Origin of the sequence: Novipirellula aureliae, from assembly GCF_007860185.1 — a bacterium.
In the GTDB taxonomy this organism is placed as follows: domain Bacteria; phylum Planctomycetota; class Planctomycetia; order Pirellulales; family Pirellulaceae; genus Novipirellula_A; species Novipirellula_A aureliae.
Window position 1 is genome coordinate 845 of sequence record NZ_SJPY01000006.1, and the last position, 56,226, is coordinate 57,070.

The window sequence follows — 56,226 nt, forward strand, 5'->3', positions numbered from 1 at the left end:
ATCGCGACGTTCGGCAAATCGGTTTGAAACGATTCCCTTACGTTGTCAGTTTTATTGTTCGCGACGATTCGCTCTTCGTGATCGCAATCCTTCACGGACGACGGGATGAGACGACATGGCAAGACCGTATTGATTAGGCGATGGCCTTTCGTGAACACGGCATGATTCAACATCCACATATGATGACCTCACCGTTGTGTCGCTTCACGCCGCGTTGCGATTGCAGCCATGCTTCGCAGTTCCCCGCGTAGCGAGCGTTCAATTTGTGACATTTCCGACAGATACGATTGCCTGGTCCTTGGCTGTCGAATTTCTTGTCACACTTCAGACACACCCTATTTGCGGGGCGATAGTTGTGGGCAAAGGCGACCATCGGTTTCCTCAATTCGGACGATTGCTTTGCCGCCCTTAATCGGACAGCGTTTGTGGATGGAGAGATCGACGATTTGGTTATCGTCTTCGTACGCACCGCCGTGCTGGAGTGCATCGAGCAGTGCTTTGAGCACGTTGTCGATGTCACGTCGGCGACGATCGGGCGGGTGAATCAACACATCGACCGACAGCGGGCCGGTGATGGGGCGGACCTCCATGTCACGAAGCAAACGGCAAACGTCACGACGAAATTCGCGACCACCTTTGCTGATCAACGTCCGCGGCCCCACCCGCCGCCAGTAATGATTGATACTGGGAGGGTGGGGCACTTCGACGAGCAACACGCTCAGCGTTTCCACGGCGCGGTCGACGCTGGCGCCGAATCAGCGACTGGAGCGGTTGCCGTTGCAGAATAGCCACGGATTTCGTTCTGCATATCGCCGGTGTCGATGCGACGTTTTAGCCGAACGCTGATCACCATCGGCAACGAATGCAGTTCTTGACTGTCCTTGGCAATCATTACACCGGCGGCACGGCAGATCGCTGACAATTCCGCTTGAGCGATTTGCACGGCGGTTTCGTTCGGGTTGTCGAGGTTCAAACGAACCCACAACAAACGGCCCTTGAACTCACCATCGATGATCTCGAACGTGAGTTGCAAGTATTGTCCGGTGCCCGCCTTCGTCGGCTTCATCTCGCTGTCCGTGATCACGGCAACGTACTTGCCGGCGGGAATCGGTTCGAGCGAGTTGGTGGGTTCGACTTGGTTGGCATCAAAGTTGAGTGTAGCCATTGCATTTTCCTTGGGTTTGAAACGGGATAGAAAGGAGTTGGATAGTTCAGTTGGTTGACATGGCGTTGATGAACGCCGACCACGAAAGCGGCAGTTCTTCGGCGATTCCGTAGCGGTTCTTCGCCACGCAGGTCGGTGAGCCGTAGGCACGAATGACACGTTCGCCGCCGTCTTTGCCGATGGCATGAGCGATGGTTCGTTTGCGGTTAAAGCCTCCATCTTCGCTCTGCGTTCGCATCTTGCGAGTGGCGAACAAAACAGCGTCGCACCACTCTTTCACGAGGGCCGCAGCGTGTTTGTGGAGTCGCGGCGAATAGCGGTCGTAGGGCGAGCTTTCCGGATCCTCAAATCGCTCGACTTTGGAGTGAGCGATCAACACGATCACCATGCCACGCGAACGCAACACGCCGAGCAGGTCGAGTACTTCACGCCATAGCGACAACGCGTGCATGTAGCCGCGGGCGTAGCCTCCGTCGACCTTTTCGATTGACTCGACCCCGTATTGATGGCACAACTTGTCCCAGACAAGACGTTCGAGCCAATCGAGCGAGTCGATCACAACCGATTCGTAATCATGCTTCTCATTGACGAGCGTTTTCAGTACTGCGATGACTTCATCGAACTTTGTCGCCAATGGGAATCGATCGCAGTCGATCTCGTCGAGGCCATCTTCGGTTTGAATGAAGATTGGCTTAGGGGCTTCGCTGCCGAAGGTCGATTTCCCGATGCCTTCGACCCCGTAAAGTAGGACACGCGGTGGTTTAGATTGTTTGCCGGACTGGATGGTTTCAAGCATGGTAGTTTTCTCCGTGGTAGGTGTTATTGATTCGGTGTCTTTCAGCGGTGTCGCAGTGAATACTGGCCCCATTGCGACGTGTCCCGTTGCAATGGTTGGGGTAAAGCGACTTGGTGACGCATTCATCGCAAGTCGGAAAATCCTTTCGGATCGAGATCATGGGGCTCCCGCATCGCCAGCAACGAGTTTGCCTGGGATCGGTCACAGCGACGGGATCGGTTCGACATCGAAGTTGCCGTCGCGGTCACTCGTAACGAGGTAGTGTTTGAAGTCCACTTGGACAACAAAACGCTGGTCGCCACCGAGTTGCTTACGAAGCGATTTGCAACACGATGTGAATTCTTTCGACGCGTCGTTGAATCGCTCAGCAGATCGCAGATAGCATCCGACGGCCAAAGAAAGTGCCACGCGGCGTTCGATATCAAGGGCAATGGTGGACATAGTGTTCCTTTGGTTGGTGGATTAAGTTGGTTGGTGAGACATGCTCGTCTACCCCTTGAACTACTCCACCAGCGATGGGACTGACGGAGCAAATAGCAAACTTTTCAGGCAAGGTAGTCGCGAAGGCCCGCTTCCTCGAACTTTTCCGCTACCTGCCGAAGCCATCCGTTGAGCGTCGATCGCGGTACGCCCATCAATTCGGAAACTCGAACCATCGGATTCGATTTTCGAAGTTCCAGCATCCGTTGCCATGGCTCGGGCAACGTCGCGATCATTGCCGCCATGTCCTCGGCCAGTTCACGCAGTTCGTCGTCCGACCGACGCTCGATTTGCAGACGAGCGTTTTTGACGGATTCATCGAGTGTGTATTGCAACTCCGTCGGCAACTCGCCGGGCACAAAGACCTCGACATTGAGTGATTGGACGTACCCGGAGCCGGCTTTCTGGGTCAATCGCTTCTTGAGGTAGCTCGTCACGAAACGCTCGACAACGGTCGTGACGAACACATTGCGGTGAGCGATCTCGGGATTAAACGATTGCATCGCCTCGATCAAATGGGCGAGAATCGTCTGTTCGATCGTGGGTGCATCCTGTTTGCTCAATCCGGGACGCATGATGATCTGCTGCGTCTTGCGGTGGATGATGCCGCGAGCGAACTTGTCAGCGATGATGTCGTGTGAGGTGTTTGGATGTTCGTCCGAAGAATGGGGCATGGTTGCCAGTCCTTGGCCGGAAAACCGATGCCACGTCCAAAGCAACAGACCGTCCCGGTGGGGGCTGGAAGCGGCATGGCTTGCTTCGGCAAAAGATTTGTCAGAAGCGTTCATGGCCTGTCAAACGCCACTGGCGAAAAGTCCCACCCGGCCGGAATTTTCAGAGATGTTTCCCATGGAAAAAGCCGCAAACCCAACGATTTGCGGCTTCAAGTGAATTCAATCTTTTTCGAGTTTGCAGATTTGGCATCCGCGAAAAGTGCCAAGCGTTAGCTTTCTGGCTCGATGCGAAACACACATCGCCAACCCTTTTTGTCCTCCGTCAGTTCGATTGGATCACCGGCGATGCGAAAGAAAGCACGCAAGGTGGCAGACAATACCTCGCGACGCTTCTTGTTCTTGCGACAGGCCGCCGGTGAGTTCCAAGTCATCAGCCCATATCCCTTGGCAAAGTTTGCCAACAGTTCCCACTGCTTCGTTGGCTGTCGATTCCGAGCGTCGACCAACCCCATTTGAGAATAGAGATAGATGCCCGTCTGGTCGTGAACCGAGATGCGGACCGAGTGTTGGTCGACAAACCGAATCGATACATCAGACCAGATGCAACCAGCTGGAGTGGCAAACCCGATGTTGGGATTCGCTGCATCGGTGTTGGGCAGGTGTTTTTCGCGAAACGCGTTCAGTTGGCTTGTCGCGGAATCCGCAAAAACAAGTTCACCACGTTTATCGAGCGACGCAAACTGATCGAGCGTCAACAGCAACCCGTTATGACGCTCAAGCCGCCGTTGAGTCCGATCGTCGATTGGTTCATCGCCCCACTGAATGAGAATGAACGGTCCATCACTGCGATCGGTCGCAAACAACACCGCATCACTGATACGGTAGCATTGCAAGAACACCGGAAACGAAACGCCGGCGAGCGGTGAGTCGACCCCAATCTGGCAGGCCGGATCGTTGTGCATCCGTTCAAAACGAACGTCAAAACCGAAGTGCGCAGCCAGACATTCGGTTAGCCGGCCGAAGTCAAACCGATAAATCGCCATCTCACACGTCTGCACTTCAACGCGACGACCCTGGTCCTCGTCGATGGCGATGTAAACGTGCGGCGAATCCTCGACGACTCTGTGCCAAACATAGTCGGACCCGAGTTTCGGGATATGAGTCGCGTATTGATCCGTTGGCCGCAACCATGGCAGGACGCTCGCGAACCGATCACGCAGTAGGTTCCGCCAATGTGCCCGAGACGTTTCCGATTGACGAACTGAGCGAACCGCTTTCCAAACCGGCTCCCGGTAACGCGAACGGTTTGATTTGGTGACCATTGCTGAACCCTCGTTTTCGCAAGAAATCTTCGATCACATCGGCATCTCCGTCTCGACCGAAGGCCGCAAAGTTGGGCGGCTTGATCGTACATGAACGAATTCGACGCGAGTCCGCGAACCGCAACGAAATCCTGGCTTCCACTATACGCACCTCTTCGTCGTACATGCTGAACGCCGCGATGCGTTCTTCAAGCACATCAATCAGTGCCTCGCGATCCGTTCGGATGTACTCGGGAATGCCACCTGACAATGCGATCTTCACGCTGACCAGCGATGCGTCGAGCAACTCATCAATGTCCGCGACAGATAACGCATCCCGGCCGTCGATTACAAGTGGATCTGCGGTCCAGATGTCGCCGTCGGGGAACATCTCCTCGTCGTCAAAAAAGCACTCGCCGAACGCCGCACGGTACATTTGCCGACGAGTCAGAGTCGCTGCGTTGATCTTCAATTCGCCAGCCAGTTTGTTCAATTCCAACATCGCTTCGCCACGTGGCCGGCTATGTCGATCGACTGGCTGTCCATTCTCAACCAGCTTGATCGCTTTGAGCGGCGATCCATGGCTGACCAAAAGTCGCAACATCGTATCGGTTTCTTCCATCGTTACGTCAACAAATGGGCCGCATCGCTTTTCAATGTGGTACTGCGACACGAGTCTTTGAAACGCCAGTCGCCGTGGTTCAAGCGGCAGCAACAGCTCCGGGGGTTCGCTCGTCTTGGCCTGAAAGTACTGAAACGACTTTCGCGTTTGCACACGCTCCCATCGGAGGATCTCTTCTGCATCGTCATGGTGACGCAAGTAAGCCTCGACGGCAACATCCGCAATCGTCGAATTTTCCTCGTCATGGAACTCTGCCGCCAAACCCTCGATGCGATCGAGCAACTTCTCCATGCAATATTCGGTACAAAGATCGTTGACGAAATGAGCCGACTGCAACAACGCACGCGGTGTGTCATCGTCGGGTTGTCGGAGAATCAATCGTACCGAGTCGCGACATTTTTCGTCGATTGCACCTTGTGGAAGTTTTACGTCACGGATTTCCAGGTAGTCGGCGAAGGGGGCGAGGAATTCATGGAGTCGTTCGTGAGACACACTGTTGAAGATGTTGTGATGGGTCAATCGCAGATAGAGGTCAGACATGAGAGATTTTGCAATTCAAAGATTGTCGGTTTCATTTGCATCCGTGTGAAAGTTGTTCGATTCAGCGGTCCAAACACTGAAAAAGTGCGGGATCGGGCCGGCGATGGTTCCACCATCGCTGCGTCCATCGCGGGCGTCCTGCCGCTCATCCGTGGCCTAATTCCTGAGCGTCTCCTGACGACCGGCCCGATTCCCGCCTGCGTTTGCTATCATTGCGGGCCGGAGTGACAAGACTGGTCACTCGGGTCGCAAAAAAGCTCTCAGGTTTGTGAAGGTGCGGGTAGATGCCCCGAGCCGGCCGAATCTGGCGGCGTGCTCGCAGCGGGTTGGTGCGTAAGTGGCCTGTTCTTTGGAATCAACGGTTGTTCGTAGATGTCTGAATCAATGACTTTCACGACGTTTCCCTTCTTGGAAGCGAGTTCGAAAAATGAATGTTCAAGCATTATCCAAGTCGACGTGACAAGTCTGGTCACGCGGGTCAGAAAAAATGCTTGCAAACAAAATTCATTGCCAGCTGGACACATTTGGACCACGTCAAAACAGCCGAATCAAAAATTTCGGTTCGCCAGTTCGCACGATGCCAGAGTAGCTCAAGGGGTAGAGGCGGTGCGTTAACCGCCTAGCTCCTTTTCTCGTTTCGGAATCCGTACGTGCGAACCCAACCCAGCGAAACCCCAGAACACGAACTGCGAAATCGTCGTCGTGAAATCGTCTGCATCCTTGCCCGAGCCATCGTCCGATCGCGGCAAACTCACCCGATCCGCGGCAAATCCGAAGAACTCTCGCAAGACTCGGATAATTTTCGCTTGAACTCTCCCGAAACTCAGGGCTCTCTGTGACACGGCCGCGGTGAACGCACCCGGCCACTACCTTTCCAACCTGTCTCGGAGAAACCATGAGTAGCACGATCACCAGAGAGCTTGCCGATTTGAAACGCATGAGCGTCGGCGAACTGCAAATCAAGTACGTCGAAGTGTTCGGCGAAGCGACCACCGGAAGAAACAAAGCCTGGTTGCAAAAACGAATCGCTTGGCGAATCCAAGCCAACCAATTCGGCGGCCTCACCAACCGAGCCATCGAGAGGGCATCGCAGCTTGCCAATGAAGCCGACTTGCGAGTGTCCGCGCCCAAAGAATCGGCGAGGAAGCCCAAACCAAAAGCGACCTTAATATCAGGCCCACACGACGCCCGCCTTCCGCCGGTCGGTGACTATATCGTTCGCGCCTACAAGGGCCAGGAGTACGTCGTTACTGTTCTTCAACTGGGCTTTGAATACGAAGGCCAAACCTACAAAACGCTTTCAGCCATCGCGACGGAAATCACCGGCCAGCATTGGAACGGCTTTCGTTTCTTCAACCTCACCAAACCAAAGGCCGCCCGATGAAACGCGAACGACTCAAGATTGTCCGCTGCGCCATTTACACCCGGAAGTCAACCGATATAGGACTCGAACAAGAATTCAACAGCCTGGATGCCCAGCGTGAAGCCGGTGAAGCATTCATTGCCAGCCAAAGGCACGAAGGCTGGGAATGTATCGAAACGCGATACGACGACGGCGGCTTTTCCGGCGGGAACCTCGAGCGGCCGGCGATGAAACGACTGATGGAAGATATCGAAGCCGGCAAGATCGACTGTGTTGTCGTCTATAAGGTAGATCGCCTCAGCCGTTCATTGATGGACTTCTCACGCTTGATGGAGACGTTTGACAAATACGAAGTTGCCTTCGTATCGGTTACACAGCAGTTCAACACGGCCAGTTCGATGGGCCGACTGATCTTGAATGTGCTGTTGTCCTTCGCCCAATTTGAACGAGAAATGATCTCCGAGCGAACCCGCGACAAGATCGCCGCGACTCGGCGCAAAGGCAAATGGTGCGGAGGCATCCCAATCCTCGGCTACACCGTCGAAGACACCAAACTGATCGTCATGCCGCACGAGGCCGAACGGATTCGCCAGTTATTTGACATCTACTTGCAAACACGTTCCTTGATCGACACCGCCAAAGAAGCGAACGAAAGAGGTTGGCGAACCAAACAATGGACAACGAAGAAAGGCAACATCCGGGGCGGCGTTGAGTTCAACAAGAACCGCATCCACCAACTTCTGACCAACGTCACCTATCTCGGTAAGCTGACCTACAAAGATGAAGTTCACGAGGGCCAACACCAGGCGATCGTTGACACCGAAACTTTCGACCGAGTCGCTCGTTCGCTCAAACGCAATGGCACCACCAGCATGATGCAAGCAAGCACCAAATTTGACGGCATGCTCCGAGGTATCCTTCGCTGCGTAGGATGCAACCGTATCATGTTGCACACATCCACCGGCCGCGGCCCCAAACGCTATCGCTATTACGTCTGCAGCAAAGCCGACAAACAAGGATACGAAGCCTGCGATTCACCGTCAATTCCTGCCGGACAAATCGAGGACTTCGTTGTCAGGGAACTGCGGACGATCGCCGCTGACGATGAACTCATTCGTGATATTTACGACCGTGCACACGAGCAATCAAGGGAAAAAGTCACAGACCAACATAATGAAATGAATTTGTTGCAAGAACGCATCCGCAACGACTACAAAGAACTGAACCACTTCGCCACCAACAAAGCATCGGTCGACCACATTGCCGCCGTACAGGAGCGAATCACCGACAACGAACAGCGATACAACTCGCTGAAACTTTTGGTTGACCAGCATCGCGACGAAACGATCAGTTATGTCGAAATCCGCGATGCGTTACATCAGTTCGACGAAATGTGGGATGCAATGTCAAGGAAAGAACGGTGCCGACTGATCGAGCTTATCATCCAAACGGTGAACTTCGACGCAGCGGCGGGTACGATCGACATCCTCTTTCAAACGACTGGAATCAAGACACTCTGTCCAGACTTCAACCTTTTGGAGACCGCCCAATGAAAACTATCCCGTCTGTTCAACGAACTTTCCACGTTTCCCGAGCCGAGCACGGAGAACGACGCATCCGACCCGGCGTCGCCCCACCACGCCCCACACTTGGCCGACTGCCGCGACTAACTCGCATTATGGCGTTAGCGATCCACTTCGACCGAGTGCTATTGTCCGGCCGATTCGCGTCCCAAGCCGACCTCGCCCGCGCCGGCCAAGTCACTCGCGCCCGCCTCACCCAGATCCTCAACCTCACCACCCTCGCTCCCGACATCCAAGAGCAGATCCTTCACCTGGCAGCGTATTCAAAAGGCCGAGCCCCGCTCACCGAACGCCACGTCCGCCACATCGCCGCCGAACCGAACTGGGACAAGCAAAGAAAGCTATTCGACAAAGTGATGGACCGCATTGGTCGTAACGATCCGGCGTAGATTGAGCGTCCCGCTGTCAACTCTATGTGGCGCCAATTTGGCGATCAACCCGTCTCTGAGATTGAAGGTTGTATCGGACGCTTTCGTGTGAACATGGTTCACTAAATACTGAACTTTCCCGCTGATTGTGCTGTATCTGCGAACTCCCAAAAAAGGAGCGAGGGTAGTCTCGCGTAGAGAGGGCGAGTGTGACAAAGTCTCGGAAATCTTGGCGACAGGTGTGACTTAGCCGCTTGAGGTATGCGGGGTGCTTCTCGTAACTGTCTTGTCGGTACCACGAACGTTGGGTTCGCGGTCACGACGATGACTTTATACGAGAGAGGTTTCCACGTGAATCATTGGTGGGAAATTGAAATCCCGGATGCGGACGCTCCGCCTCTGGTACGGGCGGTGGCGTATTACCGGCACTCGGCTCAGGACCGGCAAGAGAACTCGATACCGATTCAACAGGATCAGGTTCGAGCGTGGGCGTCGGAACACGGCGTCGAAATCATCCGTGAGTTCTGTGATGCAGGACGATCGGGACTCAACTCCGAGGGCCGGCCGGCGTTCACGGAGATGATGGAGGAATGGATCTCAAAGCGGAATGATTTTGAGTACGTGTTGTGCTTGGACGTCAGCCGATGGGGACGCTTCCAAGACATTGATTTGTCGGCACAGTTCTCGGCGATCTGTAAGAAGAACGGCAAACAGGTCATCTATACGACGATCGGCAAACCGAAAGAAAACGATCCTCTCTATCCGGTCTACGTTCAGTTCGAGCGGTTCCGGGCGGCTCAATACAGTCGCGAATTGAGCGACAAGGTTTGGCGAGGCTGCGTGAAGATTGCCGAACAAGGTTACTTGGCCGGTGGCAAACCGCCATACGGATTGTCGCGGTTGTTGCTTGACGAGAAACGTGAACCGCTACATGTTCTGGAAGCTGGCCAGCACAAGGGCATCCAAAACCAGAGGGTGACACTGACCGAAGGGCCGCCGGAGCAAGTCGCAGTCATTCGCCGGATCTATGACGAGTTTGTAGAGCGTGGCTACTCGGAATACAAGATCGCCGAGGGCCTTAACGACGATGGGATTCCGTCGCCGAGCAACGGGCGTTGGGGCGCGGGTGGCGTGATCGCTCGGCTCCGCAACGAAAAGTATGCCGGAACGATGGTCTATAACCGAACGTCCGGCAAGTTGAAGACGCCCACCGTGCCGAACCCCGTTGAAGAATGGGTTCGGACAACGGACGCGTTTTCCGGCATCATTGAGTTTGATCTGTTTGTGCGGGCACAAGAGATCCTTCGGAAGCGCAAACAGCGATACGACCCCGATTACATGCTGAGGATGCTTGACGAGCTCTATCGTTCACGCGGCATGGTGCGGCCGGGGTTGATGCGGCTCGATGAAGAGTTTCCGTCGGCTTGTTCGTACGCTCGGCAATTCGGGTCGATCGACCAAGCCTTTCAGAACCTGTTCGACGGAGAACGCGGCAAGGCTCGCGATAACGTTCACGAACAGATCCGCGGCCACATTCCCGAGACGACGACCTATTCCGACTTCTTGGTGCTCGACAAGAAGTTGACGGTCTCGATTCAACCGGCCGTGCCGATGCCGCACGGTTACGAATCGTACTGGCCCATCCGACGCGATCCACGATCGGTCATCGACATGACGCTTGGTGTACTTCTTTCCGAGCCGGCCGACTTCAAGATCCTCGGATTCATTGCTCTGCCGCGGTTCGGATCGGATTCAAAACCGATTCGCTATACCAGTTCATCGGTCCGCACCGAATTGTTCGGCCGGACGGATCTTCAGTTCCTTCAAAACCTACTTTAACGGAGACCCATTATGGAACCACTCAACAACATCTGCCCCATCGCCGAGCGGCGGTACGAAGACGTGCCGATCGACAAGGTGAAAGTCATCAACTCCCGCAACCGCGATCAAGAACAATTCGACATGAACGTCGAGAGTATCGAAGGTGTCGGATTGATGAAACCGATTCGCGTCAACGACAAATTTCTTGAACCGAATGGAAAGTATGAGTTGATCTGCGGCGAAGGCCGACTTCTGGCTCACAAACAACTCGGCAAAACACATGTTCTGGCCGAGGTCGTGACTTGCACGCGGAAGGACGCCTTGCTCCAATCACTGATCGAGAACATCGCTCGAACAAAACCGGGCAGCATGGACTTCGCACGGGAACTCAAACGGCTTCACGATGAAGGTTGGGACTTCAAACGCATCGCGAAAGTTGCCTGCAAGACCGAGGACTACATTCGCAACTACATCCGTTTGGTTGAACAGGGTGAAGAACGACTGATCCACGGTGTCGAGACGGGCGTGTTTCCGATCAAGTTCGCGATCCAGGTTTCTGCGACGGAAGATTCGCAGATGCAGAACATCCTGATGGACGCATTCGATCACGGCATCGTGACGACCAACAACTTTGGTCAGGCAAGGCGGATCATCTCGGCACGAGCCAAACACACCAAACGGGCGACGGTCGATAAGACTTACACCGTCAACCAACTGGTCAGCGATATCGCCGAAACGACGAAGGTCAAAACATCATATGTCCGCGAAGCGAAATCAAAAGAAAATCGTTTCATGACGCTGTTGTCTGGCATCAACACGCTGTTCAAGGACGAGGCATTCGTAGCGATCGTGCGAGCTGCGAAGCTTGACAAGCAACCGGTGTTGTCGGGCGATTTTCAGTTTGAACCGATCGTCAACGAAGGAGGCCAATCATGACTTCCGGCAACGGTGCCCCTCGGGCCCAGGACATTTCGATTGTCAAACTCGTGCCGCGGAACGAACGCAAGGTGGCCAAGAAATACTCGCAGCGCATCGAGGCTAGCTTGCGAGCCGTTGGACTGATCGAACCGCTGATCGTGTTCCCGCTCGGCGACACGTACGAAATCCTCGATGGTTGCTTGCGGTATCGGATCTTGCTCGAACACGGTGTCGAAACGGTTCCGTGCTTGATCCATGACCAGCGAGATGGCTTTACAAGCAACCGTATGGTGAATCAGCTGAGTGCGTCGCAGGAAATGCGAATGCTTCGGAAATCGCTGGAGGAACTCGACGAGAAGACGATCGCGACGGCGCTCGGAATGCAAGGCATCGGGCACCGTTTGAACAAAGGCCTGCTGACAAAACTGCATCCCGACTTGGTCAAAGCGTTCAACGCGAACAAGATCAATCTGCTAACGGCGAAGGAACTGACGAACGTCAAACAGGATCGCCAACTCGAAATTCTGAAGCTGATGCAATCGTGCAACGACTACTCGACGACGTTCGCCCGCGGGTTGGTGCTCAAGACGCCGGTGGCGAAACGCACCAAGGCGAATGGCAAGAAGTCACCTTGGACGGAAGCGGACGAGAAGAAGAGTCAGTTGCTCAAGAAGCTGCAAGAAGCCGAACAACAACAGGATTTCTATTCGGGGTTGTACCGGCAGTACACGACGAACCTGCTGAAGACGGTGATCTACGTTCGGCAGTTGCTGGGCAACGCTGAAGTGAAAGCGTACTTGACCGAACACCACGCGGAGCTGACGACGATCTTTGAACAAATCCTTGAAAACACGGAGGGTTGAACGATGAAGCAGCGCAAATGGACAAAAGAAATTGTCGTTGAACGATTGAAGCAGTGGCGTGCCGACGGCGTCCAGGTAAAGATGCTTTGGCGGCAAGACCCAGCGATGACTTCGCGTGCGACATCCCTGTTCGGTTCGTGGAGAAAAGCACTGGCAGCGGCCGGCATCGTGTCAGCCCGCACGCAGTGGTCGCGAAAACTCGTCATCGATCGATTAAGGCTGACTCGCGGACAGGGGCTGGATGTGGATCCACTTCTGGTCAGCGCAGCGACGCGATATTTTGGGACGATGCGAGCGGCCTGCAAAGCCGCTGGCGTGCCGTGTTTGACCAGTACCCCGCCGCACCGGGAGTGGGATCGAGACAAAGCAATCGAAGAAATTGGGCGGCGTCACAACCAAGGCCATTCGTTGCGGGCGACCGCTCGCGAAGATCCAGCGTTATACGCAGCCGGCAAACGCCTATTCGGTACCTGGACGAAAGCCCGTGCCGCGGCTGGGCATCCGATCCCCGGCAAGATCGTGTTGTCCGCCGAAGAAGTGATTGATGCGATGCAGAAGCATGTTGCCGACGGCGGTTCGCTGCCAAAGCTTGCCGTTGACAACACATTGCTCCAACGGTCGGCTCGTCACCATTTCGGACGATGGTCCGATGCCGTAGATGCGGCAGGGTTCAAGGCGAAGCGTCGTCAACGGTGGGACAAGCGTTCGGTGATCGCGGCGATGCGACAGCGTCATGCCGATGGGTTTGAGCTTCGCAAAGCGTGGCGTGAAGACAAGTCGCTGTTTCGCGGAGCATGCCGGCATTTCGGAGGTTGGCGAAACGCGATGCGAGTTGCCGGCTTTGAACCAATCAAAGCCGAACGCTGGAGTAAGCAACGCATCATTGAACGACTACGCGCATGGGCTGAGCGCCCCGACGACACGGATCTCGGTACCTCCGACCAAGCATTGTCATCCGCTGCCTGCCGATTCTTCGGCAGCCATGAAGCTGCGTTTGAAGCCACCGGGATCGAGTCGCCAGCCAAACGCTGGACCAAGGAGCGCGTCGTCGCGGCCATCCAAGATCGTTTTATAGCCGGCGATGCTTCGGACAAAATCGGCTTCGGTGACGAAAAACTAGCGAGTGCCGCTTACAGACACTTCGGATCTTGGCCTGCCGCAGTGGAAGCTGCCGGATTGATTGACAAAGTCATGTTCAAACCACAGCTTCGCCGGTGGAACCAGCAACGAGTGATCGCGGAGATTCAAGCTTGGCATGATTCGGGGCATCGACTGGCCGAGGTCAGTCGTAAGTACGGCGCGCTCTTTCACGCTGCCCGAACACACTTCGGTACGTGGAACAAAGCCGTCATCGCAGCCGACCTCGAGCCGGAACGACGTTTCTACACCAAGGCTGAAATCCTTGACATGATCCGGCGACGCCGCGAGGCCGGCGAATCACTCAGCAGTGGGCACCCGGATGTTCGCAACCTTGCGATGTTGACCATCCGGCATTTCGGAACTTGGCGAAAGGGACTGGCTGCTGCTGGTGTCGTTCAGTTCGGGCGAAAGAAGGTGGCGTCATGATTCGTGAAGCCATCATCCGTAAGATCGTCGAGCGTGACTTGGCTGGAGACAGTTTGCTCGAAGACGAAGTCCGCCGCGACGAAGAACTCTTGCACGCCGCCGCGATCGAAGATTTCGGTTCGTGGGAGACAGCGCTGGAATACTCTGGAGTCCGTGCCCGCGACGTTGGCCGCAGTCGCGATCTAGGGGCCGAGCGGACCGCACAACAACTCCGCCGTTTGTGTACGACAGGCTACGACCTCGGGGCCTTGGTAAACCGGAGCCGCGACCGCCCGCTCTACGAAGCCGCGCTCCGCCACCACGGAAGTTGGCGAGCCGCCCTGACGGCCGCCGGCATCAGTCTCGCCAACGTCTCCCGCCGCCGCCCCGAGAATTTTGACCGCGAGACCATGATCCTCTGGCTCCAACAACGCCAAGCCGCCGGCGAGTCATTGATTTACACCGAAGTCTGCCTCGAAAACCGAGACAAAGCGATGGCGATCCGGCGGACGTTCGGCAGTTGGAAAGCAGCCCTCGCGATGGCCAAAATCGAGTAACCAGCAGAGTCGGAATGCAACGATCGTGCCGACTGCAACGATCACATGATCCTTCAACGTCCGGTAATCTGTACTATGTGGCGAGCATTTTTCGATTATCCAGACTCTACCGTCGAGGACAGTGCTCAGATGTTTCCATGTGAACATGGACCGTTCACTACTGTACTCTGCAGATGCCCACGGTAGTCCAAACGATGCCTTTCGATGAGACTCGAACGGGGGAGTTTGCTGATTCTATCTTGTGCATTTTGTTGACATTGTCGATTCACTGTCTAACGTTTGAAAACTTGGCTGGATGATGAAGTGACTTCGCTTGTCGCCTGATTGATCACATGCGAGATCTTCTGGCCGCCCTGATGCGATGGTTCAATTGGAGAGACTGCGGAATAGTCCTTGGATTCATCACAAAGCACTCGAAGATCGATTAGGTTGACGGAGTTTTCGAAGGCGATGCGAGTAATGATGTCGTTGATGATGGCAAGACCACAGAGAGCTGCGTCATCGAGACCGGGTATACTGTCATAGACGGTGCAAACGGCCAGCGGAAGCTTGAGATTGAGTAGTGTTTCGATAAGTTTAGCGTACTCGCATTGGAACGTCTCAAGCGACGCTTTCATCTTGGCTAACGCGTCACGAATATCATCACTCTGTTGCTCGAACACACTGGATTCCAGATGCAGTGCGTCGTTACCACCAACGCTCAGCACGAGGTGTGTCGTCGCCTCGGGGATCCGTTCAACTTGACGAAACACTGAACTGATTACAGCTCCATCGACAGCAACCAAGGACGCTTTATCCGCGTCGGTCAACATGTTGGTTAAGTGTTCATAGACAGACAAGCCGTCAGGTACGTAGATCTTGTTATCGAAAATTGAGTCGCCTAGCAGGGTTATATGTCGTTTCATGAAAATTCCGTTGAATCTGTTCTTGTTAGCCGTGTATGGATCTGTGGAGGAGTTCGATCATTAAGTGAAGCGCGTCGGTGTGGACTTGCCCGATATCGTGTATCGTGTTCATACATCGATCTCTTTCTGTGAAGCTCTCCCGAGAATACCTGCGATATTAGGTGCCTCGAACGAATCTGACTTTGTTCCTTTTCCTGAATCAGCGCTCGTTGCACGCTTGGTCATATTGGACCGATGCACTTCGTCAAATAACTCGCTGGCAGGAAGTCCCGTGGCGACTGCATCTCCCAACAAGACATAGATCCGATCGCCCAACGCATCGGCTGCAGCCACCAGGTCTCCTTCTGTATGAGCCTCGATCCACTCGGCCAGTTCCTCGATCGCCATCAACGCTCGACGATTCAAGTGAGAACCACGTTGCCCATCTGACATCGACTTGGCAATCAATTCTCGCAAGCCGTTAGCAAGCTTTCGATCGGCTTCGATATTTTGCTCGAGCAATTCGGCATCGTCGGCGACTTTCTCGCCAATGGATCGATGGAACTCGGTCACTTTTGCTATCTTCTTTTCCATCAGCACACCTGCTTTCCCGTTTCACCGCTGAACATCCAGCGGCGGTCATCAAAATCGTAGTTGCCCTCGTTGCGGAACAGCATCACCTGGACGCCCGCCGGAATATGCTTAAGCATTTCTGGTTGATCATCGACATACATTGTGACGCCATATTCAGCGATCACTTCTGCCTTCGCATCAAAGCGATCGACTAAAACCACTTCGTCGTAGCGGATGTTGCGTTCAGCCAAATCATCAATTGCCTTTTGCCGATCCCTCCGGTAGGTGATTACGATCACTCGCCCCGGCCAGGAATGCGTCCAAGCCGAAAAAAACTCGGGTGATTCAGTAATACACCCATCAAGGTCTAGGCCAAGCGTCAGTAGTGTTCTATTCATGTGTTTGGTTGTTGGTATCGTATTTGTGCGACGGCGTATGAATGCGGATTGGAATTGCGTGTGTTTCAGAAACAAGAAATACTGTAGGCAGACGATTAACAGCCGCGCCGCCTTCGAGGTGGAATTCCCTAGGTGGTTTGCGTTCCAATTGCGGACCAACTCGGGACTTTGCCTCGCAATATATCATGCAAAACGTCAGTCATGGGGTTGTGGTCTCGATCAAGCGTCAGCATTTGCAACTTATGATTTGGGTGCTGGCTAGCTTTGTGGTTCGCTGTTCCGCGACAGATACGCGTAATCCGGTTTCTCATCGTGGCATTCGTGAGGATCACCCAACTTCCCCCAGCTTCGAGGACACGATCAAACGTCGGAGGGAGTTGGCGGGCATCGAAGATAATACTGAGGCAAATAGGTATTTTGGCGGTGGTAAAACTCGGCAGACACTTTTCGCAACCGGCGTGAGGGCAAAATGCGACCTCGCAAATCGTCAGAATCTCGGATAGCAAATTTCGCTGTCCAACGAATCCGTCGCAGGGTTCGAAGTGACTTACGTCTCGGTCCATGGAGATTCCAAGGGCCATTCCAAATTCCAAATCGTTATGGCCAGACATGCATTGGCATTCATCAACCCGGTGCGTCAATACGACAGCGACGTTTGACATCTGTACAATCAATTCGATGACGCTGAGTAACGTATCATGATCTGTGTGACTGATCCGGTGACTCCCTTGTTTTGGATCGTTCAAAATCTCGAGGCTGTCGATCGCCATTTGCATCGTCACGGCAGTCGAAGGTTCCACTTTCGGCCAAGGGAAGCACCTCTGGATTGGAACATCAAGCCACTGACCAAGTGTTTCTGCAATAGCAACCTGTTGGCCGCTTGGGGTTTCACTTTGGAATATCAAATGCTTTGCATCGTCGATATGCTCGCTAATGAATTCGGCGATCTTTACTGCTTGGCGCGGCGTAAGTTTCGTTGGAGGTAATGGATACGGTGGCGATTCAACATCCCATTCGTGCAACATGATATCGCATCGAGCAGCACATAGAGTGCGATTAAACACTTCCGGGAGGTGGCTTCCGGGGCGGCGGATGCTCAGAAGCACGTAGGGTTCTCGCATAAAGAACTCGTACTGTAGTTCGTAACGGTCTAGAAGTTGGATACTGCGAAGTTGCAAAACGGTTCCTTGGTTAGAGGTCGATGACTTGGTCAATGGTTTTTCGGGTTAAACGGTACGCTCTGAATCGACTTCGGCTTGGCATCCCAAGCCAAACGAGAAGACTTCCTAGCCCAATCTGCGGAATCATTCCAATAGTCAGGACCATCAGTCGCAAGTCAACTCCATGCCGCTGTTCCGTTTGCCCGAACGCCTCGGGCGAGAGGAAGCAATACAGTCCCATCCCGATGCCGCTGAGCAGCATTTGCGAACCGAAGAATAGGGAGATGAGTTTGGCGAAACTTTTCAAGGGAGAGTCGTCCTTTCATGGCTGTGTTTAGGTTGTTGGATCGAATCGCATTCGTGGTCCACGCGAGACCAACTTCTTCGTCCGGCGATCGCGTGATCGCGATCAAGTGAACCATCAGAGTCCGATCTGCGACTTCGCTTTCACTTGTTGCATGGGGATTTCCGCAAAATGGATGGATTTGATGTTAGTTGGGATCAATACTTTGACTTGCCCCGAAATTGGCTATTTGTGAACGTCATACAATTGGCCAGCTCGGAACTGAACTCCGAAGTTCTTATTACAGTGGCGGCAGGTTTCTCTTTGGGTTCCATTTTCGATGCGGTTGCGAACTGTCATGGGGCGGCCACAGTGAGGGCAAAGAACGGTAACGGTCATGGGGTGATCTCCAAGGACGATGAAATACGGGAAAGTGATCGAGGTAGATTCGATTATTACGGCGAGTGACCGTTAAGTCACGACTTGACAACTTCTTTGACAAGTTCGTGAACTTGAATGGGCTGTTGACGCGACACGTGCAGCATCTTTTTGGGCGTCCTCTCTCTGTCTCCTTCGTTGACTTGCCTTGACATGAAACAAATTCGGACTCCGAAATGACACGACGGCCTGATTCTAGTCCTCCCAAAGGTTCAATAGCAGCGGCAAGTGGATTCGCCGCTGATTGCCTTCGGTGCGACGAACCAGTCTGCTCCCAAATTCTTTCACAAACACCCCGACGCGGCGTCGAATCGTCGATTCGGAAACCTTCAAGGCGTCGGCGGCAACGCCCGGTCGCACCCACTCCTTCGTCAAATCGTACCGATACTCTTCGATGCTCCAGCCCTTCGGATCAAACGCAGCGATTCGGTAAAACGGATTGCGTCCACCGACAACCTCTGGTGGTCCGAACTCCAATTCGATCCATGCCCCCACGACCTCCAAGGCGATCCAACTTCTCGTGTCAGTAATTCCATGGGCGATACCCAACGCGTCAGCATAGGCATTGAGTCCTGAGTCTTTGTGGATTGGAATGAGTTTTCCGACAACAAGGTCACGGCAAGCGATCTCGCCTTGGGATTCGAGTTTTCGTCCTTCAGCCATCCAATAAATCGCAAACTCGAGTCGAATGAGTTGCAGAGGAACATTGGGATCGTTCTCGATCGGACGAGTTGCAACACGGATCAGTTTGGCGGCGTATGGTTTGTTGATTTGAAAATGGTGTCTTGTCATAGAGTAGTTGTTAGTTCCTGTTGTTTCAGTTAATAGATGACGAATCGAAAATACGACGTGGCCGTGATCGATTTGAATCACGGCCACGTTGCTTCATTTGCATGGCTCAACGCCAGGCGACCTTGTAGGTGCGCGGAGGAAGGACTCTTGGCGAGTGGTTACTTTGCTGGCGAGGAATCGGTGTGGATCGCAGAAACTTTTTGGTGTACTGGCACCACAGTTCGGGTTCAGTTCTAATTGCTGCTTCACCATCGAGGAATCGCTGTGAAATTCCCTTCGCGTAAGCGAACGAGCTTTCAGGGTCATCCGCAATCAACGCTTCGACCTCAGGCAGCCTTCGACAAATTCTCCCACAAATTACCGGTCCGAGTTCGTCGTTGACTACCTGCGTTTTTTCGTCAGTTGCCTCCGTGAAATAGGATTGGATCTTGGATCGATATTCGGATGCGATTTCGGATGTCGCTAGCGAAGCAACCAGTTTCGCAAAACGCTTGATGGATGCTTCTGAGTAGTTCAGCAGCAAACGGTTCTCAAAGTCTACGTTTCGTTCACGCGACTCAGCTTGCCATTGAATGCTATCGTGGCTCCAAGGCCGTCTAGCTTTGGCGGTATAGGCTCGCCAATGGGCCAGGTTCTCTTGGAAAATCTCCTCGTCGGTTTTGGGAATTGCACCTGGAAAGGCTCTGCGATACTGCGCGAGCGGAACGACCGATCGCTTGATTTTGTTCTCGAATCTTGGCCAAGGCTCGCGAAGGCAATAGATCGCATAGTCGGCTGCGTGGCCTGCGGGCAGGGTTGCCACGCGGACGAATTCTTCAAACTCCTGCCATCTGCCTTGAATGACCTTCTCTGCGTACCATATCGCAAGATCTGGGTGCTGCATCAGCTGATTTTCGATCTCGGCAGTGTGCCGTTGCTTCGTCTTAATTGCTTCCTCTACCTGGGCGACTGCTCGGTCGTAACCGTCGCTACCCAAATTCACGACACGGAAAATTTCATAGTAAAGGTTTGCCGTTGGACTGTTATCCCACCGATCACGAATTTCGCCTTTATGGGCGAGGAATCGTTCTCCATCACTGCTGAGCACGAAGTCGAAAGGGAAACTGTAGCCGTGCCCGCCACGTCCACAAACGCACCATCCGCAGCCTTGCCCGAGTCGATTAAGGGCCGACTGAGTTCGTACCCGCAAGACGGTCCAGCGTTCGTCCTTGTAGGCTATCTCCGCTCCGCCGGTAATAACCAAGTTTCCTTTGCGAATCTGCTTGTCTTCTTCGTCAATCCTAATAATCTCAGCGATCCGTCCGCCGAGCTTTGCCAGAGTCTGTGGCGTGTATCGAAAGATGTCGGCATGGTAGCCTGCATCTTCCAGTCGCAACCCCGTCCAACTTAGCGGGGAAAAGTACTTGGCTCCTTTGTGATGGGTTTCGAGGTGTCGTGCGACTCGCTTTAAGTCGGCGTCGCTTGGGTTCCACGGGCCTGTCCAGTGTTTGACCAGCCAGGCGAGATACTTTTTCTTGGGTGTCGGGTCGTGTTCGGCGAGTTTGAGAATCAGAGGGCGGAAATCAGGGTCGTCGTCGAAGTGTTGTCTGAGAAGGAAATCGATGCGTTTGTCGGCTTGGGATTGTTTTAGCGTTTCTTTTGGCTTGGGCTTCCTGCGGTGATGTCCTTGGTCGGTTGGTGGCGAGGAGTTTTTGGCTGACTTGGTTGGTTTGGACGAGGCTGGTGTGATTGTGGCTGTTTTCAAATCGGACTCCGGGGTGAATGGGCTCGTAAACAAAAAAGACGCGCGCATGTGCGCGCAACTGAATATGTACATGTGGCGCCGGTGAGCGTTTCGTTAACCTCGCGCGGTGCCACAAGTGGAAAAAATCCGCATCAGAGGGGGCTAGGCCGTCAAGACGACCACATGAACCGGCCTGCCAGCGGCCTTCATGTGGTCGATCATGTCCTGGGTGCCGGTGCTTTCACCGTCATGAAGTGCGATCAAAGCTTCGCCGACAGCGGCGAGTTCGCGGTTGCGGATCAAACCGGCTCCGCGACCGAGCTTCCAATCGGGTTTGATCACCGTGATGGGAACGCCGTTGCGAGCGGCCCATTGCTCCCCGGCACGGTCTGGGCCGCCTGCGCCGCCCGAGATGACTTCCGTGGTTTTGAAACCGGATTCCGCGATGGCGGTATTAAGAATGGTCGCAAGTTGGTCGTAGTCCCAGCGACGAGAACTGATGCGGGCAATGCTGCGAGATCCAGCGATGATTGTTTTCATTTACGCTCCCTTCGTTTTTGTGCGCAGATCCCAACAAGTCGCGCGACGAGCCGTCGAATCCACATGAAACCGGACAAATCAAGGCCGTTTACGGGACAGCCCCTCCTACCCTAAGAAACCGCCGGTTTTGGAGGTGAAATGCGGGGTTTTTGCGGGAGATGAAATCTAGCTTTTAGCGACCAACACGAAATTCAAACAGGCTGGGAAGCCGCTTGTACCAGTAGGGTCACATTCCGAGTCGATTCAATTAGCATCAGTAACTGACCGAAGCGTCCCCAGAACGCCAGACCCTATTTCGGCGAAATCGGTGGTCCAACCCAGCTGCGCCAGAGCGTTTCGTCATCGCCACATAGAAAGCACAGCCAGTGGCAAAACGCAGCCAACCATTTGGGATTCCAGAGTTCCTGGCGTCGCCGAAATTCATCTGCCATGTAGAAAAGTTCAGCTTCAAGACCCTCGCGGCTCGTCTCGGCAATCTTGAGGAAGGGATCTTGCAGACGGTCGTAGCGATTTGCTTCGCCGGCTTCGATCAAAGCGTCCGATTTACCCACGGTCTGAAATCGCTCATTCACTTCCTTGGGAGAATATTTGAGATTGCTGCTCTTGCTCTTGCGTTTGAGTATGGTTTTGCCTTCCCGTTCAACGAGCAATCCGTCGACGATTCCAGAGGCCACTTTGCTTCGTCCCAAACCTCCCAAGTAAAGCAGAACGAGCGTCCGCAGAAATCTGTCTTGTCGCAGGCGAGTATCCGCCGCAATCTCGCACATCTGGCGGAACTTGATTGCGTCATGCTTATCGGGTTTGGGTGTTTTCCACAGTAATTGACCTCCTAACACACTAAGATCGGCCCTAGAGCCTTTTGGTAGTGACTTTACATGTGCCCGAGCTGCCTCAACTGCGCATTTCTGCCATGTGTTTTCAAACCAATTGCGTTGGCGACCGACCGTAGCGAGTTTGTCTATTTCCGCTTCGATTTTGCAAGTGGCATCGTCGATGATTTGACGCTTTAACGATTGGTCAATCGGCAAACCAACAACCAACTGAAAGATCTCGTCGCGAGCCAACTGGGCGACTCCTGGCAAAAAACGGCGGTCGTTCGTACGACTGAAATTTGCCACGGGACCAGGTAGAAGCTTCCTTTTACGCAATGGCTTGAAACGAGCCGCGTCATCCCAGATTGAGGGGGCCTTACGCTCAACGATTGGTGACGCATCTTCGAGGAAACCAGACAGAAAGCGAGCAAGCTTCCGACTCGCCTCAGGGCAATCTTGGTTGTGCTGAAGCGAAACGAAATTCAGAACTTCCACACCGAAACGAAGGCAGTCGCGAACGATCGAGGTCTGCTCGCCGTCAATGAAAACGCAAACGACATTCCGGCACTGGCGGCGTTTCCAAATTCGCTCCTTGCGATTCCATCCATCAGGGCGCAGATCATCAGTAGTGATAAGCACTGTCAAATCCGCGACCCGAAGATTATCGAGATCACACTTCGATTGGCCTGTGTAGTCCCGAGTATGAACTCCTAAACTCTGGTGGCGGATCTTTTTTACCCACCCACCGGTCGTGACATTACGTTTTCTGGCTTCCCGTAAGATCGCGAGTTCCCCGGTGTTCGACCCTGGCGTAATGATGTTCTTGATCACCGTGACGGACTCCTGCGTTGATTCTCATTCGCAAATTTTATCCGTGGCATTTGTCCGCCTCCCACAGATGCCAACACAAGTACCAATTGATGCGTCGCTGCCGGCCGCTCGTGACTCGTACCAATTCCTCGCCAAACTGTGATTTCCGTTTGTCAACAAACCGTTTGACGGTGTCTTCACTAGGGATCTTGTTCTTCTCGTCTCTGAGCAATTGCCGGACCTCAGAAACTCGCCAAAACTTCTCTCGTTCTTTCGTTGAACCAGATGGTTTGATTTGTTCGGATTTGGGTTTGTCGAGTTCAGAAATGTGCTCGAACGGCTGTCGGTGATCTTCATCGGGTTTCCCGAATCGGATTCGAATCCATGACCCTTGCCCCTGTTTTGCTTTACGTTCTGACACGTACCAATTTGAGACCTGATGGGGCCGCTTAATGCCAAGGTATTTAGCATATTCCGCTAATCGTTCGTCGGAACCAGCCTGTTTGGTGATCACGATGTCCCGACTGGCTATCGCGCCTGTAGGGAGGTACGCGGCAGGCGTATCGTCGAGGTCGATGACGAAGATCTCAAACTCGAGCCGCAGGAGCACGATATCGTCAGCTTGGTTCTCGATGCTCCTCTTAGTCACGTTGAACAATCTGCCGGCATACTCTCGTTCAGTCGAAAAAAGGAATCGACCAGCTTTCATGGATTCGGGAAATTGCATCGGAATGAAGTCGATCTTGGTCTAGGTGTAGATGGAGCGTGTTGGCTCAATCGCGGCATTTGAGTTGAGTCTAGCCAAGAGTCATGTTGAAGTCCAGTTCGTCGAATTGCTGGTCGTGGACCGCTGATGTCAGCACCGTCTTGCAGCGAAAGATCAACCGAGGTCTCCGCCCTCTCGGTCAGACGAATAACCCCGACGCCTTTGATTCTAAGACGCTGGCTGCGACTGCGTTCCATTCTCCCGCAAAAACCCCGCAAACCGGTCGGTTAATTGCCGTTCCGGTTTATTGAAAGCTTGTTTCGTGTTTCGTAGCCGTCTTGGAGTTGCTTATGCCATGTGTTGCCCCGTCCCCAGTTTGTGCCCAGTTGTTTCCCGCCGCCGAAGATCAGATTCTGATCCGAAGGGTCGCCGAGCCTGGAGGTTGGCTCAGCAATATGAGCCCGCATCCGATTGTCTATGAAGGGCTGAAATGGTGGCATGCCGAGGCGCTGTTCCAGGCCTTGCGTTTGGCCCCGGATGATGAGGCCCGCGAGGCGGTGCGAGAGCCGCGTTCTCCGATGATGGCAAAGATGATTGCCAAGCGATTTCGGACGCGGCATGTGGTTGCGCCGCTGAGTGAGGCGGATGTCGAGAATATGCGGCTGTGCCTTGCGTTGAAGTTGGATGCCCATGCCGATTTGCGAGGCAAGTTGATTGCCAGTGGCGAAAGGCTGTTGGTGGAAGATTGCAGTGCCCGCGGCCGCCGAGTGAATAATTTGTTTTGGGGCGCCGTGCGTGTGCAAGATGAAGATTGCCCGCTTGGTTATGCCTGGGAAGGCCGCAATATGCTTGGTCGCCTTTGGAAGGAAGAAAGGGCCATGCTGCAGACCTTGATTAGTTAGTGATGCGTTCTCCGTGGTGGGAGATTGATATGTGCGGGGCGGTTGCCGTTTGGTCGCCGCCCCGCGTCTCTCACGGCTTTAAACCTATCAAAAAACTTGCCAACTCTGGGAAGTTTTGCTGTTCACCGTTAGTCTTGAAATACTCACTTCCAACCTTCGTTTCACAGGAGTCACCCCATTTGGTCATCACCGTCTTTTGTCCGCACTGCGGCCGTCCCAACACCGTCCGAGATCGAATCCGAAACGGCACTCAACGAGAAACATGCCGACACTGCAACAAGAACTTCGGCGTCCGATTTCGGGACGGCGAACTTTACGACATCACCCGTTAGTCACCCGCTCTCCACGTTCTCACCCATTCACAACCCAAGGATTTACCACATGTCCCAAATAAAGAACCTTCTGCTGCTGTGTTGCCTCCTTCTCTTTACAGGTTGCGGCAACCCAATTACCAAAGACAACTATTCCGAAATCAAAACGGGAATGACGATCGATGAAGTCGAATCGATCCTCGGCACCGGAACCGAACAGGCCAGCAGTGACGCGAGCTTCGGCGGTATATCAATCGACATGAAAAGCATGGTTTGGCAAGACGAAGAGAAGATCATTTCGATCACGTTTTCGCATGACAAGGTGCAGTCGAAATCGCAGATCGGCCTTTGAATCGTCCGGTAGGCCAACGGCCTGCCTTTCTCACGCAAGTTGACTGACCGACTGAAATTTCCTCCCATGGAGAATCACGTTTGCGAAAGATCGCCAAACTCATCTCACTGTTCTACGGATGCCAAATGCTGCTTGGCAGTCTTGGCATGGCGTTGTACTGCTACCTCGATCCAAACGCATTCGGAAATCTCGGCAAGGAATCCGGCATCAATTTGCGGCTATTCCTATTGACGGCCGGCTTGGTCCCCCAAGCCGGCCTCGGATTGCTTATGATATGGTTCGGCATGCCCAATCGTAGCCGCATGCGAACCTGGCGTGTCGCCAGAACAACGATCAAACAGATCGTTGAGAACTAGAATTATTACAATTAAGGCATACAAATATGCAAGGATTTTCAGAGCTGCTCTGTATTGATGGCAGCGGCTCAAAAAATACACGTACGGCAGCAAGGAAAACACCAATCTATAGCTTTTCGTGGAAATCTCGCGTAGTATCTCGTGTCTGCACGCGTGACAGAACTCCCCTCAATGTGTTCCGAGAAGCATGTGCCATAGCAAGTCCTGACGACAAGCTCCTGATTGGCGCTGACCTTCCAATCGGACTTCCTGTCGAACCTTGTGATGTATACGGCGACGAGTCACCGCCAATATTTCTTAAGTGGTTGGAACAAACTTCAGATCGCGTTGACGGCAATTCGTGGCGTTCAACACTTATTGCCAGTGGTGTAAAAGAACGGTCCAAGAGTCGTCCGTTTGTAGAGGTCAAATCAGAAGAATCAATTGGAGAATGGGCTGGCAAAAGAAGGTGCGATCAGGTCTCGAACGGATCCAGCATTTATGTCTTGGGCAACAGTGCGAAGCAAGTAGGTAAGTCATCGCTTCAATTCTGGCTTGAAGTCATGCAACCGCTTCGCGAAGAGTTTAAATCCAAAGTGGCGGTATGGCCATTCGAGAGCATCGAATCAGCCTCAATCGTAATTGGCGAGTGCTATCCGCGACTCTGCCAGCAAGCAATGTACGGTAGTGTGGTTTCAAAGACTGATGCTCAGTCTGTCGTTTCAAGCCTTTATGCGGTTAAGGAAAAGGTATCTAGTGAGCTTGAAGTAGAATTTCGCACCTGGCTTCACGCGGCTTCGTCTGAAGACGAATTCGATATGTTCACAACAGTGGTGTCCTTGGCGCTGTCGCAATTGTCGGGACAGGATGTTTTTGCTTGCCCTGATGCTTCAAATGTGTTGACGCTTGAAGGGTGGATGCTTGGTTTAGCGGCGGATGAAAAACCAGTTTCAAGGAAAAAGAAAAGGCGGAAATCCGTCCGCCAGTCTGATGCGAAAAAGATACCGTGCCCAATTCCTGGATGCGAACATATTTTTTACGGGGGGCGTGGAGGATGGGATCCGCATGTTGCGTCGCTAAAAAATCACAACAGTTGGCGTCAGGATCTGAGGACCGGTAAGGAGCGTATGAATGCCTTCAAGGAAGAGTTTCCTGATTTTTTTGAATGAGTGAATACACGACCCTTGGGCTCGACCTAGACGGTTGCATCACTGAAGCACCGGATTTCTTTTCGGATTGGACGCATTCATGGCCGGGGAAGGTGATTGTGATCACTTATCGACGCGATCGCGCCAAGGCGATTGCGGACTTGGACGAACGCAACATTCGCTACGACGAAGTGGTGCTGGTTGATCGGATGGATGCGAAGGCAGCGGTGATCGCCGAGCATGGCGTCACGCTGTACGTGGACGATCAACCTGAGATGCTCAAGAACGTGCCTGCTGGCGTGAACGTGATGCTGTTCCGCAACGAAGGCAATTTTGATTTCGCTGACCAACGCTGGATGCTCAGCCATGATACCGGCAAGCTTGTTTGTTGATGTCGCCGGTAGCAGAGCTTGTCAAAGAATCTGTCAAAGCGGTGGTTTCTTGCAAGAGCCGTTACGATAGAGAGATTGTGAAACGATCCTTCAAACCGGAGATACACTTGAAAACTGAAGTTTGGAATTTTCTTGACCTGATGTACGATGATGACACATGGCCAAACACCGACTTAGCGACAACTGTCGATTCGGTTTGGAACGATGCGGCATCCGCGTTGGACGATCTTGTCTCGGCTCATATCGATTTAACCTATGCCGAAGACGACATCGACCTCGCGCGGGAAATCGCTGACGAAGCAGAGATGCATCCGACGGTCGGGTCGATGTTAGCGGCTCCCGAAATCATGGTTGAGCTCGTCGAAGACGGATTGCTGCTGATGGCAAAACGAGACTTCGAATCGCTGCTTGATTATTTCGATTCGGCATGTCTAAGTGAGCGTGAGTCGCTCGCAAAGATCATCCTGATGCACGGCTTCGAAGGTCATGACTCTCACGCGGGGCGAAGTTTGCTTGCCGCAGTCCAGCCCCCACCAAAAGGTTGGATAAGTCCAACGCTGAAAAGCTATGCGGTTCAAGCTTTCGGCAAACTGGATCCACCCAATGCTGGCATGATTGAGTTCGCCCGTCGGACGGCTTCAAACAGATCAAATAACCAATCGCTTCGCTCGCTCGCAATCGAGGCACTGATGGATATGGGACCGATTGCAAAATCGGCAATTCCAACCTTGCAGCGTATTCACAACGACGATCCCGAAGTCGGTCTCAAACCTTTCGCCTGGGCGGCGCTCAAATCTGTTCGGGCTGATTCACGCGAGCATCCCTGTGGCGGCACGGTCGCCGAACACATGAGAAGCTTGTATCGAGCGGAGAACGATAAAAGGTGAGAAAACAGCTCGAACAAGTCACTCAATTTCATCAGCAGATCGGTGAGGTCGTTGCGGATTCGCCTCGATTGTTGCAGCACAGTGAGGATCTTGATCGCAATCTTGCGAACAGTTTGCGTGAAGTCCTGTCGGCTTACGACCGTGAGGATGAACCAAGGACGCAACTCATGCGTCGGGCGATGATGGCGATCGAGGAATTGGCCGAGTGGGTTGAAGCTCACAATGAACGCGACCTCGTTGCCGCCGCGGATGCTTGGGCGGATCGGATTACCGTGTTGCTTGGTGACGCAGTCGCCACTGGAATGCCGGCCGAACGTTTGCTCGACGAAGTGCATCGCTCCAACATGACCAAACTCGCGGTGAATGAGCAAACCGGTAAGGGAACGAAAAGCGAATGCTATCAACGGCCTGAGATTGAGCAAGTTTTGAATCATGTCGACCGAGGAGAAAATTGATGGCGACTGCATTTATGGTGAAGAATGATGGGAGATTTTGTCGCGACTGCGGCGGTCCGATGACAAGGCTGGGTGACGGATCATTTTGTGAAAACACAACGACCAAAGGGAGCCAGAAAGATGTAAAAGATGTCTGTGAGGCTCTCGGTCGGGAACGTCGACTTTTCTGTGAACACTGCGGTGAGGCAGTTCGGTTAGGCGAAACCGTTTGTCCAGATGCATGCTGCGGAAAGACGGCGTACCGACCATGAGTTTCAGCAGGCAACCACAGATCGGTATTTGGTGGGACAACGGTACGCAGATCGTCGCGTTTCCGCATTCGCCTGGCAACGCAGATTCGGCCACTGGTTTGTGCGACAGTGATGACGCCCACAATGATCTTTGGCCGGATGCCGCGATGCAGTTCGGGCTAACCGATTTTGAAGAATACTTCAGCGTTCCACGCGGCCGTGTTCTCTGGTCGCCGATAAAACAAACCAGCATCATCTACCACGGCAACGAAACTACAACCGACCGGTTGGATGAGATTGCCAAGGTATTTCGTCTCGGCGAATGGGATTCGCGTACCGACATGCACTACATGATGGGTAGTTCGGTCGACGACTTGTTTGACGACTGACTGGCTATGTTGGCGAGAGCAGACATGGTCACTGGTTTCCGGATGCCGTTCACGTTCCAGTTTTTCCCTTAATCACGCCAAAGGATTCCGACTCTGAAACTACGAATCATTCAAACGCTCGATCGATACGAACTCGAAAACCGTTTCGTTTCACGCCATCCCCATGCGATCATCAGTGTCCGTCGGCCGGGCAGTCGATTTGCCAAGTCTCGTTTCACCGAAAGTTGTGTGGCGCAATTGGATTTGATGCTGCACGAATGGGATGTCAACTGCTACGATGTCGTTTTCTTCAGCAATACAGCATTCGATCGCAGATTCGTTGCTGACTGATGTAACAAAGTCGTGGACTATAATATTCCTGTCGCGCGCATTCAAACGAACCGTAGCCCGATTGGAAGCACCCACTCCCCAATCGAGACCATCAATGCGCATCTGGATTTCCTCACCGAAGGAAACATAGCCGGATAACTTATAGGCTATTGGGTCGGAGGTCGAATGTGCTATGATATCCGCTTGATTATTGGTCATCTTCCAAAATGTATAGTTGTGTCACATCCAGCGAATTGTGCCCAAGAATGTGCAGCCGAAAGTCTAGCTCCTGTTTGTCTACGACTGCTTCTCTCACGATCCCGCTGGCAATCTTCTCGATGGTCAAGCAATGAAACTCCTCAACAATGAGCACTCCACGTTTCTCGCCGAATTCTGTTCGGGAATTCAGGATGTACGTGATCGTAAGGAGGTGTTCTCAAACGACGATTCTCTCCTCCTTTCGGCAGTCTTGATTTCGATCTGCCAGGAACGCAAGTACGTTATTATCTCGCTTCATCGATCTGAACCTGAATTCGGTGAAGACGAAGAGTACCTATCAATCGGACTATACATCGAACCAAATGGCGACGTACTCGTGGTCCAGTTCTGTGACGACCGAACGCGTATCGTGAGGAACTCCTATGACACGCAAATCTATAATCCGATGTATGACGTCCCGTTACTGGAGGATGACCTGCAAGAGGATGTGTTTTACTTTGCTAGTCATGCCCTACCGGAAATAGTCGAGGCAGCTGGCAGTGGTGCGCAAATTCGCCTTGTGAAAGACGGCGAATAGGTTAACCGGAAGGGGAGCTTGCACTTCAGCATTTCATCAGGGCATTCGGAACTAGGTACTGTCCCGTAATTGCTATTTGCCCTTTGCAGCACATTTGGCAACCCGTGGGGTCAAAGAAGTCGAACGAGCATTTAGGTCGGTGAAATCTGAGGTTGGTTTGTCATCGACGGTCGAATTCTGGATCGCGAGCGATTCCGGTAATGGCCCCTTTGAGACGCGGCAACATCGAGGTAGGTCTAAACGGAATTCCGTTTCATTCCCTACTCATGAGGCAAGCCACCATGAAACCAATCTGCTACGAGTTGTCGTCACAAGAACGTCGACAAGATATTGTCGAGATCCTAGCCAGAGCGATTGCACGTGAATGCCAACTTCGCCGATCCGCGAGTCGTCAATCCCAATCGGGCCAAACCTCGATCACGCCCCCGAATGTGTCAACCGGCCTACCTTTCCACGCTGCAAACCCCGATGTTCTCTCTTCGTGTGAACCGCCTGCGAACGCCACGAAACTAATGGAGCCGGGTTAACAGAAAGCTGTTAACCGAGACATGGATTCATGACGGTTGAGTTGGGACCGCTTCGCCATACCGAAGAATAGGTTTCGACAGCAAACCACGTTCCCACAGTGACTTACAGTGATCCACGAAACAGAGACAATGCTACAACTGAGTTGTGTACGGGGAGCGCCCGTTCTCATCCGTTCTGCGAATATTCTCGCCCCGAACTCTCAAACTCTCTGATTAACAGCGACAAATAATTAACAGCCCGTTCCCATTTGAGAGAGCGAAAGAGAACCGTGAACAAACAACTCGTTTCCACCAGCAAATTCCTCAGCCTGGTCCTTCGCCATCAGCCGGACGTGATCGGGATTGAACTCGATCCGGAAGGCTGGGCTAGTATCGATCGGTTGATCAAGAACGCGAACGCTCGCGGAACCGCGATCTCGTTGGATTTACTCCATGAAGTCGTCGCGACGAGCGATAAGAGGCGGTTCGCCCTCAGCGACGATGGTCTTCGCATCCGGGCCAATCAAGGACACTCGGTCGAAGGCGTCGACTTGAAAACTCGAGCCAATCGAACCGCCAGAACTGTTATACCACGGCACCGTCGAGCCATTCCTAGTAGGCATCCGCGAAAAGGGGTTGTTGAAACGATCTCGGCATCATGTGCATCTGTCGGCGGACAAAGAGACCGCCACAAAAGTCGGCCAACGGCGCGGTAAACCAGTCATCCTCACCATTGCCGCTGGTAGAATGCACGCTGCCGGCCACACGTTCTACTTGTCCGCCAACGGCGTTTGGCTCACCGACGAGGTGCCGACGGAGTTTATTGAGTTTAATCCCAGAATCGAAGTCGCAATGGAATGACCAATCCCTAGAAACGGCCAATCGCCGTAGTCCGTACGTTGCTACGGGACGGTGGGTTGTTTCGGCAGTGCAACGCTGCTTTACGGGGGCAGTCTCCCGAGCAGCGTAGGCGTGGTGGATTTTTGAATGCATCACTCGGTGCACCAAAGCTGCGTTTCTCGCAGATTCCTTGGTTTCGGGTTTGGCTGCCAAGCGTATGGAAGCGGCGATTGATGTATGATGAGTCGATGGATATAGTCACTCATGCGATGATCGGTGCCGCTTCCTCAGCCGGTGTGTTCTCGACTCACCCTGGCTTTGCGTGCGGAATAGTACTTGGAAACGTGCTTCCTGACCTTGATGCGTTTTCGCGGGTCGCTGGTAAACACGCCTTCATGAAGTTTCACCAAACCTACACGCATAGCCTTGCTGCGATCTCAATCCCATTTTTTTTCGCATTTGCGCTGTACAGATCGGGCAACCCGATTTGGGCCGAACTTGCGATGGGCCTCGCGTTGGGGATGGTCATGCACATCGGATTAGATTTAACCAATTCTTACGGCGTTCGATGTCTTTGGCCGATCTGCTCAAGGCGATTCGCACTCGACTGGATCTTCTTCATTGACTTGCCCATCATCGTATTGTCCGTGATTGCGTTACTGGCTTGTTGGATGCTTCGGGAGCCCCCCTCTTCTTTGATGGTCGTATCGGCGTCCTATGTTGTTTTGCTGCTGATCGTCGTTGCGGTCCGCGGCACGATTGCGCGTCGTATTCGTGTGATGGAGAGTGAAAGTTCATCGCCGCAAGCGAATTCTGTTTTGATCCCGACGACGTTTTCCCCTTTTCGATTCATTGCCTGTCGTGAAGCAGATAACCACGTCGAACTTTGGCAGGTCAATGCCATCAGTGGCCAGATAGTTCAAGAGAACGCGGTCGAGATACTTGACGACGTGATTCCTGTGGCGGTGAAAGATACAAAGGAGTGGAGTGCAATGCGAGAGCTTTCGCCGTATTTCCACGCGGTAGAGCAAGAGGAAGGTCCGGATGTGACAATCGTCGTTTGCCGCGATCTTAGGATACGCAATTTTGGCACACGATTCGGAAGCCTGACCTGTCGAATCGCCCCGGATGGTCACATCATCGAGAAGAAGTGGGAGGTTTAAGACGATGCGTTGGAATTTCCATCCTAGTCACGGCTTTCGTTTTTCGGTGACAGATGCATTGGCGATCATTGCCTGCGGCATCGCGACGGTCTGGGGATTACGTGAACTCGGCTCGATCGCCTGGCTGTTTCCTTTCGTTCTCGCTCACTTCTTTCTTTTTTGCAATCTTTTTCGTGTTCCGCGTAAACCTGAACTCGTTTGGGCGGGATGCTTCGTTTTCATCGCCACGGTTTGCATGATTACTGAAACGCATACGCTTTATGCAATGGTTATCGTACTTCCCATCACATTTGCCGTTCTAATTTACTCCATCCGCCTGCCCAGCTACCACGGCATCTTTTCAATGCCTAGCCCTGCCGCAAACGCGGACTCAACCTCCACGCAGTCGTATTCGGACGAGCAAGTCGGCTGACACGGCACCAACTGACGGTATCTCGAGGAGTCTGAACTGGTCATCATTGCTTCGCCTTCTCGAAATATATTCAGCCCATGAGCCACTGCGGTGCACGGCGACTGCTTGGAGTTGGCTAGAATGGAAGCACTTCCGTTAATTGACGGACTCTTCTCATCGATTGGAGATAGCATGAAATTTGCGCAGGTCATTCGTAGTTCTTCGAAGGTGCGACGCGCTTTTGATGCCGTTCCCGTGCTTCGTACATGGTGGAGGTTGATTCTGTCGCTGCATGGCAAACCGGTCTGCATTGATCGAACGAGTCAATCGACAAGTGAGGCACTGGTTAATGGATTTCGGTTCTACGGATATCTCTATTCTGCTTTGGCAATCGTGCTGTTGCTAATTTCGCCGTTGATGGTTATTGTCGCTGGGACAGCAAGCTACCTTTGGGCAATTTTGACGGTCACATCATCAGCGTACTTAGCATGCACCTCCCAATTAGCTTTCTTCGGTGCCCGTTGCTACGCAGACGAACCAGATTTGGCCAGACCGCTTCTGGTAAGCTTCTTTGCGTCTATCATTGCGTGGTTGGCTTCCGTTCTGAGCGGTTGCATTGTTGCCATACATTTTGTCGTTCCACAGTATGAAGTTGTATTGGCACTTGGGATCGGGACGGTGTTGGTAATGGGAGTTGGTTCGTATTTTATTGAACTCATCTACATCTCCTGCGAATAGACGAAAATCGCTCATTGGGTTCGCCGCACGACCATTAGCGTGTTCTTAGATCATCATTTCGCTTTGGCCCCGAACACGGATGGAACGGAAGCATGATTCGGTCGATTGTACTATTTATTGCCTCCGTGGGCATACTTTCATCAAATGCGATTGGCGAAACATTCACCATTGCGACCTACAATTTGAATTGGGGTAACCGTCGCGGTGACCAAATTCTCGACGCAATTTCCGAAGCAGATTCCGATCTGATTTGTTTTCAAGAGACAACGCCCGTTACCGCTCGCTCTGAGGATCGATTACATTTTTCATACGCCGCACTTTGAAACAATCAATTCCAAAATCATAAAGCGCGACGGTAGTGATCATTCATTGGTGGTTTCGGAGTTAAGAAGGACTGAAGTAAGCGATGCACAGTGACTCAATCCCCCTGATTCTGTTTTCAGGGCTCGCTGCGGATTGCGAGGTCTTTGCTCCGCAGTCGCTCGCGTTCGAAAACCTGGTCGTGCCGAGTTGGCCGGTTCCTAAATCAGATGATACGCTTGACAGCTACAGTGAGCGATTGGCAAGCGAGTTGCGGTCTTATGGACCAGCGGTGATTGGTGGCGCGTCGTTCGGTGGGATCGTGGCTTTGCATGTTGCCAAGTACCTTGATCCACTGGCCGTGATCCTAATTGGTAGTATTCGATCTTCGGACGAGTTGCCGCGATACGCAAAATGGGCTCGTCCGCTGCGGCCACTCGTTTCACTGCTGCCTGTCCGGCTGATGCAGATTGCTTGCGTGCCGATTGGATCGAAGCTAATTGGCGGTTGGTTTCCAGACCCTAGCGGACTGGCTCGCCAATTCCGTCACAGCGATCCGAGAGTATTTAAGTGGTCGCTGTCGCGAATCCTCGATTGGGAATCCACACCGCAATTTGGCTGCCCCATCTTTCACATTCATGGTGACCGCGACATGGTATTGCCGATCCGACACACAACGCCAACGCAAATCGTCGCTGGTGGTGGTCACGTCATTTCACTGACGCACGCTCGTGAAGTGAACGCATTCATTCGTTTTGTATTGAAACAATTGAACAAGGAACAAGGAAATGATTCGTGATATCTTTCAAAATCGATTGTTGATCAGCGATGCGGTCTCTGCTCGCGACCTGAAGTCAATCTATGATCAGGACATTGCCGCTGTGGTAGATCTCGCCGCGAATGAACCTCCCGCAGTCCTTGGACGTGACATCATCTACTGCCGTTTCCCACTTCACGACGACGAATCGAACACTGACGAGATGCTCACTGCGGCGATCCAGTGTTTACGCTCATTGCTTCAGAATAACTTCCGGATTCTAGTGGCATGCAGTGCTGGCATGAGTCGCTCGCCCACGATCGCAGCGGCAGCCATATCAATGATGTCGGGGGAGTCATTGCAGGATTGCCTTTTAAGCATCAGTTCGCAGGTGCCACACGATGTTTCCCCATCCCTGTTGGAATCGGTCGTTCACATTTGCGAGAAACTCGGTCATGATTCGTGACTTGTGAGCAATATGGTATAGAAACCATCGGCTCTTTGGTGATTGGCTGAGTGGGTGACGATGATCACCATCTTATTCCAACAATCGCTGCATTCGATAATTCGTCAACCATTGTCCACGACACTCGACCGATTGCTCTTTCAAAACCTCAAAGCCGCGAGCGAGGAAGAATGGTTTGGCGGTGATACTGGCTTCAGTCGTAATGCAATCGATGCTAAGTTTGCCTGCTCGACGAACAAGCTCGTCGAGTAGCATCGAAGCGACGCCACGCCGTTGGTGTTCGGCCGATACGAATAAGCGATCCAAGTGTCCATCGGTACTGATGTCGGCGAAGCCGACGACGGTGGAATCCGATTTGGCGACTACCGCGATTTTGTCTTGGAATCGTGCAGCCCACTTTCCTTGATCGATCTGCTCTGGTGCCCAGGCCGCGATCTGGTCGGGGGAGTAATCACGCGAGTTGACTCGGTGGACGCTGTCATAAAACAGGCTCGAAAGAAGAGGGGCATCTTCAGGGCGATAGTCACGGAGTCGAAAGGCGGAGGAATGGGGAGGCGGTGTCATTGGGGTGGCTCGCCATACTCATGCTGACATTGCCAACAAAGATCAAACGAGGAGGCGTTGAGCTCACCACAGTTCTCACACTTCCATTTCGTTCCCGTTTCGTCAGGCGAATACAAATCGTCGTCTTCGTCAATTGGTAACGGTATTGCTCCGTCTTCGCCTTGCAATCCGACCTCGACATAGTCAACAAGAAACGCAGGTAGTTTTACAACCACAGGGAATGGAAAGGTGTCAGGACTCTTTGCCAGCGGTTTGGGAATGGAAAGGTGTCAGGACTCTTTGCCAGCGGTTTGATTGGTATTATGCATGTTGACATGCCCCGGCCTAAACGTGCTGACGAGAAAGATGCGATTTACCATGCCTTGAATCGAGGCAATGGCCGGTCGACGATTTTTAAGAAGGATGCAGATTACGAGGCTTTTGAAAACATCCTCGCCAATACGTTCCTGATCGCTCAACCGAACGATATACTTTTTCTGCATGGGATACCTCCGTGTTCCCAATAGTATGACTCAAACAAAGATCTGAGCCAATCCTAATTCCTAGATGTAACGCAGCACTAGCCACCAACTGATATCTTCCCCGTGCAGAAGATCGGGATCCAATGTGTCGATTCGCATGTCGCCTTCGGCGTTTTCCGATCCGTGGCAATCGTAGCAAGCCTGCTTGAGCGCGGGTTCGATCTCCGCGCGGAATCCATTCAAATCTGACTGCGGCGTTTCAAACGTTTTCGTTTGCGGAATCGATTTCCGATAGCTCGACTGAAACGCGCCTTCGGCCTTCAGCTGCTCGAGTGTCGGCCTGTCAGAGCTGGCAAATTCTTGCGCCGTTGCGACGCTTGATATTTGTGCAGCAGTCACACCGCTGGCGAGCATGAACATTGCAGTCAATAATCGAAATTTCATTAAATGGAGTACCCAATGACAGTTCAAACCAGCCATTCCTTGGCAGTGAAACAATAACCTCCGACAGACCATGACTGGCGAAATTCGCTTGCTCCGCTCGAAATGACGACCAACGAGAGTTCGTCGACGATGAAGCTCATGTGAATCGATAATCATGGACGACCGGCCTCATAGATGCGTCGCACTTCCTGACCGTCGAGTGCTTGGCTGAAGATGATCAGCTCATCGATGCTTCCATTGAAGCTACGAACGTCCGATGCGCCACGCCCACTCCAATTGCCGATGGTTGAATTGCCAATCTTTAGCTCCCCGTCAGCAAACGGCTGCAGCTGGAGACGTTCGGCAGGCTCTCCATTGACGTAATGGGTCACCTGCCCCTTGCCCGTGTCGTAAACGGTCGCCAAATGCACCCATTGCCCTAGGCGAAAGAGGTTGAAAATCGGACGCGTATGATAATTGTGAACACGTTCGTTGGCGTATCGCATCCCAAGGGTCAGACTTCCGTCTTGGCGAATCTGCCAGTGAATTCCGTTCTTACCGAAACCATCGGTCATCAAAAGCGAATTGCGCGTGCGGTCGAGTCCGTCCACTCGCACCCAGGTTGAATAGGTCAACGCTTCAAAATCGTCCGGGATTGTGATTCGCACGCGATCGCCCGGTCGCTTGAACTGCAGCGATGATTTGTTTGGCCAGCGTCCTTGGGCCCATTCGCAACCAACGATGGCACCCTCGATCGTCGTGCCACCGACGCCATCTCCGATAAGTAATCGGTCTTCGGTATCGCTTTTTTCAAAGGGAAAGTAAGCGATGACGCGGGGATCATCCTGGAGCGACTCACGCAGGGCGCGCCAACTGTGTAGCTGTTCCTGATGGTGGTGATCGGCCATCGTACTGAGCCGATCCGATGTAACGAAATCGATATCACGAACGGTCGCCGGCGTCGTGGTTCCGTCGCGATCGATCGTTAGTGCGTCACCCGCACGAAGCTCGCGTCTTGACGCCGGACTGCGATTTGATTCAGCATCGTAGAGTTCGACTTTGCCGTCAAACACATGAACTTCGGACACCCCATCGTCCAGTACATTCAATCCGAATTCTGTGCCGAGGTCGACCAGCTCAAACGAGGGTGCAAGCACCGCAAACCCACGCGCGGGCTCTGGAACATGCGCCCTGAGACGCCCCCATTGGCAAACAATACGCGATTCATCGAGGATCTCTATCCTCGCCGGACCTTCGGCCACAACCGTGGCCCCGCCATAAAACTCCAACTGCATCAGCCCCGCATCCCAAGCCATCAACCCCGGTGAGACGGTTTGGCCCACTCGCCAATCTTTTGTTGTTGCCCCCTCTAGACCAGCGACCCGGGTCAGCACCGCAACACCGGTGTCATTGATGCCTCCCAACGGCGCGACGTCTTGACCAGCTCGCTCATGCTGCGGCACACTTCGGTTCCCGTCGACGGTTTGATGGATCAGCACCCCGACAAGCATCACCACCACGGCGCTCATCGCGATCCACCCGGTTAGTCCATGCGAACCAAACCATCCCCGTTCGGTTGTCTGCGAATGTTGACATGGGCCTAGGCCAAAGTAGCCAGCGGACGGGTGGAAGCGTTTCGGCAGTGCAGCGAGAGCCGAATCCACATTGACATACCGCAAATACGTTTTGCGGATCTCCGTATCGTTGCGCAGTCGCTGCTCCAACTGAGCGAATTCATCGTCGGATGCCTCGCCATCGAGACATCGTCGCATCAATTCAAGCTGGGCGGTGCTCGAACTCATGAGTTTCCCTCCGATGCCAGTTCTCGTTCGGTACAATCCATCAACTGCATACGAATGCGGTGCAGCTTCTTATAGAGCGCCATTGGCGTCCATCCGAGCTTGCGGGCCAACTCACTTTTTTTCACGCCAGGCTCATAGGCAGAGCCCACCAATTCGCGTTGATCGGCGGGAAGTTTTTCCACGCATTTTCCCAACGCGTTTCTCTCCCGCTGCAATAGGGCCGTCTCCGCTTGTGCGGTTTGCTCCAATAACTGCACGACGTCGTCGCCAAACGTATGACGATCTCTGGCCCGATCCCTGCGAAATGTCAATGCCTCCATCCTCGCCACACCGAACGCCCAACGCCGAAATGCAATGCTGTCCATCGAGTCGTCGAATTTTCGCCAAAGCACAACGGCCGCCTCCTGCATGACTTCCCGACATTCCTCTTGATTAAAGAGCAGTGAACGGACGAACAGACGCAGCGACTCCTCATGCTCCATGAAGAACCGGAGAAACTGGTCGTGTTGTTCGCGATCTGAATTTTCCATCAATGAGTTGCTCCATCAGCCAGCAACATTTGCCGAGGAAAACCAGAAAAATGGCACTTCTCAGTGAACGTCACTGCCGATTGCGACCAAGCATCCGAAAAGACTCCATTTTCGTACTCCAACACCACCCTCCAAGAGACTCCCTGTGTCTTCTTGTTTGGGTTGGCCGTAGCGGATGTCGCCAGACTTTAGATGGATTTCATGGCGCAGCCCCAATCTCTGGCGAGATTGGCGACGCCCTCTCCAAAGCGTGTTGAAGCATTCGCTCTCACTGCAAGCGGGGAATCGGTTTCTGCAACGCCAACGCTCGCACGTACTGAGTGGGTGGCGAGCCATAGGAGAGAATCTTGTCGTGATATTTTTTTAAATCGAAGTTGGCTCCCCACTCCTCTTTGAGCTCGCGTCTTAGATCGAAATGTTCTTGGGTACCGACGAAATAGGTAGCCAGTTGTGTGGAGGTGAGTTGGGCCCGTACCCATTTAGCCGCTGCCTCGCGTTCCTCCTGGAACGTGTCCTCTGTCATCAATTTCATCGCCTCGTCGCGTGTCATTCCCTCGCAATGGATCGCCTGGTCGATAATCGCGTTACCGATGCCGCGAAGGTACCATTTTAGATTGATCAAACGCATCAAAGGGTCACCGTCGAGAAAGCCTTCCTCAACCATCATTTGTTCGGCATAGACAGCCCAGCCTTCGATGAAGACTCCCGAAGACAGTACGGCCCGCAGCTTGCCTGGGTAGCGGTTGGCATGGGCCAATTGGACGAAGTGCCCCGGCATGGCCTCATGGATGGTCAAATCGTGAATGGACCGAATGTTGTATTCCCGCAGGAAAGATTGGATTTGTTTTTCATCCCAATCCTCTGGGAGTGGGGCCACGGCGTAGTACGTGGTGAGCCCAACGTCTAGCGGTCCAGGGGAATCACAGTAAGCCAATGAGACGCCTCGCTGAAACTCGGGCATGACGATGATTTCAACGGGATCGGCTGGCAACGTGATCAGCTCGTTTTCTCGTACGAAATCCGTTGTCAGTTGCAAGGATTTTTTGGCCGTCTCGACGATCTCGTCGGCTGGAGGCGCATCCTGGTAAGCCATTTCGAGGCAGGTTCGAATAATGGCCTGTTTGTACTCGGCGGAAGGCTGTTCCGGAAATTCGGTGTAGGGATATTTCTGTTGGTAGACCTGCTGGGACACGCGGTACATCTCGTCGCGTACTCGGACGAGTTCCCGTTCGGCCCGCTCTCGGACCTGACTTCGGCTCAAGGGGGTCTTAAGGGTAAAGGTGAGTCTCTCATCATACAGTTTCGGGCCCAGACGAAAATCGCCACCTGCGTTGGGTAGTAGTTCGGTCTCGAGCCACTTCTGATGCTCCTGCACTGCCGCGCGAGTCTCGGTGATTGCATGCCTTAGTCGTTGACGTTCCGCATCCGGAAGTTGATCGACATGTGGTTCGACGAAGTTGTCCAAAATACTCAACAATCCGCGATTCTGTTTTACCGCCGTCTCCGCATGAATCTTCGGTACACGCTGAGGATCGAGTGTGTCGCGAATCTGGCTAAACAAGCGGGGGAACTGCTCCAGACGGTCTGCAACGTGCCCTAGTCTTGCAGGAAGTGGGGCAAAGTCACGAGCCATCAAACCATAGATCGCGTCGCCCGCGAGACTTGTGTACGTCAGCGGATTCCAAGCCCATTCTTGAAGGGTCTCGATTTGCCACAACGTCCCTTTTAATTCATGTGTTAACAGAGAGTGATCCACTTGATTCGCGCGAGACAATTGCTCTGGGTCGATCTGGCCAAGCTGATCCAAATAGCGGGTGCAAAACTCCGCCTGCCGAGTTCGGGCTTCCTCGCTCACTTCGTTCAGCTGACTGTCGAAGCGATGGTCCCCTAAAGCCGTCGCCGCGACGGGCGAGTATGCGGGGAACTCGTCGAGATACTTTGCCGTGAGTTGTTCGAATTGTGGATTGTGTTTTTGATCCTGAAGCGTCTCCGCATTGGCCACCAAGGGGCCCGCCAATTGGATGATGACAACAAATTGCAGGAATGAGGAAAACATTGCGATTCGCTTTTTAGGTAGTCAGGAAATTGGTGTGACCTCTCGGATGCCTCAATCATACCTGCACAGCGACGATTTGTGCACTAGAGTGCGTCAACCCGATCCAAATGGAGGGCGATCTGTGGGCGAAATCGTTAGACTTTGGACGGTACCGTTGCGGTTACCTCGCATGCCAAACTCGCCCGCCTCGGGACCGCCGTTTGAAAACGACAATCCCTGGCAAGATCCCGTTTCTCACTCGCTAAGCATCGCTCAATAACTTGTATGCCGGTCCTTCTTTGGGATGCTTTTTCCAGTATTTCACCGCGTAATCGACATATTGAGTCGTGCCATCGCTGGCCCAGTTCCGAGCATTGGTCGGCATATGCGGATTGTAGTTTGAGCTTTTGCTAGAGACCTGCAAGTCGACAATCGCCCCACCAAGCGACATGACGCATTTCGAGGCGACTTCGATAATTGGACCAATTTCCGGTAGTTTGGTGACGAGATCGAGCGGCGTGACCTCGTACATCGCCTTTATCGCACCACAGGGGTTGAGTTTCTTTTCAAATCCGACGACACATTTTTCTGCTACCGCCCAAGGAACCTGGGGGATTTGACTCAGATAGGCAAATATCGAGGCACTGACAGGATTGCTAAAACCTCGGCTGAACACCTTAAAACGCTTCATCGAACTGTTCACGCTGTAACCAACATACGGATAAGTTCCGTAATCATTCTTTCCGATTATCGAAACGTTTTTTTCGATCTGAAACATGGCTTACCTGAAGTTGCTAAGGTTTTGGTAAATGAAGGATATTTCAATACGAATTGCCGGCTTGAACTCGCCCGGGCGGAGAGCAGTATAGATGATACCGCTGCAAATGCCAAATTTCTGGCGACTCGGGGTCCAAGTGAGTTTCGTTGGAAGATCGCTAGGCAACCTCCTCGGATCGATCGTCGGCGTTTGGAACGGGCCTTGCTACCGACCGAAGTGTCTCAAAAACCTTGGCATACCAGCGCCATCCATCAACCTAACGGTCAACATTTAATGGACCGCCGTCCAATCAGCCATGATTCTGTCTGAAATAGGGGGGCGTCCAATCACGGCTGCCGATACGGGACATTCATTTCTTCCAGCAAGTGGTTGGCTCCGTAAGCGATGCCGGTGATCCACAACACGTAACGGATGTCGACACCGATCGAACGACTGTAGCTTTCGTCCCAAGCGAAATCATTGATGGTTGCCTCAAAGCAGCGATCAAAATTGACGCCCACCAATTCTCCGGTTGCGTTAAAAATCGGGCTGCCTGAATTCCCGCCGGTGGTGTCGGTGTTGTACAGGATTGCGACGGGGACATCGCCGAGTTGTTCGTTCTTGAACGGTCCAAAGTCTTGTTGAGCGTATTTGCTCAATACCGGTTCGGGCGTGATGAATGGAGCCACCCCGGTGGTTTTGTCGATAACACCGCTGAGTGTCGTGATCGGCAATTTGATGACCGCGTCTTCAGGCGAGTAGCGACGGATGTAGCCGCAGGTAAAGCGGAGCGTCGCGTTGGCATCGGGCACAAAATTGGCCGACAAGTATTGCTGTTTGACATCGATGAGAGAACCGTAGAGTTCACTTAACTTGCCCTCTCGTGCTTTATCCTGGCGTCGAATCTCGTCGAACAGCGGATGTAGTTTGACGATAAAGCTTAACATGGGATCGTCGGCTTGCTGAAGTTCTTGTGGCGTCGAGTCGAGCAAGGATTGCACGAACTGGCGATCGTTCAAACGACTTTGCTGGGTCAGGCGAGTGGTGTACGCCAACAGGTCTGCTTGGTCGGCCAACGATTCCGCTAACGCTGGAATTTCTTGATCGGCGTTGATGGCTTTTAATCGTTCGAGCAGACCAGCCAAGATGATTGCTTCGGTCGGTTGATGGATATCTTGCAACGAAGTCAGCAAGGTCTGCGTCGATTGCTGCCAATTGCGATCCATGTACTCGCTTTCGCGTTCCAGGTCCGGCTTGGTTCGCTCGACGGCTGCGTCGAAAAGGAAGTAAGCGACCGCGCCGATGCGGCTGCCCGAGCGGAGTTGGCTGAGCAGAATCTCTCGCGTCGCTGCCTGTTCGATTTCATCGTAAACCGATGCGATGTCGCACAGCAAATGTCCATATTTTCGTTTTCGTTCGGCGTCCTGCTCGATGTATGCTTGCAGCTTGGTTTCCTCGGCTGCTCGCGTCGCCGCGATGTCGGCCCGGATAAGGCCTTGTAGTTGTCCGCGAGAACGTTTCTCAGTGTTGGCTAGTGAACGCATACGCGATGCGTGTTGAATTTCGACGCCACGGTCCTGGTTGCCGGCTTCCGTCATCACATCAATTTGCCAGTTGTAAAGTTCAACGATGGTCGGCAGTCGGGTATTCTGTTCGTAGTTTAGAAACGCAGCCGTCTTGTGCCGCGCGGTACGGCCCGGGTAGCCGAGCAGGAAGACGGCATCGTTTTCTACCACGCCTTCGGCTGAGACCTGAATGGATCGCTTGGGTCGGTAAGGCACATTTTCCGGTGAGTACGGTGCACTGCTACCGTCGGGTGCTGTATAAGCCCGCATGAACGAAAAGTCGCCCGTGTGTCGCGGCCACATCCAGTTGTCAGCTTCGCCGCCAAAGTTGCCAATCGATTGCGGCGGCGCGAAGACAAGGCGAATGTCTTTCAAATACGTGTACTGAAAGAGCACGTACGTCTTGCCGACGAACATCTCCGCCACTTCCGCTCGCAACTCCGGCTGCGCGGCCTCGGCGGCCGCTTCCAATTCCTTGCAACGTTTTTCGATGGCCTGCGTGCGCTGCAAAAAGTCCATGTTGGCTGTCACCACACGCAGCACCTCGTCGGACACGTCACGGTAGTCTTCGGTTACGCGGACCGTGTAGTCGGGGGCTGGGATTTCTTCGGCTCGCGAGTCCGCTTGAAAACCGTCTTCGAGGTAGTCATGCTCGGCGGTGCTTGCCTTTTGGATCGCACCGTAGGCGCAATGATGATTGGTGATGATCAAGCCCTCGGGCGATACAAAAGATCCGGTGCAGCCGTTCACGCGGCAAACGCCGTCCACCAAGCTGATCGCTTCGGGATTGAAGAGTTCCGCGGCTGTCAATTCGATGCCACGCTCTTTCAAGTCGAGTCGCTGTAGCTCACTCATCGGATACATGCCTTCTTCGCCAAGAGCGATGTTGCACAGCAGGCTCATTGCCAAGATGGTCAGAACCCGATTGCAGCGGCAGCGATCGTGGATGCGTTTGAGAGCGGGTTCGCCGTGCGTTCGTTGCACTTGCCGTTGTCCGTTCGGGGCGGTCAATCGGTCGAGCTTGGCGAGGTGTTTTAATGGGCAAGACATGATGCGAGCTGCCTGAAGTGGTGGGATGATATCTATTGGGTGCGAGAAATATCGACCGCCGTATGATAACGGAAGATGCGACGCGGTACGAGATGCAAGGCAGGCAACTAGGGTCGATTTCCATCATCCATGCAGTCGGGGGAGTGTGCTACAATGCTCGATGATGATACGAACCAACCATAGGTACTTTGGAGGACGAATTATGTCGCTGCATCTGATCCCCGCTTCTCGAAGACGATTTGTTCAAGCATCGCTAGCCACCGCTGCGGTCACGTTGGGATGTCCATGGCTCATGGCGGCGACGGATGAATCTGCTGATCAATCTGCCGATTACTGGGCACTGTTGGCCGACACGCACATCGCCGCCAACAAGGATGCGGTCTCTCGTGGCGTGAACATGTTCGACAACTTAAATAAAATCATCGACGAACTGCTGGCTGAAGAAAACAAACCGCTTGGCGTGATCATCAATGGCGACTGTGCCCGTTTAAGGGGACGGCCAGGTGACTACGCCACGTTGCGAATAGCTCTCGATCGAATAACGGCAGCGGGTTTGCCCATACACATGACGATGGGTAACCACGATGATCGCGATCCGTTCTACGCTGCGTTCAAAAAACAGAAACCCGATGCTGCGTTGGTCGACGGAAAACACGTCGCAATCGTGCCAGGACGCCACGCTAATTTGTTTTTGGTGGATTCGCTGAACATTGTCAATGAAGTCTCTGGCAAACTTGGTGAGACGCAGTTGCAGTGGCTTGCCAAGTCGTTAGCCGAACACCGTGACAAAACCGCGATCGTCATCGGCCACCACAATCCGCAGTTTCTGCCGGAAGGTTCAACGGCAGAAGGAAGTGGCTTGTCGGACACGGCGAAGTTTATCGATGTGTTGCATTCACAGCCGCACGTTCAAGCGTATTTCTACGGTCACACGCATAACTGGAATCGGAACAAAACATCAGGTGGCGTTCACTTGATCAACCAACCGCCCTGTGCATACGTCTTCAACGCCAAACACCCAAACGGATGGGTGCGACTAAAAGTCCAAGATGAATCGCTCGCGGTTGAACTGCGAGCATTGAACAAGCAACATACACAGCATGGCGAATCCCACACCTTGGAGCATCGATTCGCGGCAGTCTCTTAATCGCGGTCTCTTAGTCGCGGTTTCTTAGTCGTAGTCCAAGCAAGCGTCAGGAAACCGACACGTGATATTCCGTGAGGTTTCACCCGATCACCAAAGTACCGATGGGTTCGATACGAGATAACTCGCATCGCAACTCGACAACGGGATCGGCGCTCGAGAGCGTCTTGGGAAAACACCGCGCCGCAGCGAAATACCCATTGGAAATCGATCTTTGCGAATCTCAGAGGGGCAGCAAAGGTCTTGTCCGTTCATTGGCGACCCGAACGACGAAATTCCAAACGAAATCAGAACGCATCCCCGACGGTCCCCGGTCGAGTGTCATCTGTGTTCGGCAGCGATCGCAATGGCAGTGGTAAATCCGTCCTCCGGCATGACCGAAACGACTGGGATGACGACTGGGATGATAACGACTGGGATATCGTAATGATCGTCGTGGAGCCGGGCAAAGGCGACCGTCTCGTTGAAGAATCCCTCGGAGGAGTGGCAGGCATCAGCCGTTTGGTTCTGCGCGTCGCGTTTCGGCCATCAAAACACCGTCCTCGCAATCGCCGTTAAGAATTTAAAGATTCGAGTGAACCAAGAGTTGCTCGGGAGACCGTCTTGTACAGGGAGAGTCATCTCGACTAGGATATTTGGTTCGCATTGACTCGGTAGCCTGCCATCTTGCCGTGCCGAATGTTCGGCGGATATCGAGGACCAGACGCAGTGATCCTGGCGTTCGGGGGGAGAGGCGGGGGGTGAGAGACGGGGGGGGGAGAGAGATGGGTAATAAAGCAATGGGCGAAACGTGCCAAGCGAATCTTTCCTACCGCTTGTGAAGAGCATTAGCACCGGGATGGAAAAAACAGAAACACACAAAGATTCAATATGTCGATTTCCAAACGAATTACGATAAAAGCAACGCTGAATAACGAACCTCATTTGCTCGAGCTACTGAAAGGTATGGTTGCCGAATCAAAGAAGGAACACGGATGTCTTGCCTATGACCTCTATCAACAAACACATAACCCACGAGAGTTCTCTCTGATGGAAAGATGGGAGAGTGAAGAGGATCTGGAAGCCCATAAACAGAGTGAACATTTTAAATATTTCGTTCTAAAAGCACCGGAGTTGATCGAAGATAAATCCTCGGTGGAGTTGATTCATCACGCATAGTTCAACTCAACTTTTCCAAGCCAAGTACTAAGCAAAATCGTCTCAAGCCATTCCGTTCAGCGGACGCCGCTTCGTCACCGTTGGCTTCAACCGTTCAACACTATCAACACTATCAACACTATCAATACGGATACAAAAATGATCAATCGATGGAATGAGGTCGAGGCGATTGCCTACACGGATCCTGTGGATTTGCGGGTGTATACATCGCGTTTGCAAGGCGTCGAACCGGATTTGGTTCTGCATGGTGGTGGCAACACATCGGTAAAGGTGGGTGACACCCTCTATGTCAAGGGAAGTGGATGGAGTCTTGATACCATCGAACGCCCTGGGTTCTCCCCGGTGAAAATGGATGTCTTGTTGTCAATGGCGGAACAGGACCATCTCAGCGACACTGAATTGGTTGCAGGTCAACGAGCGGCTCTGCTAGATGAGAAAGCGCCGAATCCCAGTATCGAAGCCGTTTTGCACGCACTCATTCCGTTCACTTTTGTAGACCACACACATGCCGATGCGGTTGCAACGATTTCAAACACGTCCGACGGGGAAGCCCGCTTCAAGGAGATTTACGGAAAACGCGTGATGATTGTCCCGTATGTCATGCCTGGTTTCGAATTGGCCAAGACGATTCGCCGGATGACACAGGACCTGAGCTGGGATTCGATAGAAGGGCTCGTGTTGCTCAACCATGGTATCTTTACCTTTCATGCTGACGCGAAGGCAAGCTATGACAAGATGATCGAGTTGGTGGGCATGGCAGAAGCCTATCTAGAGGAACACACAGTCGTACCCGAGACGGAGGACGTATCGGCTTTTCCTCAGAAGGATGCGATTGCCCGGCAAGCCTCACAATTGCTTGCCTGTGATGTCGTGCTCAAAGAGGTTCGAACCCCTTACGCGATTGCGCTTTCAAAGATGGCAAATGTGGGTGACATCGTGCGCAAAGGTCAATTAACTCCGGAGCATGTGATACGTACCAAACCATTTCCGGTCATCATTGATCACGACTCCGAAGAAGGGTTTCAAAGATTCCAAAAGGATTACCGCGAGTATTTCCGATCGTATGAAAACGGCGAGACCATGCTCGACCCGTGTCCTCGTTATGCGATTGTCCGAAATCATGGTTTGATTGCCATTGGCCGAAATGAAAAAGAGGCTGGCATCATCGCAGACATTATAACGCACACGGCGAAGGCCATGGTCCAAGCCGAACAGCTCGGGGGGTGGCGTTCCCTCGATGAAAAGGATGTTTTTGCAATCGAGTATTGGGAACTCGAGCAAGCCAAACTCAAAGGCTAGGCAGTGTTTTCACCGCCGCGGTCCAAAAACCTTGAGACCCGTTCGCTCAAGGAATTTCAATGCAAAAATTGATGCGTGAACGGGGAGGCGAATTATTCATTGTCCTGCGAGGACTCTGTTTCGGTGGCTGTGGCTTTTTCCTTTGCCTCACGCTGCCACATGGCCAGATCTGAATACTTTGGCATGGTGCCTTCTTTCACGGATTTTGCGAATCGCACGAAAGCTCCTGTACGGGATTCGCTTGCCCCCGAAAAGTTCATGGCGACTTCCACACCCTTGTCGGCGGTGATGGCAGCGGTCTGCTTATCACCGATCCTCCAGTGAAGAATACTCAGGCATGCAAAGTGATTTGGGCCAATTGACTGTCCGCTGTTCTTGACTAGTTCATAATAGGAGGCCGTTAAGGCTTTGGTGAAGTCGGTCGGATAATTGTGTCCATTGCTCATCGCAATGCGCATGCCGGTCATCATCAGGAACGAGTTCTTGGATTCGCTCGCGGGCATTTCGTTGAGAGCTGCAACCGCGGCGGGCCACTCCTTGCGAGCAACCAGCAGTTGGAGTTTCAGTGTGGGGATCTGTGGGTGATTGGGATCGAGCGACTCCAGTTCGTTGATGATAGCAGCCATCTTCGTCACGTCCCCCCGGCGGCGTGCGGAGTGCAATTCTTTGATCAGGCTCTCCGTTTTGTCGCGAGCATCGTAGGCGGCTTTGATTTCGGCGGCGGCCTGCTTCGCGCCTTCATCACCAGAAAGCAGCGTCTCAACCAGCGAATCCGTGAGTCGAGAGGCTTCCGTTGAAAGCAACAGCTTTCCGTTCCTGACGATGAATGCGTAGGGAATGGCCTTCACGCCTGCCGCCGTTAGCCATTCGGTTTCGAAGGCCGAACCCTCGCCCGTATAGGCGACCGGATAGGACATGCCTGCGCCTTTTTTCTGAACGAATTTCTCCACCTTGCCTTTGTCGTCCTCCCAACTACTCATGCCATAGACCCGCAGGCCTTTATCGTAATATTTTTCGTGGAGTTCATTCACGTGTGGAATCAACGCGATGCAAGGGCCACACCATGTGGCCCAGCACTCAAACATGTAGACTTTTCCAGGCTCAAAAGTTGTCGGCGCCTCCCCCTGCACCCACTCGGCTGCCATGACGGAGGAAAGGTTGACTTCAGAACCAGCGACAAGTGTGGGTTCAAGCTTGGATGGTTGGGCGGTGGCGGTTGCCGAAACCAAAACCGTGCAAGTGACGAGGAATATCACACCGCGCAGTCCACGACGGATCGTATTCTTGTCCAATGGAGGGAGAGGGAAATACGACCGAAGATCAGACAGATTGCAAATGCGGGAAGTTACCATCATGATTTGCCGACACCATAAATAGAGAACATAAGAAAGGGAGAACACAAGAATGCGAGTTTCGATTCATGAGACGATCATGTGACAATAACACGGTCAGTCTGTATTGCAATCCTAGTCTATTGCAAACCTAGTCCATTGCAATCCTAGTCTATCGTCCCGCAGTGGAGGCCGAGCGAACCAAGCATGGGGGCCGATAAGAACGGGAGGCACAAATGTCGATTGAAACGAGGATGCCAAAATCGCCTTAGCCCGATCATCGTTGGGGAAATCAAAAATACAATCGTGGATAGGATGTTTCTCGGTGCAAATATGCTAAGATCTAAAACTCTCAAAAGCTGGCATGCAGCACAATGCTACCGTGCTCAAGGTCTTGACGGATCTGAGCGGAGAATAGGAACGAAACGTGTGATGAGCCACTGGCGATAAACGGAGCGTTGCGTCTGTTTGTGGTATGACAAAAGCTCTGTTTGAGATAAGGGTACAGAACTGCAGGAAGACATTATGCTTAAGGTAGACCTGTGGAACGTTGTCACCCGTGAGATCTCGATTTCAAATAGTAAGGCGGAAAAGTAAAGTGTTGAAAATTCGATATGCGATGTTAACGGTCTTACTGATTTCCGCCTGTTGGCAAGAGAGGTCAAGGGCTGCCGAACCCAATGTCGCCCCAAACCAAATCTTTGACACTCTCGTTCACGAGCATCCTCGCCTGATGCTCAAAGAGGACGCCCTGCGGGATTTGAAACGACAAGCTGAAAATGACGAGGTTCTCCAGCGATTTGTGCGCGAGGTTTGTCGACAGGCCGATAACCGTCTTGATGACCCGAAACTCCTCTATGAGAAGCGCGGTCCGAGGCTTCTCCACGTCAGCAAGTCCTGTGTGGAACGCATCTACGACCTCGGGATTGCCTGGCGATGGACAGGGGAGAAAAAGTACGCCGAGAAGATGAAGGAAAACCTCTTGGCCGTGTGCGACTTTCCCGACTGGAACCCCAGCCATTTCCTCGATACCGCCGAGATGTGTCATGCCGTTGGAATCGGTTACGACTGGATCTATGACTATCTGGACGAGAAGACTCGCGACCGTATTCGATCGTCACTTGTCGAATTGGGACTTAAGCCGGGCATCGAGCGATACAAGAGCGGCTACAAACACTTCACGTATGCCTATAACTGGAATCAGGTCTGTAACGGAGGGCTCCTGATCGGCGCGTTAGCGGTCGCCGAGTCCGAGCCCGAAACGGCGGGGTTCGTCGTGACCCATGCCCTTCAGAATTTACCGACAGCGATTCGTTCTTACGGGCCCGATGGCGTCTGGGCCGAGGGGATCGGCTATTGGAAATATGCAACAAGCTACACCGGCTTTGCACTGACTGCGTTGGAGACCGCGCTAGGATCGGATTTTGGCCTTTCCAAAATCCCGGGGCTGTCCCAGACCGGATACGTCCCCATTTATTTTACATCTCCGACGGGACTTCTTTTCAGTTTCGCGGATGCAGGAGACTTCCAGAAGCGAAAGTCGGCCGCCTGCATGTTCTGGCTTGCCCGAACGTTCAATAACCCCCACTTTTCGGATTCCGAACACGATCTCGTTGGGGCCGACGACGTCAGCCCCTTTCACATCCTCTGGTATGCGCCTCCATCGGGCAAGACACCTCCTGCACGGGAATTGGATCGTCTTTTGAGAGGCGACGTCGAAACAGCCCTGTTCCGAAGCGACTGGGATGATCCCGAGGCACTCTTTGTCGGTGTCAAGGCTGGCAGCAACCAAGCGCATCACGGTCATCTGGATCTAGGCAATTTTGAGATGGACGCTCTCGGCGTTCGCTGGGCCAGAGATCTTGGCAGCGACAACTACAATCTGCCGGAGTACTGGAGTTATCAAGAGGGCGGCACGCGTTGGACCTACTATCGGCTGGGCTCTTTCAGTCACAACGTACCCGTGCTCGGCGGCAAGAACCAGAATGCCAACGCCCTTGCCAGACTCACGCACTTTCAGTCGAACGAGGCGTTCCCATTCGCCCAGGTGGACCTGACCGACGCCTATGCCGCGTATGCCGCAAAAGCACTTCGAGGTGTGGCGATGACTGACAACCGCCGCGCTGTCCTCGTCCAGGACGAGTTCGAGATCGAGAGTCCCTGCCAGGTCCTCTGGGGCATGACGACCGATGCCACGATCACTCTCGAAAACCCCGGACTTGCTCATTTGAGTTGCAAAGGCAAGCAGCTAACTGCCCGAATCCTGTCTCCCGCGGGCGCCGCTTTCACCGTCGAGTCGGCCGAGCAGCTTCCTCCGCAAAAACGCAATGAAGGTGTCAGCCGCCTCGTCATCCGTCTGCCCGAAACCAAGGGGCCACTAACCATCGCCGTCCTCCTGTCACCCCAATGGAAGGACGGCGTCTCGATAAAAAACGTGGCGGTCAAGCCCCTCGAAGAATGGTAAAACTCAGCGTAGCGTTTCCCCCTTCTAAAGAAGTAAGCATCGACGCCCCTAGGACGGAGTCCTCCTCAGGACTGTAGGACAACTCGGTCAACGAAAAACTCCGGATTCAGCAGAGGCAAAACACCTATTTTTGCGTAAGTGTTGAAGTGATCGATATCTCCAATACAGGCGTAAAACGCGAAAGGCTTTGAGTTTTTTCGGTTTTCTACTTAAACAAGCTTCGCTTGTTCAATGGCTAGTTGGCCCCAGCCTGGCGAAGGTTGTCTTGGAACGAACTCCAGAAATGACGATCTGTTGCGTAGCGTGTCGGGTCCATTTGGTTCTTGAAATAGTCAAGGCTATCGATCCGACTTTGAGTTTCCTTCAAGAACGAATAGCCGTCCGCTGTCAACGGATTGACCCAATCGGGATCATCGAAATCGCGTTGAGAAACGGTCCCGTCGGGAGCGACCGTCAGGTTTGCAAACAGGACAGGAGCCATCATTTGCAGCTCGTAAATCATTCGGTCTCTTTCTGGCATGTCTGCTGTTGCCGCATCCCATGCCTGCGTCACCTCACGCGACGTCGAACTGTCAGGAAATTTCATTCCGTAGGCGACTCCGGAACGCGTGAATCCGTCGCCGTTCAAATCAACTTGAGCGGCTTGCGGGAGCAGCAGGTTAAGCGCACCCTCTTCGGTCAACGAATCAACGTCAATCGGTTCGGCCAGCCAATGCGAATTCTGAACGCTCTTGAGTTCGGCCTCAGAAAGTCCCTTCAGGAACGATGTGGGCGCGACGTAGGCACCCTGCTCGTACGCTTTCGTCAGGATCCTGCCGAATGATTCACCAAGATCTTGCGGGGATTCGGCCGTGGCAAACCGTCCGCCCATTCTCTCTATCTGGTACCACTGGTTCCACGACGCTTGGACGCGTTCTTGCAGCGGCTCGTTGGATTCAGTCACTTCAGCGGTCGCGTAGCCTTGACGCCCTGCTTCACGAAGCACTTCGCTGAACACATTTTGAATATTCTTGTCTTGAGAGCGACGTTTCTGCTGAAGCGTCAGCACTTCAGGTTGTTGACTTTCGATTCTCACACCGTCCCCCCATCACGACAACCAGAAACCTCGTGGATTATCGCCCTGATCGGATCACCGTCTTGAGGCAAACCATTCCGATTATCGGGATTGTCCGGGTTGGTTGGATCTACCGCCACCTGGTCTTAAAGACTGGCATGGCCGTGATACTTGCCACCGAACCAGCGATAGCTTCTGCCACCGACAACGATTGTCGTTGACATGTATGGTAAATTCGATTTCACCGCTTCGAGCCCGATGCGGCGCTGCCGCAACACGATCCTTCCGTGTAGGAAAGGAGTCGGTGCGAAAGGCGAAATCTGGCGGAGCTTTCTGATGATGACCGTGAACGGTGTTTCGCCGAAATGACGGCGGCGATTGTACGCGATATTGGATTCCTCCTTCGGCCTCTTTGCTCGGTACCGACGACGGGCCGATTCGTGAACATCATCGATCACTTCGACCGACGTCGCATTGTTTTCAGGCCTGAGGCCGGAGGCCGATACATCGATCGCGGGTGTGTCGCCCTCCGGGCTAGTGGTTCGGTTGTCATCCACTGCCGGTGGCTCACGCAACCGGCAGTGGATGTGTCGGCCTCCGGCCTGTGGGGCGATGGTGTAACTATCCACGGATCGAAGGGCTCACGCCACCGACAGCGGATATGTCGGCCTCCGGCCTAGCCCTGCTGAGGAGCAACTTACTTAGGGACAACGGGGTCAGGGAGGGATAAATGTCTCGCTTGGCCTTGATAAAACGGTTTGTTTTGCCGAGGTTTATTTTTGAACGTCCGATTGCCGATGCACCGAAAGCTATCCGATGATGATTGCACTTCCGGAAAACGTCTATGCCGAGAGCGATCTTATGCCCTATTACCGCACCAGCAACCGAAACGGGTTGCTCGATCCCCGCACGTTGTTTAGGGGCCGCAGCCCATGCTCTATTCGCAGAAGGGTATCTTCCCCTGGCTCTCAATTTCGCGAATGGCTTTGTGCCTGGTAATGGTTTTATGCGGGACACGACGGGTCAAGAGGAAACGCGTTGTCGCCCCAGTGCGTTGTGCGTCTCGCTTTTCGATGATCCGATGTATATTGGGGGCATGGGGATGAGGGTGTTCGCGTATGACCCGTTTTAAACGGCAAAGGAGAGGTTGATGTCACCCGGTGATCTGATCATTCGGCTTTGCGATCTTGGCTTTGGAGCAATCGAAGCGACACGTCGATTGTTTGGACGACCGAGGGTGAAAACGATCACGACGTCGGATCTTCACGCTGCGATGAATTCAGATCACTCGCGGCCGGTGCTGGTCGACGTTCGCAGCCAATCGGAACAAGCAGTCTCCCGAATTCCAGGTGCGATGACGCAGCAGGAATACGAAGCCAGCGTGGAGGAATTGGCAAACCGGCAAGTTGTTGTTTACTGCACCGTAGGTGGACGCAGTTATTTGTACGCCCGGAATCTGGTCGCCGCAGGCGTCGACGCGACGAACTATCGTGACAGCATTCTGGGCTGGTGCCGCGATGGGTTACCGCTCGAATCCCCTGACAAACAAGCCACGAACGCCGTCCATCCGTACTGGCGAATCTTTCAGGTGCCGGATCAATACGAAGTGAAAACTTGACGGGGCGTCTCAACACGAAGGTGAATTTCTTGAATCACGCTCGGTAAAATCCCCAGCGATGCAACCACGGTATGACGAACGTCGCTTGAGGTGGCCGGGGTGCCATACCAATCATCTACGACTCTGGTTGTCGCATCGCCCGATTGGGTATCCCAAACGATGAGATCCAGCCCTCGTTACAGCGCACGGCTAAAACCTCCCGGGGGCCACTGGCGAAAGGTTGCGGTCAGCGCACAATCAGGACTGAACCGCGGTTGGATCTTCGGGATCGAGGTGGCACCTGTGTTTCATTCCGCCGACGGGTCAAGCGAGCAGCCTCCGGCGACTCAGCCACTGATCGGAACGAGGGAAGCACTTAGCAGCAAAGAAACGATGGAACGACTTCGCATCGACGCCTACGGCTCCTTCGGACAGTGGCTCTCAAGTGCATCGCAAAGCAACCGATAAGAAATAGCATCGTCGACTTCAAGTGGACCATTTCGGTTGACGCCGTGACCTCATCCCAACATACCTCGCTTTGATGAACTATCCGCCGGGCTAGAAGTCCTCGCATCGTATTACAAGGGAGCCGATCAGATCTCGGAACGAGATATTTGTGCTAAAAGCCAGCGTGCGGATGCCGGTGCAGTGCGGGACAAGTTCGGAAGCATTGCTAAGCAAAGGATGCTCGCGTCTTCAAACGCGAACGGCAGATCGCAAAAAAATGATGACGTGTTTATTCAACGCTTTCAAGCTAGTGTTGATCATCTTTCGTTAGAAATCATCCTCGCCGAAACCGTCTCGACAGCCCGCAATCAAGTAGAGAAGTTGTCTGAACGGTATACTTTGCTCTTGACACGCTGCTCGCCGTCACCAACAGTGCAGAGTGTTCGAACGGATTTCCGCGTCAAACAAGTTCAACAATCTGCGGAAAGTCAGGATGACCCCAACAAAATGATTCAGGAGGAAATAGACCGTGTTGACAAATTCTATCGCATCCACGGCTTCAATACGGTTCGAGCAATCTTCAAACCAATCGAGCGAGGTGCTGCGATGGTTTGGCAAGGCTGCGATCGCGTTTGCCACGCTTGCGGGTTTTGTTTTGGCTCCCGCACCGGTTTCGGCCCAGCAAGCGGCGTCAACGCATCCACCCGGTCACCGCGTTGCGCTGATCGATGTCACCTACATTCTTAAGAATCTACCAGCGATCAAAGCACAAATCAGCAAGCTCGAAGCCGACTTGGAAAAACACAAGGCCGAACTCAAACAAAAGCGAGACACCTTGAAACAGTCCGTGGAGCAACTAAAGACACTGAAGGTCGGTACGGCCGACTACGCCAGACAAGAAGAATATGTGGCGAATCTGGAATCGGCATTGCGGTCGTACACAATTTACAAACATAGAGAGCTCAGTGACGCCGAGGCCAAAACTTATTACGACAGTTATCAGCGAATGACTGCAGTAGTGCGGGCCATTGCGACCCGCAACAACATCAACCTGGTACTGCGTTTTAACAGCGAAGACATCGATTCGGAGCAAAACGATTCCGTCACCCGTGGTATCATGAGAAACGTCGTCTATCACGACAGTACCGTTAACATGACCAACA

65 protein-coding genes (1 of these 65 running past the window's edge) are annotated in these 56,226 nt (G+C 53.2%); 35 read left to right on the forward strand and 30 right to left on the reverse strand.

Features of this window, described 5'->3' with window-relative positions; all coding sequences use genetic code 11:
- Positions 1-335: 335 nt before the first annotated feature.
- The 7 genes from Q31b_RS17710 to Q31b_RS17740 form a co-directional block, all read right to left on the reverse strand.
- Positions 336-716 carry a RusA family crossover junction endodeoxyribonuclease gene (locus tag Q31b_RS17710; protein ID WP_146601007.1) on the reverse strand — a complete coding sequence of 127 codons (381 nt, stop codon included), beginning with the start codon at positions 714-716 and terminating at the stop codon, positions 336-338.
- 2 nt (positions 717-718) lie between these two features.
- A complete protein-coding gene (locus Q31b_RS17715; protein WP_146601008.1) occupies positions 719-1,165 on the reverse strand; it encodes a DUF669 domain-containing protein in 447 nt (148 codons plus the stop codon).
- Between the two features lie 46 nt (positions 1,166-1,211).
- Positions 1,212-1,961, reverse strand: a complete 750-nt coding sequence (locus tag Q31b_RS17720; protein ID WP_197171752.1) for an ATP-binding protein — start codon at positions 1,959-1,961, stop codon at positions 1,212-1,214.
- Positions 1,962-2,162: 201 nt separating this feature from the next.
- On the reverse strand, positions 2,163-2,402 hold the full coding sequence (locus Q31b_RS17725) for a hypothetical protein (RefSeq protein ID WP_146601009.1): 240 nt from the start codon (positions 2,400-2,402) through the stop codon (positions 2,163-2,165).
- A gap of 104 nt (positions 2,403-2,506) precedes the next feature.
- Positions 2,507-3,115: a hypothetical protein gene (locus Q31b_RS17730; RefSeq protein WP_146601010.1), complete on the reverse strand. Its 609-nt coding sequence runs from the start codon at positions 3,113-3,115 to the stop codon at positions 2,507-2,509.
- 269 nt (positions 3,116-3,384) lie between these two features.
- Entirely contained in the window at positions 3,385-4,437 is a 1,053-nt protein-coding gene (locus Q31b_RS17735) for a hypothetical protein (protein WP_146601011.1), read from the reverse strand.
- Positions 4,328-5,578 carry a hypothetical protein gene (locus Q31b_RS17740; protein ID WP_146601012.1) on the reverse strand — a complete coding sequence of 417 codons (1,251 nt, stop codon included), beginning with the start codon at positions 5,576-5,578 and terminating at the stop codon, positions 4,328-4,330. Before Q31b_RS17740 ends, Q31b_RS17735 begins: the two co-directional genes overlap by 110 nt.
- A gap of 895 nt (positions 5,579-6,473) precedes the next feature.
- Here Q31b_RS17740 and Q31b_RS17745 point away from each other — a divergent pair.
- The 8 genes from Q31b_RS17745 (at position 6,474) to Q31b_RS17780 (ending at position 14,596) form a co-directional block, all read left to right on the forward strand.
- A complete protein-coding gene (locus tag Q31b_RS17745) occupies positions 6,474-6,962 on the forward strand; it encodes a DUF2924 domain-containing protein (RefSeq protein ID WP_146601013.1) in 489 nt (162 codons plus the stop codon).
- Positions 6,959-8,494: a recombinase family protein gene (locus Q31b_RS17750; protein WP_146601014.1), complete on the forward strand. Its 1,536-nt coding sequence runs from the start codon at positions 6,959-6,961 to the stop codon at positions 8,492-8,494. The genes Q31b_RS17745 and Q31b_RS17750 overlap by 4 nt, the downstream gene beginning before the upstream one ends.
- A complete protein-coding gene (locus tag Q31b_RS17755) occupies positions 8,491-8,913 on the forward strand; it encodes a hypothetical protein (RefSeq protein WP_146601015.1) in 423 nt (140 codons plus the stop codon). The genes Q31b_RS17750 and Q31b_RS17755 overlap by 4 nt, the downstream gene beginning before the upstream one ends.
- Before the next feature lie 330 nt (positions 8,914-9,243).
- Entirely contained in the window at positions 9,244-10,731 is a 1,488-nt protein-coding gene (locus tag Q31b_RS17760) for a recombinase family protein (RefSeq protein ID WP_197171754.1), read from the forward strand.
- A gap of 12 nt (positions 10,732-10,743) precedes the next feature.
- Complete coding sequence (locus tag Q31b_RS17765) at positions 10,744-11,649, forward strand: ParB/RepB/Spo0J family partition protein (RefSeq protein ID WP_146601017.1); 906 nt, start codon at positions 10,744-10,746, stop codon at positions 11,647-11,649.
- The gene (locus tag Q31b_RS17770; protein WP_146601018.1) at positions 11,646-12,494 is read left to right on the forward strand and encodes a ParB/RepB/Spo0J family partition protein; all 849 of its coding nucleotides are present in this window, start codon (positions 11,646-11,648) and stop codon (positions 12,492-12,494) included. Before Q31b_RS17765 ends, Q31b_RS17770 begins: the two co-directional genes overlap by 4 nt.
- A gap of 3 nt (positions 12,495-12,497) precedes the next feature.
- Positions 12,498-14,060, forward strand: a complete 1,563-nt coding sequence (locus Q31b_RS17775; protein WP_146601019.1) for a hypothetical protein — start codon at positions 12,498-12,500, stop codon at positions 14,058-14,060.
- Positions 14,057-14,596 carry a hypothetical protein gene (locus Q31b_RS17780; protein WP_146601020.1) on the forward strand — a complete coding sequence of 180 codons (540 nt, stop codon included), beginning with the start codon at positions 14,057-14,059 and terminating at the stop codon, positions 14,594-14,596. Before Q31b_RS17775 ends, Q31b_RS17780 begins: the two co-directional genes overlap by 4 nt.
- Positions 14,597-14,868: 272 nt before the next feature.
- Here the strand turns inward: Q31b_RS17780 and Q31b_RS17785 are convergent, their stop codons facing one another.
- The 10 genes from Q31b_RS17785 to Q31b_RS17830 all read right to left on the reverse strand — a co-directional run bounded on the left by Q31b_RS17785 (position 14,869) and on the right by Q31b_RS17830 (position 23,658).
- A complete protein-coding gene (locus Q31b_RS17785; RefSeq protein ID WP_197171757.1) occupies positions 14,869-15,501 on the reverse strand; it encodes an SGNH/GDSL hydrolase family protein in 633 nt (210 codons plus the stop codon).
- Positions 15,502-15,609: 108 nt separating this feature from the next.
- A complete protein-coding gene (locus Q31b_RS17790) occupies positions 15,610-16,074 on the reverse strand; it encodes a nucleoside triphosphate pyrophosphohydrolase family protein (protein WP_146601021.1) in 465 nt (154 codons plus the stop codon).
- Complete coding sequence (locus Q31b_RS17795; RefSeq protein WP_146601022.1) at positions 16,074-16,451, reverse strand: hypothetical protein; 378 nt, start codon at positions 16,449-16,451, stop codon at positions 16,074-16,076. Before Q31b_RS17795 ends, Q31b_RS17790 begins: the two co-directional genes overlap by 1 nt.
- 128 nt (positions 16,452-16,579) lie before the next feature.
- On the reverse strand, positions 16,580-17,665 hold the full coding sequence (locus Q31b_RS17800; RefSeq protein WP_146601023.1) for a hypothetical protein: 1,086 nt from the start codon (positions 17,663-17,665) through the stop codon (positions 16,580-16,582).
- Entirely contained in the window at positions 17,643-17,918 is a 276-nt protein-coding gene (locus tag Q31b_RS17805; RefSeq protein ID WP_146601024.1) for a hypothetical protein, read from the reverse strand. The genes Q31b_RS17800 and Q31b_RS17805 overlap by 23 nt, the downstream gene beginning before the upstream one ends.
- A 609-nt stretch (positions 17,919-18,527) precedes the next feature.
- Positions 18,528-19,124, reverse strand: a complete 597-nt coding sequence (locus Q31b_RS17810) for a hypothetical protein (RefSeq protein WP_146601025.1) — start codon at positions 19,122-19,124, stop codon at positions 18,528-18,530.
- 106 nt (positions 19,125-19,230) lie between these two features.
- The gene (locus Q31b_RS17815) at positions 19,231-20,868 is read right to left on the reverse strand and encodes a hypothetical protein (RefSeq protein ID WP_146601026.1); all 1,638 of its coding nucleotides are present in this window, start codon (positions 20,866-20,868) and stop codon (positions 19,231-19,233) included.
- 141 nt (positions 20,869-21,009) lie between these two features.
- Positions 21,010-21,387, reverse strand: coding sequence for an SLOG family protein (locus Q31b_RS17820; protein ID WP_146601027.1), 378 nt, complete (start codon positions 21,385-21,387; stop codon positions 21,010-21,012).
- Positions 21,388-21,677: 290 nt separating this feature from the next.
- On the reverse strand, positions 21,678-22,838 hold the full coding sequence (locus Q31b_RS17825; RefSeq protein WP_146601028.1) for a hypothetical protein: 1,161 nt from the start codon (positions 22,836-22,838) through the stop codon (positions 21,678-21,680).
- 229 nt (positions 22,839-23,067) lie between these two features.
- Positions 23,068-23,658, reverse strand: a complete 591-nt coding sequence (locus Q31b_RS17830; RefSeq protein WP_231617667.1) for a hypothetical protein — start codon at positions 23,656-23,658, stop codon at positions 23,068-23,070.
- A 407-nt stretch (positions 23,659-24,065) separates the two neighbouring features.
- On the opposite strand from Q31b_RS17830, the gene Q31b_RS17835 reads away from it, so the two are divergent.
- From Q31b_RS17835 to Q31b_RS17870, 8 genes are all read left to right on the forward strand, one after another.
- Positions 24,066-24,617 (forward strand): NADAR family protein, encoded by a 552-nt coding sequence (locus Q31b_RS17835; RefSeq protein WP_146601030.1) that lies wholly within the window; start codon positions 24,066-24,068, stop codon positions 24,615-24,617.
- 381 nt (positions 24,618-24,998) lie between these two features.
- Positions 24,999-25,280: an outer membrane protein assembly factor BamE domain-containing protein gene (gene bamE, locus Q31b_RS17840; protein WP_146601031.1), complete on the forward strand. Its 282-nt coding sequence runs from the start codon at positions 24,999-25,001 to the stop codon at positions 25,278-25,280.
- Positions 25,281-25,360: 80 nt separating this feature from the next.
- On the forward strand, positions 25,361-25,636 hold the full coding sequence (locus Q31b_RS17845) for a hypothetical protein (RefSeq protein WP_146601032.1): 276 nt from the start codon (positions 25,361-25,363) through the stop codon (positions 25,634-25,636).
- A 26-nt stretch (positions 25,637-25,662) separates the two neighbouring features.
- Positions 25,663-26,784 (forward strand): hypothetical protein, encoded by a 1,122-nt coding sequence (locus Q31b_RS17850; RefSeq protein WP_146601033.1) that lies wholly within the window; start codon positions 25,663-25,665, stop codon positions 26,782-26,784.
- Positions 26,781-27,155 carry a hypothetical protein gene (locus Q31b_RS17855; protein WP_146601034.1) on the forward strand — a complete coding sequence of 125 codons (375 nt, stop codon included), beginning with the start codon at positions 26,781-26,783 and terminating at the stop codon, positions 27,153-27,155. The genes Q31b_RS17850 and Q31b_RS17855 overlap by 4 nt, the downstream gene beginning before the upstream one ends.
- 107 nt (positions 27,156-27,262) lie before the next feature.
- Positions 27,263-28,042 (forward strand): hypothetical protein, encoded by a 780-nt coding sequence (locus Q31b_RS17860; RefSeq protein WP_146601035.1) that lies wholly within the window; start codon positions 27,263-27,265, stop codon positions 28,040-28,042.
- Complete coding sequence (locus Q31b_RS17865) at positions 28,039-28,497, forward strand: nucleoside triphosphate pyrophosphohydrolase family protein (RefSeq protein ID WP_146601036.1); 459 nt, start codon at positions 28,039-28,041, stop codon at positions 28,495-28,497. The genes Q31b_RS17860 and Q31b_RS17865 overlap by 4 nt, the downstream gene beginning before the upstream one ends.
- Positions 28,498-28,744: 247 nt before the next feature.
- On the forward strand, positions 28,745-29,116 hold the full coding sequence (locus Q31b_RS17870; RefSeq protein ID WP_146601037.1) for a hypothetical protein: 372 nt from the start codon (positions 28,745-28,747) through the stop codon (positions 29,114-29,116).
- A gap of 150 nt (positions 29,117-29,266) precedes the next feature.
- Here Q31b_RS17870 and Q31b_RS17875 read toward each other — a convergent pair whose 3' ends face one another.
- Positions 29,267-29,644, reverse strand: coding sequence for a hypothetical protein (locus Q31b_RS17875; protein WP_146601038.1), 378 nt, complete (start codon positions 29,642-29,644; stop codon positions 29,267-29,269).
- A gap of 130 nt (positions 29,645-29,774) precedes the next feature.
- Between Q31b_RS17875 and Q31b_RS17880 the strand changes: the two genes are divergently transcribed.
- The 10 genes from Q31b_RS17880 (at position 29,775) to Q31b_RS17920 (ending at position 35,382) form a co-directional block, all read left to right on the forward strand.
- On the forward strand, positions 29,775-30,221 hold the full coding sequence (locus tag Q31b_RS17880) for a hypothetical protein (RefSeq protein ID WP_146601039.1): 447 nt from the start codon (positions 29,775-29,777) through the stop codon (positions 30,219-30,221).
- A 281-nt stretch (positions 30,222-30,502) separates the two neighbouring features.
- Positions 30,503-30,748 carry a hypothetical protein gene (locus Q31b_RS17885; protein WP_146601040.1) on the forward strand — a complete coding sequence of 82 codons (246 nt, stop codon included), beginning with the start codon at positions 30,503-30,505 and terminating at the stop codon, positions 30,746-30,748.
- A gap of 269 nt (positions 30,749-31,017) precedes the next feature.
- Positions 31,018-31,443, forward strand: coding sequence for an RNA 2'-phosphotransferase (locus Q31b_RS29380; protein ID WP_261343868.1), 426 nt, complete (start codon positions 31,018-31,020; stop codon positions 31,441-31,443).
- The gene (locus Q31b_RS29385; protein ID WP_261343870.1) at positions 31,349-31,588 is read left to right on the forward strand and encodes an RNA 2'-phosphotransferase; all 240 of its coding nucleotides are present in this window, start codon (positions 31,349-31,351) and stop codon (positions 31,586-31,588) included. Before Q31b_RS29380 ends, Q31b_RS29385 begins: the two co-directional genes overlap by 95 nt.
- Before the next feature lie 122 nt (positions 31,589-31,710).
- Positions 31,711-32,730 carry a metal-dependent hydrolase gene (locus Q31b_RS17895; protein WP_146601041.1) on the forward strand — a complete coding sequence of 340 codons (1,020 nt, stop codon included), beginning with the start codon at positions 31,711-31,713 and terminating at the stop codon, positions 32,728-32,730.
- Between the two features lie 4 nt (positions 32,731-32,734).
- Entirely contained in the window at positions 32,735-33,142 is a 408-nt protein-coding gene (locus Q31b_RS17900; protein ID WP_146601042.1) for a hypothetical protein, read from the forward strand.
- A gap of 171 nt (positions 33,143-33,313) precedes the next feature.
- Positions 33,314-33,859 carry a hypothetical protein gene (locus tag Q31b_RS17905; RefSeq protein ID WP_146601043.1) on the forward strand — a complete coding sequence of 182 codons (546 nt, stop codon included), beginning with the start codon at positions 33,314-33,316 and terminating at the stop codon, positions 33,857-33,859.
- Between the two features lie 92 nt (positions 33,860-33,951).
- Entirely contained in the window at positions 33,952-34,182 is a 231-nt protein-coding gene (locus Q31b_RS17910; RefSeq protein ID WP_146601044.1) for an endonuclease/exonuclease/phosphatase family protein, read from the forward strand.
- Positions 34,183-34,265: 83 nt separating this feature from the next.
- The gene (locus Q31b_RS17915; protein ID WP_146601045.1) at positions 34,266-34,958 is read left to right on the forward strand and encodes an alpha/beta fold hydrolase; all 693 of its coding nucleotides are present in this window, start codon (positions 34,266-34,268) and stop codon (positions 34,956-34,958) included.
- A complete protein-coding gene (locus Q31b_RS17920; protein ID WP_146601046.1) occupies positions 34,948-35,382 on the forward strand; it encodes a protein-tyrosine phosphatase family protein in 435 nt (144 codons plus the stop codon). Before Q31b_RS17915 ends, Q31b_RS17920 begins: the two co-directional genes overlap by 11 nt.
- Positions 35,383-35,454: 72 nt before the next feature.
- Here Q31b_RS17920 and Q31b_RS17925 read toward each other — a convergent pair whose 3' ends face one another.
- From Q31b_RS17925 to Q31b_RS17965, 9 genes are all read right to left on the reverse strand, one after another.
- Positions 35,455-35,946: a GNAT family N-acetyltransferase gene (locus tag Q31b_RS17925; RefSeq protein ID WP_146601047.1), complete on the reverse strand. Its 492-nt coding sequence runs from the start codon at positions 35,944-35,946 to the stop codon at positions 35,455-35,457.
- Positions 35,943-36,161 (reverse strand): DUF7577 domain-containing protein, encoded by a 219-nt coding sequence (locus Q31b_RS17930; protein ID WP_146601048.1) that lies wholly within the window; start codon positions 36,159-36,161, stop codon positions 35,943-35,945. The genes Q31b_RS17925 and Q31b_RS17930 overlap by 4 nt, the downstream gene beginning before the upstream one ends.
- Positions 36,162-36,215: 54 nt before the next feature.
- Complete coding sequence (locus tag Q31b_RS28405) at positions 36,216-36,428, reverse strand: hypothetical protein (protein WP_197171759.1); 213 nt, start codon at positions 36,426-36,428, stop codon at positions 36,216-36,218.
- A gap of 60 nt (positions 36,429-36,488) precedes the next feature.
- On the reverse strand, positions 36,489-36,851 hold the full coding sequence (locus Q31b_RS17940; RefSeq protein ID WP_146601050.1) for a c-type cytochrome domain-containing protein: 363 nt from the start codon (positions 36,849-36,851) through the stop codon (positions 36,489-36,491).
- 152 nt (positions 36,852-37,003) lie between these two features.
- Entirely contained in the window at positions 37,004-38,632 is a 1,629-nt protein-coding gene (locus tag Q31b_RS17945; RefSeq protein ID WP_146601051.1) for a LamG-like jellyroll fold domain-containing protein, read from the reverse strand.
- The gene (locus tag Q31b_RS17950) at positions 38,629-39,162 is read right to left on the reverse strand and encodes a sigma-70 family RNA polymerase sigma factor (RefSeq protein WP_146601052.1); all 534 of its coding nucleotides are present in this window, start codon (positions 39,160-39,162) and stop codon (positions 38,629-38,631) included. The genes Q31b_RS17945 and Q31b_RS17950 overlap by 4 nt, the downstream gene beginning before the upstream one ends.
- 268 nt (positions 39,163-39,430) lie before the next feature.
- Complete coding sequence (locus Q31b_RS17955) at positions 39,431-41,218, reverse strand: DUF885 domain-containing protein (RefSeq protein WP_146601053.1); 1,788 nt, start codon at positions 41,216-41,218, stop codon at positions 39,431-39,433.
- 241 nt (positions 41,219-41,459) lie between these two features.
- Positions 41,460-41,975 carry a hypothetical protein gene (locus Q31b_RS17960; protein WP_146601054.1) on the reverse strand — a complete coding sequence of 172 codons (516 nt, stop codon included), beginning with the start codon at positions 41,973-41,975 and terminating at the stop codon, positions 41,460-41,462.
- A 326-nt stretch (positions 41,976-42,301) separates the two neighbouring features.
- Complete coding sequence (locus Q31b_RS17965) at positions 42,302-44,569, reverse strand: S46 family peptidase (RefSeq protein WP_146601055.1); 2,268 nt, start codon at positions 44,567-44,569, stop codon at positions 42,302-42,304.
- 202 nt (positions 44,570-44,771) lie between these two features.
- Between Q31b_RS17965 and Q31b_RS17970 the strand changes: the two genes are divergently transcribed.
- From Q31b_RS17970 to Q31b_RS17985, 4 genes are all read left to right on the forward strand, one after another.
- Positions 44,772-45,716: a metallophosphoesterase family protein gene (locus Q31b_RS17970; RefSeq protein WP_197171761.1), complete on the forward strand. Its 945-nt coding sequence runs from the start codon at positions 44,772-44,774 to the stop codon at positions 45,714-45,716.
- Positions 45,717-46,031: 315 nt separating this feature from the next.
- A complete protein-coding gene (locus Q31b_RS17975; protein ID WP_146601057.1) occupies positions 46,032-46,271 on the forward strand; it encodes a hypothetical protein in 240 nt (79 codons plus the stop codon).
- A 312-nt stretch (positions 46,272-46,583) separates the two neighbouring features.
- Positions 46,584-46,871: a putative quinol monooxygenase gene (locus Q31b_RS17980; RefSeq protein ID WP_146601058.1), complete on the forward strand. Its 288-nt coding sequence runs from the start codon at positions 46,584-46,586 to the stop codon at positions 46,869-46,871.
- Between the two features lie 138 nt (positions 46,872-47,009).
- On the forward strand, positions 47,010-48,170 hold the full coding sequence (locus Q31b_RS17985; RefSeq protein WP_146601059.1) for a class II aldolase/adducin family protein: 1,161 nt from the start codon (positions 47,010-47,012) through the stop codon (positions 48,168-48,170).
- A 92-nt stretch (positions 48,171-48,262) separates the two neighbouring features.
- Here the strand turns inward: Q31b_RS17985 and Q31b_RS17990 are convergent, their stop codons facing one another.
- Positions 48,263-49,462 (reverse strand): TlpA disulfide reductase family protein, encoded by a 1,200-nt coding sequence (locus tag Q31b_RS17990; RefSeq protein WP_197171763.1) that lies wholly within the window; start codon positions 49,460-49,462, stop codon positions 48,263-48,265.
- Between the two features lie 772 nt (positions 49,463-50,234).
- Here Q31b_RS17990 and Q31b_RS17995 point away from each other — a divergent pair.
- On the forward strand, positions 50,235-51,965 hold the full coding sequence (locus tag Q31b_RS17995) for a heparinase II/III domain-containing protein (protein ID WP_197171765.1): 1,731 nt from the start codon (positions 50,235-50,237) through the stop codon (positions 51,963-51,965).
- A gap of 235 nt (positions 51,966-52,200) precedes the next feature.
- Here Q31b_RS17995 and Q31b_RS18000 read toward each other — a convergent pair whose 3' ends face one another.
- Together Q31b_RS18000 and Q31b_RS18005 are read right to left on the reverse strand one after the other, a co-directional pair.
- Positions 52,201-53,040 carry a hypothetical protein gene (locus Q31b_RS18000; RefSeq protein WP_146601062.1) on the reverse strand — a complete coding sequence of 280 codons (840 nt, stop codon included), beginning with the start codon at positions 53,038-53,040 and terminating at the stop codon, positions 52,201-52,203.
- 125 nt (positions 53,041-53,165) lie between these two features.
- Complete coding sequence (locus Q31b_RS18005; protein WP_146601063.1) at positions 53,166-53,648, reverse strand: hypothetical protein; 483 nt, start codon at positions 53,646-53,648, stop codon at positions 53,166-53,168.
- Positions 53,649-53,863: 215 nt separating this feature from the next.
- Here Q31b_RS18005 and Q31b_RS29675 point away from each other — a divergent pair, with 215 nt between their 5' ends.
- From Q31b_RS29675 to Q31b_RS18025, 4 genes are all read left to right on the forward strand, one after another.
- Entirely contained in the window at positions 53,864-54,151 is a 288-nt protein-coding gene (locus Q31b_RS29675; RefSeq protein ID WP_146601064.1) for a poly(ADP-ribose) glycohydrolase domain-containing protein, read from the forward strand.
- An 18-nt stretch (positions 54,152-54,169) separates the two neighbouring features.
- Positions 54,170-54,637 carry a rhodanese-like domain-containing protein gene (locus Q31b_RS18015; protein WP_146601065.1) on the forward strand — a complete coding sequence of 156 codons (468 nt, stop codon included), beginning with the start codon at positions 54,170-54,172 and terminating at the stop codon, positions 54,635-54,637.
- 159 nt (positions 54,638-54,796) lie between these two features.
- Positions 54,797-55,084: a hypothetical protein gene (locus Q31b_RS18020; protein ID WP_146601066.1), complete on the forward strand. Its 288-nt coding sequence runs from the start codon at positions 54,797-54,799 to the stop codon at positions 55,082-55,084.
- A 508-nt stretch (positions 55,085-55,592) separates the two neighbouring features.
- Positions 55,593-56,226, forward strand: the 5' portion of a protein-coding gene (locus tag Q31b_RS18025) for an OmpH family outer membrane protein (RefSeq protein WP_231617668.1). It continues 83 nt past the right edge of the window; only the first 634 of its 717 coding nucleotides appear in the window; its start codon is at positions 55,593-55,595; its stop codon lies off the right edge, out of view.

Bases quoted from the DNA above. Each gene is read 5' to 3' on its own strand.
- Q31b_RS17730 (WP_146601010.1), bottom strand. From the start codon at position 3,115: ATGCCCCATTCTTCGGACGAACATCCAAACACCTCACACGACATCATC.
- bamE (WP_146601031.1), top strand. From the start codon at position 24,999: ATGTCCCAAATAAAGAACCTTCTGCTGCTGTGTTGCCTCCTTCTCTTT.
- Q31b_RS17745 (WP_146601013.1), top strand. From the start codon at position 6,474: ATGAGTAGCACGATCACCAGAGAGCTTGCCGATTTGAAACGCATGAGC.
- Q31b_RS17770 (WP_146601018.1), top strand. From the start codon at position 11,646: ATGACTTCCGGCAACGGTGCCCCTCGGGCCCAGGACATTTCGATTGTC.
- Q31b_RS17750 (WP_146601014.1), top strand. From the start codon at position 6,959: ATGAAACGCGAACGACTCAAGATTGTCCGCTGCGCCATTTACACCCGG.
- Q31b_RS17855 (WP_146601034.1), top strand. From the start codon at position 26,781: ATGAGTGAATACACGACCCTTGGGCTCGACCTAGACGGTTGCATCACT.
- Q31b_RS17945 (WP_146601051.1), bottom strand. From the start codon at position 38,632: ATGAGTTCGAGCACCGCCCAGCTTGAATTGATGCGACGATGTCTCGAT.
- Q31b_RS18015 (WP_146601065.1), top strand. From the start codon at position 54,170: ATGTCACCCGGTGATCTGATCATTCGGCTTTGCGATCTTGGCTTTGGA.
- Q31b_RS17715 (WP_146601008.1), bottom strand. From the start codon at position 1,165: ATGGCTACACTCAACTTTGATGCCAACCAAGTCGAACCCACCAACTCG.
- Q31b_RS17820 (WP_146601027.1), bottom strand. From the start codon at position 21,387: ATGAAAACAATCATCGCTGGATCTCGCAGCATTGCCCGCATCAGTTCT.
- Q31b_RS28405 (WP_197171759.1), bottom strand. From the start codon at position 36,428: ATGCAGAAAAAGTATATCGTTCGGTTGAGCGATCAGGAACGTATTGGC.
- Q31b_RS17905 (WP_146601043.1), top strand. From the start codon at position 33,314: ATGAAATTTGCGCAGGTCATTCGTAGTTCTTCGAAGGTGCGACGCGCT.
- Q31b_RS18020 (WP_146601066.1), top strand. From the start codon at position 54,797: ATGAGATCCAGCCCTCGTTACAGCGCACGGCTAAAACCTCCCGGGGGC.
- Q31b_RS17915 (WP_146601045.1), top strand. From the start codon at position 34,266: ATGCACAGTGACTCAATCCCCCTGATTCTGTTTTCAGGGCTCGCTGCG.
- Q31b_RS17980 (WP_146601058.1), top strand. From the start codon at position 46,584: ATGTCGATTTCCAAACGAATTACGATAAAAGCAACGCTGAATAACGAA.
- Q31b_RS17790 (WP_146601021.1), bottom strand. From the start codon at position 16,074: ATGGAAAAGAAGATAGCAAAAGTGACCGAGTTCCATCGATCCATTGGC.
- Q31b_RS29675 (WP_146601064.1), top strand. From the start codon at position 53,864: ATGCCGAGAGCGATCTTATGCCCTATTACCGCACCAGCAACCGAAACG.
- Q31b_RS17870 (WP_146601037.1), top strand. From the start codon at position 28,745: ATGAGTTTCAGCAGGCAACCACAGATCGGTATTTGGTGGGACAACGGT.
- Q31b_RS17850 (WP_146601033.1), top strand. From the start codon at position 25,663: ATGCAAGGATTTTCAGAGCTGCTCTGTATTGATGGCAGCGGCTCAAAA.
- Q31b_RS17965 (WP_146601055.1), bottom strand. From the start codon at position 44,569: ATGTCTTGCCCATTAAAACACCTCGCCAAGCTCGACCGATTGACCGCC.
- Q31b_RS17940 (WP_146601050.1), bottom strand. From the start codon at position 36,851: ATGAAATTTCGATTATTGACTGCAATGTTCATGCTCGCCAGCGGTGTG.
- Q31b_RS17755 (WP_146601015.1), top strand. From the start codon at position 8,491: ATGAAAACTATCCCGTCTGTTCAACGAACTTTCCACGTTTCCCGAGCC.
- Q31b_RS17785 (WP_197171757.1), bottom strand. From the start codon at position 15,501: ATGAAACGACATATAACCCTGCTAGGCGACTCAATTTTCGATAACAAG.
- Q31b_RS17725 (WP_146601009.1), bottom strand. From the start codon at position 2,402: ATGTCCACCATTGCCCTTGATATCGAACGCCGCGTGGCACTTTCTTTG.
- Q31b_RS17960 (WP_146601054.1), bottom strand. From the start codon at position 41,975: ATGTTTCAGATCGAAAAAAACGTTTCGATAATCGGAAAGAATGATTAC.
- Q31b_RS17875 (WP_146601038.1), bottom strand. From the start codon at position 29,644: ATGACCAATAATCAAGCGGATATCATAGCACATTCGACCTCCGACCCA.
- Q31b_RS17955 (WP_146601053.1), bottom strand. From the start codon at position 41,218: ATGTTTTCCTCATTCCTGCAATTTGTTGTCATCATCCAATTGGCGGGC.
- Q31b_RS17985 (WP_146601059.1), top strand. From the start codon at position 47,010: ATGATCAATCGATGGAATGAGGTCGAGGCGATTGCCTACACGGATCCT.
- Q31b_RS17775 (WP_146601019.1), top strand. From the start codon at position 12,498: ATGAAGCAGCGCAAATGGACAAAAGAAATTGTCGTTGAACGATTGAAG.
- Q31b_RS17970 (WP_197171761.1), top strand. From the start codon at position 44,772: ATGTCGCTGCATCTGATCCCCGCTTCTCGAAGACGATTTGTTCAAGCA.
- Q31b_RS17780 (WP_146601020.1), top strand. From the start codon at position 14,057: ATGATTCGTGAAGCCATCATCCGTAAGATCGTCGAGCGTGACTTGGCT.
- Q31b_RS17920 (WP_146601046.1), top strand. From the start codon at position 34,948: ATGATTCGTGATATCTTTCAAAATCGATTGTTGATCAGCGATGCGGTC.
- Q31b_RS17880 (WP_146601039.1), top strand. From the start codon at position 29,775: ATGAAACTCCTCAACAATGAGCACTCCACGTTTCTCGCCGAATTCTGT.
- Q31b_RS17735 (WP_146601011.1), bottom strand. From the start codon at position 4,437: ATGGTCACCAAATCAAACCGTTCGCGTTACCGGGAGCCGGTTTGGAAA.
- Q31b_RS17925 (WP_146601047.1), bottom strand. From the start codon at position 35,946: ATGACACCGCCTCCCCATTCCTCCGCCTTTCGACTCCGTGACTATCGC.
- Q31b_RS17995 (WP_197171765.1), top strand. From the start codon at position 50,235: ATGCTCAAAGAGGACGCCCTGCGGGATTTGAAACGACAAGCTGAAAAT.
- Q31b_RS17950 (WP_146601052.1), bottom strand. From the start codon at position 39,162: ATGGAAAATTCAGATCGCGAACAACACGACCAGTTTCTCCGGTTCTTC.
- Q31b_RS17900 (WP_146601042.1), top strand. From the start codon at position 32,735: ATGCGTTGGAATTTCCATCCTAGTCACGGCTTTCGTTTTTCGGTGACA.
- Q31b_RS17910 (WP_146601044.1), top strand. From the start codon at position 33,952: ATGATTCGGTCGATTGTACTATTTATTGCCTCCGTGGGCATACTTTCA.
- Q31b_RS17795 (WP_146601022.1), bottom strand. From the start codon at position 16,451: ATGAATAGAACACTACTGACGCTTGGCCTAGACCTTGATGGGTGTATT.
- Q31b_RS17765 (WP_146601017.1), top strand. From the start codon at position 10,744: ATGGAACCACTCAACAACATCTGCCCCATCGCCGAGCGGCGGTACGAA.
- Q31b_RS17835 (WP_146601030.1), top strand. From the start codon at position 24,066: ATGCCATGTGTTGCCCCGTCCCCAGTTTGTGCCCAGTTGTTTCCCGCC.
- Q31b_RS17810 (WP_146601025.1), bottom strand. From the start codon at position 19,124: ATGACAAGACACCATTTTCAAATCAACAAACCATACGCCGCCAAACTG.
- Q31b_RS17740 (WP_146601012.1), bottom strand. From the start codon at position 5,578: ATGTCTGACCTCTATCTGCGATTGACCCATCACAACATCTTCAACAGT.
- Q31b_RS17720 (WP_197171752.1), bottom strand. From the start codon at position 1,961: ATGCTTGAAACCATCCAGTCCGGCAAACAATCTAAACCACCGCGTGTC.
- Q31b_RS17885 (WP_146601040.1), top strand. From the start codon at position 30,503: ATGAAACCAATCTGCTACGAGTTGTCGTCACAAGAACGTCGACAAGAT.